Annotated in this window: 42 protein-coding genes and 2 pseudogenes (1 of these 44 running past the window's edge); 19 read left to right on the forward strand and 25 right to left on the reverse strand. The window is 35.8% G+C overall.

Going from position 1 to position 57,671, the window contains the following annotated elements:
• The 3 genes from ACFINE_RS06095 to ACFINE_RS06105 form a co-directional block, all read left to right on the forward strand.
• Positions 1-353 (forward strand): tyrosine-type recombinase/integrase (locus ACFINE_RS06095; RefSeq protein WP_375621397.1); only part of this gene is annotated, 353 nt, incomplete at its 5' end.
• Between the two features lie 894 nt (positions 354-1,247).
• The gene (locus tag ACFINE_RS06100; protein WP_375621398.1) at positions 1,248-2,462 is read left to right on the forward strand and encodes an NADP-dependent isocitrate dehydrogenase; all 1,215 of its coding nucleotides are present in this window, start codon (positions 1,248-1,250) and stop codon (positions 2,460-2,462) included.
• 118 nt (positions 2,463-2,580) lie between these two features.
• Positions 2,581-4,008 (forward strand): MFS transporter, encoded by a 1,428-nt coding sequence (locus ACFINE_RS06105; protein ID WP_375621399.1) that lies wholly within the window; start codon positions 2,581-2,583, stop codon positions 4,006-4,008.
• Positions 4,009-4,052: 44 nt separating this feature from the next.
• On the opposite strand, the gene ACFINE_RS06110 is transcribed toward ACFINE_RS06105, so the two are convergent.
• The 7 genes from ACFINE_RS06110 to ssb all read right to left on the reverse strand — a co-directional run bounded on the left by ACFINE_RS06110 (position 4,053) and on the right by ssb (position 14,296).
• A complete protein-coding gene (locus ACFINE_RS06110) occupies positions 4,053-5,252 on the reverse strand; it encodes an MFS transporter (protein WP_375621400.1) in 1,200 nt (399 codons plus the stop codon).
• Between the two features lie 1,274 nt (positions 5,253-6,526).
• Entirely contained in the window at positions 6,527-7,645 is a 1,119-nt protein-coding gene (gene tgt, locus ACFINE_RS06115; RefSeq protein WP_375621401.1) for a tRNA guanosine(34) transglycosylase Tgt, read from the reverse strand.
• A 1,462-nt stretch (positions 7,646-9,107) separates the two neighbouring features.
• Entirely contained in the window at positions 9,108-9,620 is a 513-nt protein-coding gene (locus ACFINE_RS06120; RefSeq protein WP_375613107.1) for a peptidylprolyl isomerase, read from the reverse strand.
• Between the two features lie 18 nt (positions 9,621-9,638).
• A complete protein-coding gene (locus tag ACFINE_RS06125; protein ID WP_375621402.1) occupies positions 9,639-10,232 on the reverse strand; it encodes a peptidylprolyl isomerase in 594 nt (197 codons plus the stop codon).
• The gene (coaD, locus tag ACFINE_RS06130) at positions 10,222-10,740 is read right to left on the reverse strand and encodes a pantetheine-phosphate adenylyltransferase (RefSeq protein ID WP_375621403.1); all 519 of its coding nucleotides are present in this window, start codon (positions 10,738-10,740) and stop codon (positions 10,222-10,224) included. Before coaD ends, ACFINE_RS06125 begins: the two co-directional genes overlap by 11 nt.
• 24 nt (positions 10,741-10,764) lie before the next feature.
• Positions 10,765-13,548, reverse strand: coding sequence for a DNA gyrase subunit A (gene gyrA / locus ACFINE_RS06135; protein ID WP_375621404.1), 2,784 nt, complete (start codon positions 13,546-13,548; stop codon positions 10,765-10,767).
• A gap of 241 nt (positions 13,549-13,789) precedes the next feature.
• Entirely contained in the window at positions 13,790-14,296 is a 507-nt protein-coding gene (gene ssb, locus ACFINE_RS06140) for a single-stranded DNA-binding protein (RefSeq protein WP_375621405.1), read from the reverse strand.
• Between the two features lie 330 nt (positions 14,297-14,626).
• Between ssb and uvrA the strand changes: the two genes are divergently transcribed.
• From uvrA to ACFINE_RS06160, 4 genes are all read left to right on the forward strand, one after another.
• Positions 14,627-17,542, forward strand: a complete 2,916-nt coding sequence (uvrA, locus tag ACFINE_RS06145) for an excinuclease ABC subunit UvrA (protein ID WP_375621406.1) — start codon at positions 14,627-14,629, stop codon at positions 17,540-17,542.
• A gap of 1,064 nt (positions 17,543-18,606) precedes the next feature.
• Entirely contained in the window at positions 18,607-18,945 is a 339-nt protein-coding gene (locus ACFINE_RS06150; protein WP_015856528.1) for a P-II family nitrogen regulator, read from the forward strand.
• A 59-nt stretch (positions 18,946-19,004) separates the two neighbouring features.
• The gene (gene glnA, locus ACFINE_RS06155) at positions 19,005-20,414 is read left to right on the forward strand and encodes a type I glutamate--ammonia ligase (protein ID WP_375611514.1); all 1,410 of its coding nucleotides are present in this window, start codon (positions 19,005-19,007) and stop codon (positions 20,412-20,414) included.
• A gap of 156 nt (positions 20,415-20,570) precedes the next feature.
• The gene (locus tag ACFINE_RS06160) at positions 20,571-21,116 is read left to right on the forward strand and encodes a hypothetical protein (RefSeq protein WP_375621407.1); all 546 of its coding nucleotides are present in this window, start codon (positions 20,571-20,573) and stop codon (positions 21,114-21,116) included.
• Positions 21,117-21,150: 34 nt separating this feature from the next.
• Here the strand turns inward: ACFINE_RS06160 and ACFINE_RS06165 are convergent, their stop codons facing one another.
• Positions 21,151-21,933, reverse strand: coding sequence for an ATP12 family chaperone protein (locus ACFINE_RS06165; protein WP_375621408.1), 783 nt, complete (start codon positions 21,931-21,933; stop codon positions 21,151-21,153).
• A 749-nt stretch (positions 21,934-22,682) separates the two neighbouring features.
• Here ACFINE_RS06165 and ACFINE_RS06170 point away from each other — a divergent pair.
• From ACFINE_RS06170 to ACFINE_RS06190, 5 genes are all read left to right on the forward strand, one after another.
• The gene (locus tag ACFINE_RS06170; protein WP_375621409.1) at positions 22,683-23,141 is read left to right on the forward strand and encodes a prephenate dehydratase domain-containing protein; all 459 of its coding nucleotides are present in this window, start codon (positions 22,683-22,685) and stop codon (positions 23,139-23,141) included.
• Positions 23,128-23,625: a hypothetical protein gene (locus ACFINE_RS06175; protein ID WP_375621410.1), complete on the forward strand. Its 498-nt coding sequence runs from the start codon at positions 23,128-23,130 to the stop codon at positions 23,623-23,625. The genes ACFINE_RS06170 and ACFINE_RS06175 overlap by 14 nt, the downstream gene beginning before the upstream one ends.
• A complete protein-coding gene (locus ACFINE_RS06180; protein ID WP_375621411.1) occupies positions 23,559-24,326 on the forward strand; it encodes a DUF6421 family protein in 768 nt (255 codons plus the stop codon). The genes ACFINE_RS06175 and ACFINE_RS06180 overlap by 67 nt, the downstream gene beginning before the upstream one ends.
• 80 nt (positions 24,327-24,406) lie before the next feature.
• The gene (locus tag ACFINE_RS06185) at positions 24,407-25,267 is read left to right on the forward strand and encodes a DMT family transporter (RefSeq protein ID WP_375621448.1); all 861 of its coding nucleotides are present in this window, start codon (positions 24,407-24,409) and stop codon (positions 25,265-25,267) included.
• On the forward strand, positions 25,264-26,529 hold the full coding sequence (locus ACFINE_RS06190; RefSeq protein ID WP_375621412.1) for an acetyl-CoA carboxylase biotin carboxylase subunit family protein: 1,266 nt from the start codon (positions 25,264-25,266) through the stop codon (positions 26,527-26,529). The genes ACFINE_RS06185 and ACFINE_RS06190 overlap by 4 nt, the downstream gene beginning before the upstream one ends.
• A gap of 970 nt (positions 26,530-27,499) precedes the next feature.
• On the opposite strand, the gene ACFINE_RS06195 is transcribed toward ACFINE_RS06190, so the two are convergent.
• The 10 genes and pseudogenes from ACFINE_RS06195 to ACFINE_RS06240 all read right to left on the reverse strand — a co-directional run bounded on the left by ACFINE_RS06195 (position 27,500) and on the right by ACFINE_RS06240 (position 40,436).
• Positions 27,500-30,253: an autotransporter outer membrane beta-barrel domain-containing protein gene (locus ACFINE_RS06195; RefSeq protein ID WP_375621413.1), complete on the reverse strand. Its 2,754-nt coding sequence runs from the start codon at positions 30,251-30,253 to the stop codon at positions 27,500-27,502.
• Positions 30,254-31,196: 943 nt separating this feature from the next.
• A pseudogene (locus tag ACFINE_RS06200) lies at positions 31,197-31,647 on the reverse strand (hypothetical protein).
• Between the two features lie 150 nt (positions 31,648-31,797).
• Positions 31,798-32,199 carry a hypothetical protein gene (locus ACFINE_RS06205; protein WP_375621414.1) on the reverse strand — a complete coding sequence of 134 codons (402 nt, stop codon included), beginning with the start codon at positions 32,197-32,199 and terminating at the stop codon, positions 31,798-31,800.
• Positions 32,200-32,565: 366 nt separating this feature from the next.
• Positions 32,566-32,982, reverse strand: coding sequence for a hypothetical protein (locus tag ACFINE_RS06210; protein WP_375621415.1), 417 nt, complete (start codon positions 32,980-32,982; stop codon positions 32,566-32,568).
• A 20-nt stretch (positions 32,983-33,002) separates the two neighbouring features.
• Positions 33,003-33,218, reverse strand: a complete 216-nt coding sequence (locus tag ACFINE_RS06215) for a hypothetical protein (RefSeq protein WP_375621416.1) — start codon at positions 33,216-33,218, stop codon at positions 33,003-33,005.
• Positions 33,205-33,491, reverse strand: a pseudogene (locus ACFINE_RS06220) (hypothetical protein); the annotation flags it as partial. The pseudogene ACFINE_RS06220 and the gene ACFINE_RS06215, both read right to left, overlap by 14 nt.
• A 720-nt stretch (positions 33,492-34,211) precedes the next feature.
• A complete protein-coding gene (locus ACFINE_RS06225; protein ID WP_375613124.1) occupies positions 34,212-35,594 on the reverse strand; it encodes an amino acid permease in 1,383 nt (460 codons plus the stop codon).
• 449 nt (positions 35,595-36,043) lie between these two features.
• Entirely contained in the window at positions 36,044-36,403 is a 360-nt protein-coding gene (locus ACFINE_RS06230) for a hypothetical protein (RefSeq protein WP_375621417.1), read from the reverse strand.
• Between the two features lie 399 nt (positions 36,404-36,802).
• The gene (gene hutH, locus ACFINE_RS06235) at positions 36,803-38,341 is read right to left on the reverse strand and encodes a histidine ammonia-lyase (protein ID WP_375621418.1); all 1,539 of its coding nucleotides are present in this window, start codon (positions 38,339-38,341) and stop codon (positions 36,803-36,805) included.
• Positions 38,342-39,659: 1,318 nt separating this feature from the next.
• Entirely contained in the window at positions 39,660-40,436 is a 777-nt protein-coding gene (locus tag ACFINE_RS06240) for a class I SAM-dependent methyltransferase (RefSeq protein ID WP_375621419.1), read from the reverse strand.
• 420 nt (positions 40,437-40,856) lie between these two features.
• On the opposite strand from ACFINE_RS06240, the gene ACFINE_RS06245 reads away from it, so the two are divergent.
• From ACFINE_RS06245 to parE, 4 genes are all read left to right on the forward strand, one after another.
• Positions 40,857-41,483 (forward strand): LemA family protein, encoded by a 627-nt coding sequence (locus tag ACFINE_RS06245; protein ID WP_375621420.1) that lies wholly within the window; start codon positions 40,857-40,859, stop codon positions 41,481-41,483.
• A complete protein-coding gene (locus tag ACFINE_RS06250; protein WP_375621421.1) occupies positions 41,483-42,334 on the forward strand; it encodes a TPM domain-containing protein in 852 nt (283 codons plus the stop codon). The genes ACFINE_RS06245 and ACFINE_RS06250 overlap by 1 nt, the downstream gene beginning before the upstream one ends.
• Positions 42,335-42,480: 146 nt before the next feature.
• Positions 42,481-43,218, forward strand: coding sequence for a lipoyl(octanoyl) transferase LipB (gene lipB, locus ACFINE_RS06255; RefSeq protein WP_375613128.1), 738 nt, complete (start codon positions 42,481-42,483; stop codon positions 43,216-43,218).
• An 81-nt stretch (positions 43,219-43,299) separates the two neighbouring features.
• On the forward strand, positions 43,300-45,366 hold the full coding sequence (gene parE / locus ACFINE_RS06260; RefSeq protein WP_375621422.1) for a DNA topoisomerase IV subunit B: 2,067 nt from the start codon (positions 43,300-43,302) through the stop codon (positions 45,364-45,366).
• A gap of 17 nt (positions 45,367-45,383) precedes the next feature.
• On the opposite strand, the gene recJ is transcribed toward parE, so the two are convergent.
• Positions 45,384-47,168, reverse strand: coding sequence for a single-stranded-DNA-specific exonuclease RecJ (gene recJ / locus ACFINE_RS06265; RefSeq protein ID WP_375621423.1), 1,785 nt, complete (start codon positions 47,166-47,168; stop codon positions 45,384-45,386).
• Positions 47,169-47,464: 296 nt separating this feature from the next.
• Here recJ and rplM point away from each other — a divergent pair, with 296 nt between their 5' ends.
• Both rplM and rpsI read left to right on the forward strand, forming a co-directional pair.
• A complete protein-coding gene (rplM, locus tag ACFINE_RS06270; protein WP_015856544.1) occupies positions 47,465-47,929 on the forward strand; it encodes a 50S ribosomal protein L13 in 465 nt (154 codons plus the stop codon).
• 2 nt (positions 47,930-47,931) lie between these two features.
• Positions 47,932-48,417 (forward strand): 30S ribosomal protein S9, encoded by a 486-nt coding sequence (gene rpsI / locus ACFINE_RS06275; RefSeq protein ID WP_015856545.1) that lies wholly within the window; start codon positions 47,932-47,934, stop codon positions 48,415-48,417.
• A 311-nt stretch (positions 48,418-48,728) separates the two neighbouring features.
• On the opposite strand, the gene ACFINE_RS06280 is transcribed toward rpsI, so the two are convergent.
• From ACFINE_RS06280 to ACFINE_RS06305, 6 genes are all read right to left on the reverse strand, one after another.
• A complete protein-coding gene (locus ACFINE_RS06280) occupies positions 48,729-49,094 on the reverse strand; it encodes a response regulator (protein WP_375621424.1) in 366 nt (121 codons plus the stop codon).
• A gap of 545 nt (positions 49,095-49,639) precedes the next feature.
• On the reverse strand, positions 49,640-49,999 hold the full coding sequence (locus ACFINE_RS06285) for a hypothetical protein (RefSeq protein ID WP_375621449.1): 360 nt from the start codon (positions 49,997-49,999) through the stop codon (positions 49,640-49,642).
• Positions 50,000-52,438: 2,439 nt separating this feature from the next.
• Positions 52,439-53,227 carry an ABC-2 family transporter protein gene (locus ACFINE_RS06290; RefSeq protein WP_375621425.1) on the reverse strand — a complete coding sequence of 263 codons (789 nt, stop codon included), beginning with the start codon at positions 53,225-53,227 and terminating at the stop codon, positions 52,439-52,441.
• Positions 53,211-54,035 carry an ABC-2 family transporter protein gene (locus ACFINE_RS06295; protein ID WP_375621426.1) on the reverse strand — a complete coding sequence of 275 codons (825 nt, stop codon included), beginning with the start codon at positions 54,033-54,035 and terminating at the stop codon, positions 53,211-53,213. The genes ACFINE_RS06290 and ACFINE_RS06295 overlap by 17 nt, the downstream gene beginning before the upstream one ends.
• Positions 54,010-55,029, reverse strand: a complete 1,020-nt coding sequence (locus ACFINE_RS06300; RefSeq protein ID WP_375621427.1) for an ATP-binding cassette domain-containing protein — start codon at positions 55,027-55,029, stop codon at positions 54,010-54,012. The genes ACFINE_RS06295 and ACFINE_RS06300 overlap by 26 nt, the downstream gene beginning before the upstream one ends.
• A gap of 796 nt (positions 55,030-55,825) precedes the next feature.
• The gene (locus ACFINE_RS06305) at positions 55,826-56,809 is read right to left on the reverse strand and encodes an RluA family pseudouridine synthase (protein WP_375621428.1); all 984 of its coding nucleotides are present in this window, start codon (positions 56,807-56,809) and stop codon (positions 55,826-55,828) included.
• Between the two features lie 206 nt (positions 56,810-57,015).
• Between ACFINE_RS06305 and ACFINE_RS06310 the strand changes: the two genes are divergently transcribed.
• Positions 57,016-57,671: the 5' end (the start) of a glucan ABC transporter ATP-binding protein/ permease gene (locus tag ACFINE_RS06310; RefSeq protein ID WP_375621429.1), read on the forward strand. 1,126 nt of this gene lie beyond the right edge of the window; only the first 656 of its 1,782 coding nucleotides appear in the window; the start codon lies at positions 57,016-57,018; the stop codon falls past the right edge of the window.

The following is a 57,671-nucleotide window of genomic DNA, read 5'->3' on the forward strand; positions in this document are numbered from 1 at the left end:
AAAGTAAATTCCAAACAGATGTCTTTCTACCTATTTTACCGGAATTAGCCAAAACGCTTGAAGCTGGTCCTATTGGAGTAGAAACATTCATCTGTAGTAAAACTAATCAAAAACTCTCCAAAGAAAGCTTTGGGAATGCATTTAGAGACGCTTGTAATGCGGCTGGAATTAAAAAATCGGCGCATGGATTAAGAAAATTAGCCGCAACACGCGCAGCTAATTCTGGAGCAACAGTATCACAATTGAAAGCAATTTTTGGCTGGACAGAAGATCAGATGGCATCCCTTTATACAAAGAGTGCAGATCGTAAAAGACTAGCTCTTGAAGCTATAAAAAAGCTCCAAAAAAGTTAGGGGTAGAGACAAAAAAACGTAATAGAATCAAAATTCATTAATTCCCTTATATTCTATATAATTCTTTGATTTTATTTACTCTATACCCGCCCCTTGGGCGTACCATGTTTCTTTTTTATATGTGTAATATATTCATTTTATTTGTGTTTTTAAAAATGAGGAATGCATAAATAAAAATGAGGGAATAAGATTTTAAAAGGTATCTCTTCGTAAAAAGGATACAAGAATCATTAGGTGATTAATTTCTTTGTTGCATTTCGAGGATAGTGTTTTACTGCACACAGTTAATAACAATAAGAATCGATAAAACATAAGAATTAGAAGATTCTAGCTCGCGATACGGTAATTTATAAGTCATATTTTCGCGTCTGCTGTTAATTTTTAAATTAAAACCAGCCGCATCATTTATACGTTTTTTCCAACCTTCAAAACTGAAGTTTATCCCAAACGCATTTTATATGAAGCATTTCTAATTACAGTGCCTTTGTTATCACATTAAACTTTTTATAAACAAACAGACCATAATCTTAGAATTGGAATAGCAATATAAAAATAGTTTCTTATTCACCTAACACAAAAAATCAAGAAACTATAATTCAGAATACGATCAACTTATTAAATGGAATCTCTGATAATAAAAATGCACAATCCCTGTCCCCCGGTGATCTAACTACCTTATCCATTAAACAGATTCTTCATCAATCATAGAATAATTATAGATTTGCAACACATCACTTCTTTTCAAAGATTAAACCCTCCACCAAAATTTTACACTCTATTGATAATATATTCTAAAAGCTCATATTTGAATGCTTTTTTCCCTTGTTTTTACTTTTCATTATAAACTTGAAAGTGTTATACAAGTAGTATTGCTTAAAAGAAAAAGGATTTCTAATGGTAAAGATCAAAGTAGAAAACCCCGTTGTTGAACTTGATGGGGATGAGATGACCCGCATCATCTGGAAATATATCAAAGATAAATTAATCCATCCCTACCTCGACATTGATCTAAAATATTATGATCTTTCCGTCGAAAATCGTGATGCAACCAATGATCAGGTAACTATAGATTCTGCCAATGCTATCAAAAAATATGGGGTTGGTATAAAATGCGCAACCATTACACCTGATGAGGCACGCGTTAAAGAATTTAACCTAAAAAAAATGTGGAAATCACCTAATGGTACAATCCGCAATATTTTAGGAGGAGTCATTTTTCGCGAACCCATTATCTGTAAAAATGTCCCTCGCCTTATTCCTAACTGGACAAAGCCAATTATTATCGGACGTCACGCTTTTGGCGATCAATACAAGGCAACAGATTTTAAATTTCCAGGCAAAGGGAAATTAAGTATTAAATTTGTAGGTGATGACAATCAAGTTATTGAACATGATGTTTTTGATGCTCCAAGCGCAGGGGTTGCCATGGCTATGTATAACCTTGATGAGTCAATTCGTGATTTTGCCCGCGCATCCTTTAATTATGGACTACAACGGAATGTTCCAGTTTATCTTTCAACAAAAAATACCATTCTAAAAACTTACGATGGTCGTTTTAAAGATATCTTTCAAGAAATATTCGATACGGAATTTAAAACTGAATTTGAAAACCGTAAATTATATTACGAACACCGTCTTATTGATGATATGGTTGCTTCTGCATTAAAGTGGTCAGGTGGATACGTATGGGCATGTAAAAACTATGATGGTGATGTCCAATCTGATATTGTTGCCCAAGGCTTTGGTTCTCTGGGTCTCATGACTTCTGTTCTCATGACACCTGACGGCAAAATTGTTGAAGCAGAGGCAGCACACGGCACCGTAACACGCCATTATCGTCAACATCAAAAGAATGAAGAAACATCAACGAACTCTATTGCATCTATTTTTGCATGGACGCGTGGACTAGCGCACCGTGCTAAACTAGATAACAATGAGAAGTTAAAAAACTTTTCCACGACATTGGAAGAAGTTTGTATTAAAACCGTCGAAGAAGGTTTTATGACCAAAGATCTCGCACTTTTGATTGGGCCTAAACAAAAGTGGCTTTCTACAACAGGTTTCCTCGATAAAATTGATGAGAATCTCAAAAAAGCAATGGGCAGTTAAGTTATTACTTAAATTAAAATTCAAAGCTCTAAACAGAGCTTTGAATTTCTCTTGGCAAATTCAAAGAAGTACCTTATAAGTAAAAAGAGGATAGATTTTTATTAAATAGCAAAAAACAGTGAAAAAACAGGGCTGGTCTGCGCTTTTATTGGGTAAAAATGGTCTTTGCTTTTTAACGTTTACAGGTGGAGTTGTGTTACACGCCACCAACGTTTATATTGTTATTACTATTTTACCCTCTCTTATGAATCATATTGGCAGTGAAATATATTATTCTTGGGTGGCTACTGTCTTTATTACAGCTTCACTCGTGGGTACTTCACTTGCAACAAAAATATTAGGGAAATTAGGTCCTCGCAATGCGTATGTTATTTCTGGACTTATCTTCACCCTAGGCACTTTTATGTGCAGCATTTCTTCATCTATGCCATTGTTTTTAATAGGACGCTTTATCCAAGGATTTGGAAGTGGTTCTTTGTTATCCCTATCCTATTCCATGGTACGGATTGTTTTCAGCCCATCTTTATGGTCACATGCATTAAGTATTATCTCTGGAATGTGGGGAATATCAACCTTGTTAGGACCAGCAATCGGGGGGCTTTCTGTATATTATGGGCTATGGCGAGCATCCTTTTTGATCATTGGCGTATTAGCTATATTTTTCTCACTCATCGCCTTTAAATTTTTACCAAAAAAGAATGAAAACGATGTTCCAACACCCCCTCTTCCTCTTCTCCAGCTTTTCACACTCACCTTATTGATTTTTATTATTTCTGTTGGAGGGGCTATGGAGTCTACAATAGCAAAAATTTGCGGATTAGTTATCGGACTTAGTCTTCTCTTTGTTCTAGCAAAAATCGAATCATCTACCCCTCATCCTATGTTGCCCCGCAAATCCTTTTCTTTCTCTTCTGAAATCTTTTCTGTTTACGCATTGATACTTGTTATGACAACAGTCGTATACAGTATAGAACTTTATTTTCCACTTTTTCTTCAAGAGCTTCATGGGCAAGCTCCACTTGTTGCTGGTTATATAGCAGCACTTATGAGCCTAGGGTGGACATGTGGAGCCATCTCAAGTGCTGGTGTCTCCACAAAAAAAATTCGCAACATCATTGTATACTCGCCCCTATTAAAACTGTTAGGCATAGTGATTCTTTTATGGCTCATCCCAACAGAAGTTTCCGCGCTTGAATATATTTTTATTATTTGCTTAGCACTGTTTTCTATTGGAATCAGTGCGGGCATAGCATGGCCACATTTGCTCACAAGGATCTTACAATGTGCAAATGATGAAGATGCTCTCCGTGCCAGTGAATCCCTTACCTCTGTACAACTATTTTCAGCGGCCTTAAGTGCAACTCTAGCAGGAGTCATCACCAATCTTGCTGGCCTCTTTAATCCTGGAGGAACAATAGGAATGATCTTAGCAGCAAAAACTCTTCTTATAGTGCTCATGGGTCTTTTATTTTGTCTTGCTATTCCATTAGCACTGCGCATTTCTTACTGCATATTGAAAAATCCAACAGGACATTCCAATAACTAAAAATAAATAGAAAAATTCCTTCTTCATTTAAAAAATGAAAAATATTAAGCATGCTTCTCCATATACCATGAGACGCAAAAAACCATTAATCCACACAAAGTTAGAACACTTCCTAAAACAGCTGTATATTCATAACTATAGCCCAATTTTAAAACTAATGCTCCAGATTCTGCACCAAGAGCGTTGGCAATATTAAAAGCAGACTGCATTAATGCTCCTGCCAAAATCTGTCCCTGTAGTGCAACATCCATAATTTTTGTTTGTATAGAAGGCATAGCAGCAAAAGAAGTTCCAACAAAAAAGCATCCTATTGCCGCTGTTAACGGAGCATAGGATAAAAAGAAAAAAAGAAAAAAAACAAATACGCTCCAAAGCATAGAAAAAAATATCATCGGCGAAATACCAATTTTAACGGCCAATTTAGGCCCCAAGAGATTTCCTACCACCATACCCAATCCAACTAACGGCATGATAAATGGTACCAACTCAAGTGAAACACCAGAAATATGCATTAATGTTGGCTTGATATAAGTGAAAACAGAAAATAATCCTGACGCTCCCACCGACACCATCAACAAAAGAAGCCACACCTGCTTTTGCTTTAATGCACCCATTTCTTGCAAAGGATTCGTTTTTGGAAAACTTGAATTACAAGGAAAAAAATTCCAAACAAGCAAACAACATAATAAAGCGATCATCCCCACAAGGACAAAAGCAATCTGCCAACCAATAAGTTGACCAATCCAAGTAGCACTGGGTGCTCCCAAAACGGTTGCAATTGTTAAGCCAAGCATAACATATCCAACAGCTTTAGAACGTTCTTTCATTTCTACCATTGAAGAGGCAACCATAGCCGCAAGTCCAAAATAGATTCCATGAGGAAGTCCACTGAGAAAGCGTAATACTACTAATATGCTAAAATCAGAAACAAAGGCACTAGCAATATTTGCTAAGGCATAAAAAAGCATCAAGCCTATCAAAACAGTTTTGCGTGATACCTGAGCTGTTGCCACAGCTAAAAGAGGTGCTCCAATCACAACTCCTAATGCATAAGCAGAAATATATTGACCAGCGGTAGGAATATCAACATAGGAACTTCGTGCCATCTCTGGCAGTAGCCCCATTGCAACAAACTCTGCAGTACCAATAGCAAAACTGCCCACGGCAAGAGCTAAAATTATTAAACGTCGTATTCTCGAATCAATTCCCAATACAAGAACCTTTTGTTGATAAGAATCCCTCATATCATCACTTCTGAATAGGAGTTTTAACTGTAAATATCTGTAATACACACAAACAAAAATTCAAAACATTGTTATACGCATGCCCAATAGTCCCCAATAAAGTTTTAGAAATATTTTGATATATAAAGCATTTTATGGAGTTTTAAGTAAGATTCTTTAATGGAAAATCTTTGAAAACCTCAAGATCATAGACGTATTCACCTATTTCTATCAGATCTGCCAGATAATAAACTTTGTCTCCTCTTTTCAGCCATTGTAATTTTACAGTGAAAGCTTTATTTTGCAACGATATACTACATCCTATAAATAATTCTAAAATTTGCCGAAGAATGCATTTCAAACAAGTGAATAATATCTCATCATTATCTTGATACAAAGATAAAACTTCTCCCCCAAAATTATTGTTGCTTTATTTTTGCTACCTGAATATAGACCCTCCAAATCGATAAGTTATAATTTCAACTTTACGCCATTCTTATAAATTATTATAGAGTCTTTTAAAAATTCTCATGATAATAGTGCTTGGTTTCTAGATTTATTAAATACCCTCTTTTAGACATCTTTACCCCTCTCTCACAGAGAAATCGCATCAGATATCTAACTCACTATCTGTAAATTAAAATATTCACGTAAATATATTATGATTATTTTCAGATAAATTCTATAAACAAAGAAAAAAACAAATATAATAAATTTTGTATAAGTATATTTATTTATATTTTATAAATATGACAATTACCGTGATTAATATTTAATTTATTATGACATAATATTTATAGTTTTATTATATAAATAATATTACATAAATATATGTTAAAGAATATTTATATATAAAAACTTGAAAAATAAAATTTTAAATTTTGTAATTTTATTTTAGCTTTATTTTAATTTTCTAAAAATTTATCTGTTCGATTGTATATAATCCATTCTTTACCTTTAGTAATAAAAAACACCAAGTAGCTCATAAAAGTACAATTTTCATACTTCTTTAAGAGTTCGCTAACGCCTCATTAACATTGTTGCTGTAAACAGTCATCAGAAACAGAAAAACTGTTTTTCTCCGGATCAGGTAGCGCGTACCGGAGTAACAGTTTCTGTTTTTATATAGTAATTAGAAACAGAATATGTGCCCTTATAAAACCGCACTGTTATATTTTAAGATAGTGAAATTTTATAATTTTGGAAGATGTTTCTAATTTCATATTTTTAACTAAATTTGTAAGTGCGAGAATAAATTCAATAAAAAAATGAGGTACTATATTACGATTAATATTTTAGCGTCCTTGTACCCATAGAGCACGCGTTTCAGCGCAAAAATCAGCATAACAGCCTTCCTCAATGGCATCACGAATTCCCTGCATAAGTTGTTGATAATAAAAAAGATTATTCCAAGTCAATAACATCCCCCCAAGAGATTCACCAGATTTAATCAAATGATGCAAATAAGCACAACTATAATCATGTGCTGCTGGACAAAGTGACTGTGGATCAAGAGGAAGTGGATCTTCTGCATAACGCGCATTACGCAAATTAATTCTACCAAAGCGGGTAAAAGCTAAACCATGACGTCCTGCACGCGTCGGCATAACACAATCAAACATATCAACACCACGAGCAACACTTTGTAAAATATCATCAGGTGTCCCTACTCCCATAAGATAGCGTGGTTTATCCTCTGGTAAAATCGGACAAGTAGTATCCAATACTGCTGTCATAACACTCTGCGGCTCACCAACAGCAAGCCCTCCAATAGCGTAACCTTTTAAATTGATTTCTTTTAATGCTTGAGCAGAACGTTCACGCAGTTTCATATTATCACCACCTTGAACAATCCCAAACAATGCTTTATCTGGCTGATCTCCAAAAGCTGTTTTACAACGCAGCGCCCACCGCAATGAAAGTTCCATAGCTTCTTCCATTTCTTTTTCAGTTGCGGGTAATGCAATACATTGATCCAACTGCATCTGGATATCCGCACCAAGAAGTTCTTGAATTTCGATAGAACGCTCTGGACTCATTTCATAGTAAGCTCCATTAATGTAAGAGCGAAAAATCACACCTTGTTCAGTAATTTTACGGATTCCCGCCAATGACATAACCTGAAAGCCACCAGAATCGGTTAAAATAGGTCCGCTCCAGCGTGAAAATTCATGTAATCCTCCCAAACGCGCAACACGTTCAGCTCCTGGACGTAACATTAAATGATAAGTATTCCCCAAAATGATATCTGCACCAAGATCACGAATTTGATCCATATACATAGCCTTAACGGTTCCTGCCGTCCCAACAGGCATAAATGCGGGTGTACGAACACATCCTCGCCCCGTTATAATTTCGCCTCGACGTGCATACCCATCTTGAGCAATTTTTCTATAATGAAATGTCTTTATCATAACTCTCGTCTTTTTGATTCCATCAATGCATATCTCTATAGAAAGAAAAAAGATATCCCCTTACGAGCATTGTCAAAAGCTTTATGAATTAATTTTTGATTCGCTCAATATTGTAACCAGCATCAAAAATTAAACGAAATAAAAGAACATTTCTTATTAAGAAATCACCATAATAAAAGTGATAATCTAACTCTAGAAAAATAGTAAAATCCTTATAATATCATACCACAAAATACCTACGCTTAACGCACTAAAGCCTTAACAGAACTGCAAAATTATTATCACAATAATTTCATCTTCACATACTTCCATAAGCAGTAACTTTGTACCCATAGAAGAAAATTTTGAACGCATTGTACAGCTTACATATTCTTTAACTTTTACAGATAAAAATTTTTCATCTACTGGGCACAGCGATCCTCACGCTTAATAAAAGCGCAAATGAGCATAATCACTTATCCACTCACAATATTGAGATAGCTCTTGGCATTTAAGATAATTCACAAAAAAAATTAACGTGTAAATAAAAATACTTTAAAAAACTAAAAATGCTTTTTGTAAAGATTCTCAAATACCAAAAGCTCTATCGTACCATTAGAGGCTGAAAAAGCGTATGATGGTACCCGCTTGCTCCGTCATAAGCTTTAAAGAAGGTGGTGCATAATAGATTTTATACTATTTATAGCTTTAAAACTATACATGCCATGAATATCATCGTGGAAGTGAACGTTGATATGTACTGAGAAATGCTTCTTAAAAAAACACGTAAATACGCAACACAAGTGTATTCCGTTTGGAGCATTCCTCTATTAAAAAACGAGAAAAATAAAAGCGTAAGTCCATGCATAATCTTCATTATTTAAAAGATATTGCGTTAGATACTTTTAAAAAAGTAAAGTTGAATTAAAAAGGAGATGGCAAGACTAGCCATTTGTTTCACTTCTGCGCCTTTATTATATTCTTCTAAGATTAAACCGTCTTCTTATTTTAAAGATTACGCCAATATATATAAATGCTGGTTTTCCACCTTGCTAGGAAAACTGGATGAGCTAGTAAAGCTCTTATCCGTCTTAATATGTGTTTCAAACATGCTTCTGCATTAGGATTGGATGTTGATTTACGAGCAGAAACAAAAGCACACGCTCTCTTAGGAAAGTAACATCATAAAACCATTAAGACCGACAATGGATTGAAGAGAAATGCCGAATTTTTTATAAAACACTTTGCCAAACAACAACCATAATACAACAGACTTTGCGTTTTCTTATTCTGACAGGTGTTTGTACAAATCCGTTGCGTTATATTCTTCAGGAAGATCCGATTGAAGAAAATATATGGACAATGCTTAGCTCGAAATTATAAAAGGTAAGCGTGATACTACAAAAGAGTTTCGTGTGCCTTTATTGATCAGAAAAGAGTATTTTTTCTTAGAAACTTACAATTGAAATCAGTATAGTTTATACTATTCTACATCCGCAGCAATAATGGCTTTGGTAATTGAATCTGGATCTGCAACAGGTTCACCACGTTTAATTTTATCAACATTTTCCATACCTTCAACAACCTGCCCCCATATGGAATATTGACGATCAAGCCACGGAGCATCTGCAAAACAAATAAAAAACTGAGAGTTAGCAGAATTTGGATTCTGACTCCGTGCCATAGAAACTGTACCACGCTTATGAGAAAGATTTGAAAACTCTGCTGTTAAATTTGGTTTTTCTGCCCCTCCCATACCAGCACGTGATAAATTGAATTTTTCACTATCCTTCTTTCCAAATTGCACATCCCCTGTTTGCGCCATAAAACCATCAATAACGCGATGGAAAATAACATTATCATAAGCACCTTCCCGTACCAGTTCTTTAATACGTGTAACATGACAAGGTGCCAAATCAGCAAAAAGCTCAATAACAACTCTGCCCTTTGTTGTTTCAAGAATTAAAGTATTCTCTGGATTTTTATTCTCAGCCATATGGAAAGCTCCCTTGATTCATTTCTCAACTTGTAAAGTAGCAGCATTAATAACATCAGGATTTTTTACAGATCCATTATTACTTGTCGTACCTTTTTTTATTTTATCAACAACATCCATCCCCTTTATAACCTCTCCAATAACCGTATACTGACCGTTTAAAAAATCAGCATCATCAAAACAAATGAAGAATTGAGAATTCGCGGAATCCGGATCTTGTGATCGTGCCATCCCAACTGTGCCACGCTTAAACGGCTGTTTTGAAAACTCCGCCGGTATATTGGGATAATTTGAACTACCCATACCAACGCGTTTCAGATCAAAATCTCTACTGCCTTTTTTTCCAAATTCTACATCACCAGTTTGCGCCATGAAATTAGGAATAACGCGATGAAACACAACATTATTATAGGCCCCCTCCTCTGTTAATCTTTTGATTTGCGCAACATGCTTTGGCGCCAAATCAGGACGCAGACGAATAATGACATCACCATCTTTGAGAGATAAAACAAGAAGGCTTGCATCACTTGCTGGGCTAGGATTACCAGCGACTGCAGACAATGAAAAAAAACAAAACACACATATCAAAACAGCAAAAATTCTACGAGACACAATTATTCTCCTTTAAAGACTGGAATTTCGAGCGCAAAGCTTGTGCAACATTGGGCGGCACAAATGGTGTCACATCACCTCCCATAGAGGCAATTTGACGTACCAATGTAGACGTTATCGCACGCCCAGAAACACTTGCGGGCAAAAAAACAGTTTGCAATTCAGGAGCCAGAATGCCATTCATCCCTGCCATTTGCATTTCATAATCAAGATCAGTACCATCACGCAATCCGCGAACGAGAAATGAAGCACCAACTTCACGAGCCTTGTCAATGAGAAGGTTGCTAAATGAAAGAACCTGCAATCGATTAGAATCTGCACCAAATAAGTCTTTCCCTACCTGCGTAATGAAATCAACACGCTCTTCGAAGCTAAAGAGTGTTTTTTTGTCAGCCTGTATCCCTATAGCGACGACCACCTTATCAGCTAACACAAAACACCCTTTCAAAACATCAAGATGACCATTTGTAAGAGGATCAAAAGAACCCGCGTAAAGAGCAATTTTCATGACTTTACTCCTTCCTCTTAAAAATTATTTTTCTTCGCTCATATCAACTGTATCAGAATGCTTCTCACCTTCATCATCTAATGAACTCGTATCATCTTCAGGTTCAGAAATACGTTCAACCGATACGACTCTTTCACCTTTGGCTGTATTAAAAATTGTGACTCCCTTAGTTGAGCGCCCAGCAGTACGAATTCCCTCAACAGGGACACGAATAAGCTGCCCCCCATCTGATACCAACATAATTTGATCTTGCGCCTTCACCGGAAAAGCCGCTACTAATTTACCAATTTCAGCTGTTTTAGATGGATCTGTTGCGCGAATCCCCTTTCCGCCACGTCCCGAAATCCGGAACTCATAGGAAGAAGAACGTTTACCATAACCAAACTCACTCACTGTCAAAAGCATTTGTTCACGTGCATGAAGTTCTGCATAACGTTCATCTGTTAACTCTGTTTCAGCACCCCCATCTTCTTCATCCAGAATGACAATATCTTCAACATCAGCATCTGCACCAGAAGCACGCCGTTCATTCATGACACGTTTAATATAAGCAGAACGCTCAATGGACGTCGCCTCGACATGCTCTAAAATTGTCATCGAAATGACTTTATCGCCTTTAGCTAAATTGATACCACGAACTCCCACAGAATTACGCCCAGCAAAGACACGAACATCAACAACTGGAAAACGGATACATTGTCCATTGGCTGTTGTTAGAACAACATCATCATGTTCTGTACAGGTTTCAACAGAAAGAATTTCATCTTCTTCATCAAGTTTCATCGCAATTTTACCATTACGATTAACCTGAACGAAATCTGATAATTTATTACGACGCACAGTTCCACGTGTTGTCGCAAACATAATATCTAATGCACTCCAGCTCGCTTCATCTTCAGGCAAAGGCATAATCGTTGTAATACGCTCACCTTGTTGTAAAGGAAGCATATTGATCAAAGCCCGCCCACGCGATTGGGGTGTCCCCAGCGGCAGCCGCCAAACTTTTTCCTTATAAACAATCCCACGTGATGAAAAGAAAAGAACCGGAGTATGCGTATTGGCAACAAACAACCGCGTTACAAAATCCTCATCCTTCGTGGACATACCAGAACGCCCCTTACCACCACGTCGCTGTGCACGATAGGTATTAAGAGGTACGCGCTTAATATAGCCACTATGGCTTACCGTTACCACCATATCCTCTGGTGCGATCAGATCTTCACTCTCCATCTCAGCGCTACCAAAACCAAATACGGTACGTCGCGGCGTTGCAAATTCCTCACGAAGAGCACTCAACTCATCCTTAACAATAGACATAATGCGTACGCGTGATGCCAAGATCTCAAGATAGTCAGCGATATCCACGCCAATTTTATTCAATTCATCAGCGATTTCATCACGCCCAAGGGCTGTCAATCGTTGCAAACGCAATTCTAAAATAGCACGCGCCTGTTCTTCAGAGAGATTATAAGTACCATCCTCATGAATAATATGACGAGGATCATCAATAAGTTTAATCAAAGGCGCGACATCCATCGCTGGCCAGCGTCGCTCCATTAACTGTGCACGTGCTGTCTGCGGATCAGGAGCTTTGCGAATAAGCGCTATAATTTCATCAATATTGGCAACAGCAAGGGCAAGGCCAACCAAAACATGTGCTCGCTCACGCGCTTTACGCAAAAGATATTTTGTTCGCCGACTGACAACTTCTTCCCGAAAAGAAACAAATGCACGAAGCATATCAAGCAACGTCATCTGTTCGGGTTTTCCCCCATTCAAAGCAACCATATTACAACCAAAGGAAGTTTGCAGCGGCGTATAACGATATAATTGGTTTAAAACAACTTCCGCAACAACATCTTTTTTCAACTCAATAACAACGCGATATCCATCACGATCCGATTCGTCACGCAAATCAGAGATTCCCTCAATGCGTTTATCGCGCACCAATTCGGCCATTTTCTCAATCATTGTGGCCTTATTAACTTGATAAGGGATCTCACTCACAATAATTGCCTGCCGACCACTACGAATTTCTTCAATATCAACTTTAGCACGCATAATAATTGAACCCCGCCCTGTTTCATAAGCTGAACGGACACCAGAGTGGCCAAGGATAATACCCCCTGTAGGAAAATCCGGACCAGGAATAATTTCAATTATTTTATCGAGTGTGATATCAGGATTATCAATCAAAGCAATACAACCATCAACGACTTCACCAAGATTATGGGGAGGAATATTGGTTGCCATTCCTACAGCAATTCCCCCTGACCCATTAACCAAAAGATTGGGAAAACGTGCTGGCAAGACAACCGGCTCACGCTCACGCCCATCGTAATTATCCTGAAAATCAACAGTATCTTTATCAATATCAGCTAAAAGTTCTTCTGAAACTTTTTCTAAACGACACTCAGTATAGCGCATAGCTGCAGGTGGATCACCATCAACGGAACCAAAATTCCCCTGACCATCAATCAATGGATTTCTCAAAGAGAAGTCCTGCGCCATACGCACTAATGCATCGTAAATTGAAGCATCACCATGGGGATGAAATTTCCCCATAACCTCACCAACAACACCAGCAGATTTACGATACGACTTATTGAAAGAAAGCCCCATCTCATTCATAGCATGAAGGATACGTCGATGAACAGGCTTAAGACCATCACGGACATCAGGGAGTGCACGCGAAACAATCACGCTCATCGCATAATCGAGATAGGAGCGTTGCATTTCATCAATAATACTGATTGGTTCAATACCGGTCAGCACATCACGTTCTGGGTGTGGAGTAAGATCGGTCACAATTTAAAAACTTTCAAAAAAGAATCATTTCACTTTATTTATATCGGTTTATATCGAAAAATACACAAAAATGCTAATTTCTCTCCCATAACAAAAAAGAAATTTAACAATATTTTTCAAGATGTTATTAATTTATATTTTAAATTACCAATAATAATTAACAACTTTCACTTTGCTAAACTTCAAAAATCTAAAACAAACAAACCATAAAGCAATCATAATACTGCAACTTTAAAGCCTCTTAAAAAGGAACATCATCATCTAATTTGTGTGAAAAACTTTCTCCTAATTGGTTATTATTTTGACCAAAAGTATTTCTTTGATTTAAACTACTATTAGCAAAGTCACCACTGTAACTCCCCCCTTGACTTGCTCCCTGCTCTCCACCCGCTGCTCCGCGCCCATCAAGCATTTGTAATTCACCACGGTATTTTTGCAAAACAACCTCTGTCGTATAACGGTCATTTCCATTTTGATCTTGCCATTTTCGTGTCTGTAACTGCCCCTCAATATAAATTTTGCTCCCCTTTTTTAAATATTGCTCTGCAACTTTGACAAGGTTTTCATTAAAAATAACAATACTATGCCACTCAGTGCGTTCTTTTCGCTCATTTGTATTCCGATCGCGCCAACTTTCTGAAGTAGCAATACGCAGATTTGCCACTTGATCACCAGAATTCAAACGGCGGATTTCAGGATCCGCACCAAGATTACCAATCAAAATAACTTTATTAAGGCTACCAGCCATCGCATAAACTCCAAAATTTTAATTTGTAAAATACTCTGTTCTATAACAGTTATAACCATCTTGACCTTCAATTTACATGTCGCAATTGACCATCAATATGGGTATTGCTATCCTTTACCAATATTGTATTCAGTGTAATTATAACAAAAGATGATAAAAACGCATAGTTTATTCCACCACGAGAGAATAAAAAGCTGCTCATTTGTATTTTTTTCACAAAACTTATACCTTCCTTTTGCATTAAAGCAGTTAAACACATTATAATTCTAAAAAAACAGTTTTATTCCATTTTAGGTGCTCAATTTTTGCCACATATGCCAAGGATAAAGTATGACTCATCAAAAATATATCTCCATTCGCGGTGCACGTGAGCATAACCTTAAAAATATTGATCTCGATCTGCCTCGTGATAAACTCATTGTTATAACAGGACTTTCTGGATCAGGGAAATCATCCTTAGCGTTTGATACAATTTACGCTGAAGGACAACGCCGTTATGTCGAAAGCCTTTCAGCCTATGCACGCCAATTTTTGGAAGTCATGCAAAAACCCGATGTCGACCGCATAGACGGTCTCTCTCCAGCTATCTCCATTGAACAAAAAACAACCAGTCGCAACCCTCGTTCAACGGTAGGGACCGTTACTGAAATCCACGACTACATGCGTCTTCTCTTTGCTCGTATTGGTATTCCTCATTCTCCTGCAACAGGACTTCCTATTGAAAGCCAGACAGTAAGCCAAATGGTGGATCAAATTATGTCCTTACCAGAAGGAACGCGAATTTTTATTATGGTCCCTTTGGTGCGAGGACGAAAGGGAGAATATAAAAAAGAGCTAACAGATCTTTTAAAAAGAGGATTTCAACGCGCTAAAGTTGATGGAAAATTCTATGAAATCGCTGATATTCCACCTCTTGATAAAAAATATAAACACGACATCGATGTCGTGGTAGACCGCATTGTTGTACAAAAGGATATCACCTCTCGCTTGGCTGATAGTATAGAAACCTGTTTACAGCTAGCAAATGGGCTTGCCATTGCTGAAATGGCAGACCAACCCTTAGCACAAAAAGAAACAACAAAGGAATCTGCTCATAAATCAAAAAATGATACACACAAACGGCTCATTTTTTCAGAAAAGTTTTCCTGCCCTGTATCGGGTTTTTCTATTCCTGAAATTGAACCACGCCTTTTTTCGTTCAATAATCCTTTTGGCGCCTGTCCTCTCTGCGATGGACTGGGCATAAAAAAAACAATGGATCCACTGAAAATTGTGCCCAATAAAAATCTTACCCTCAAGAATGGCGCCATTGCCCCTTGGGCTAAATCAGATTCACTTTACTATAAACAAACCTTAGAAGCATTAGGAAAAGCTTACGGTTTCAAACTCACAGATCAATGGTGTGAACTCTCTAATGAAGCACAACAGGCTATTCTCTACGGTACAAAAAGAGATGAAATTTCTTTTATCTATAAAAATAATTCTGGTTCGCATAAAATGACCCAACCTTTTGAAGGAATCATCCCTAATATGGAGAGACGCTGGAAAGAAACCGATTCTGCTTGGTCTCGAGAAGAAATCGAACGTTATATGTCTTCTTCGCCCTGCCCAGCTTGTCACGGTTATCGTTTAAAACCAGAGGCACTTGCTGTAAAAATCAACGGAATGCATATTGGGCAAATATCAGATCTTTCTATTCTAAAAGCAGATAATTGGTTTGCCAATGTTCATCAACATCTCACAGAAAAACAACGTAATATCGCCGTACGTATTTTAAAAGAAATTCGTGAACGTTTGGCTTTTTTAAATCATGTAGGATTGGAATATCTTACCTTGTCTCGAAATTCAGGAACGCTTTCAGGGGGAGAAAGCCAACGCATTCGGTTGGCATCTCAAATTGGTTCTGGTCTTACAGGCGTTCTTTATATTTTAGATGAACCATCTATCGGTTTACACCAACGCGATAACGAACGCCTGTTGGAAATGCTGCGCCATTTGCGCAATCTTGGCAATACAGTTATTGTTGTTGAACATGATGAAGATGCTATTCTCACAGCAGACTATGTTGTCGATATGGGGCCTGCCGCGGGCGTTCATGGTGGAGAAATCATAGCGCAAGGAACACCGCAGGAAATTATAGAAAATTCAGCCTCTCTCACAGGCCAATACCTTTCAGGAAAAATGGCTGTTAAAATGCCTACAGAGCGACGCAAAATATCAAAAACGAAAACACTTAAAGTCATCGGCGCCAAAGGCAATAACCTCAAAAATATCAATGCGAATATTCCTCTTGGAACCTTCACATGCATAACTGGTGTTTCTGGAGGAGGAAAATCAACATTTCTTATTGAAACGCTTTTCAAAGCAGCATCACATCATATCATGGGCTCTCATCACAGCCCTGCCAGCTATGACAAAATTGAAGGATTAGAATTTCTTGATAAAGTCATCGATATCAACCAGTCTCCTATTGGACGCACCCCACGCTCTAATCCCGCAACCTATACAGGTGCTTTTACACCGATTCGTGAGTGGTTTGCCGATCTTCCAGAATCAAAAGCCCGCGGTTACAAAGCTGGGCGTTTTTCATTTAATGTGAAAGGAGGACGGTGCGAAGCATGTCAAGGTGATGGAGTCATCAAAATTGAAATGCACTTTTTACCTGATGTCTATGTTACTTGCGATGTCTGTAAAGGAAAACGCTATAACCGAGAAACACTAGAAATAAAATTCAAAGGACAGTCTATAGCCGATATTTTGGATATGACAATTGAAAAGGCAGAGGAATTTTTCCAAGCTATTCCCGCTATTCATAATAAAATGGAAACTCTCATTAAAGTAGGATTGGGTTACATAAAAGTAGGACAGCAAGCAACCACACTTTCTGGTGGGGAAGCACAACGTGTAAAACTTGCGAAAGAACTTTCTCGTAAAACAACGGGACGTACACTCTATATTTTGGATGAACCGACAACAGGTTTACATTTTCATGATATTTCCAAACTTCTTGAAGTGCTTCACGAACTAGTCGAGCAAGGCAACACAGTTATAGTCATTGAACATAACCTTGATGTTATAAAGACAGCCGACTGGATTATTGATTTAGGACCAGAAGGTGGAGATCGCGGTGGTAAAATTGTTGCAATTGGACGCCCTGAAGACATCATTAAGGTTCCCGCTTCCTATACGGGAAAATTTCTAAAAGATGTTTTACTGCGCCCATCTCTCTATAATTCCAATTCTTAGAAACGCTTTCTATTGTAAAATACAGCATACTAACAAAGCCTGTACTTTTATTATTACCTGTAAACCAACACCTAATTCCAGTGGTGCAACACGTTTGAAGCAAAGACTAAAAACAATTTAGCGCTTTATAAGCTGTTTCAGTTGTCGTATTGCCAAATAGGAACGCGCACATAATTGCGTATTTATTCTCTGTTTTGTTTATACCTGAAACGACCAGACAACCTAAACTGGGAAGAATATGAAGTTTTAAGGGTATAAATAAATTTTTATATTTCCATTTCCTTTTAATTTATCTTTATGATTTTCCAAGGCATCCACAGCAATATCTTATAATGAAGATTGCCATTGCTTCACACTTTTATTTATCGCGTTCCTTAATGAAGATCACATTCCTCACGAAGGAACAAAACGCCCCAAACGGAATATATTTGCGTTGCCAATTCCCACATCTGTTTTAAAGAAACATTTCTCAATGCTCTCAAGCCCATTTCACGATGGCTCCTATGAATGCTATAATGATAAACTCATTATTGTACACCACCATCTTTACATTTATGAATCGGCATCATCACACTCTTTTCCAATATTTGTCTTCCCTACTCCCTAATATTGTAAAGCCTTTAATTATCGAAAGCTTTCATAAAAAGCATTTTATTTCTTTTTTCAAATGTTGTTATCCACACACTCATAACTATTTATGATATATAAAGGTATCGTTTTGATTGGTTGACGATAAAAGGATCTAAAATGAGAAAATCTTACGCTATTAGAGTTTCTCATTCAATGTGGAGAGCGTCTAATTATCCTTATAAGTCAAGATATTATCTAATAAAAAAGAAACAAAACTCTTTTATTATATTATTTGAATTCTGTATAAGAATTGTAAGTTTTTTTCCCAAAAAACAGTATTTGGCTGTATTCTACAAAAGAAACTCTCCTAACAGAGCATAGAGTGTCATTATTTTCGACTTTTTGTGCACAAAGTATCTGTTGGACATCTTACAGTTGTCAATATAATGTGATGCAGTCTAAAAAGACAAAATAACGTTGGAGATAATTTCAGCATGAAAAAAATTGAAGCCATTATAAAACCTTTCAAACTTGATGAAGTGAAAGAAGCGCTTCAAAAAATTGGGTTACATGGTATTACAGTAACAGAAGCGAAAGGTTTTGGTCGTCAAAGGGAACATACAGAACTTTATCGTGGTACGAAATATGTTGTTGACTTTCTACCTAAAGTAAAGATTGAAATTGTTGTGTCCGATGAAAAACTGGAACAAACTGTTGATGCAATACGTAAAGCAGCTCAAACCAAACATATAGGGGATGGAAAGATATTTGTCTTTTCCATTGATGATGCAATTCGTATAGGCACGGACGAAACCGGTATCGATGCCCTTTAATAAATAACGAGAAAATTCACTTTTTTATCCACCTCAACGCCATATTAAGGAAATTGAATATGACAACCGCATCAGATATTATCAAACAGATTACAGACAACGAAATCCGTTTTGTTGATTTACGTTTTACTGATCCACGAGGAAAATTGCATCACATTACAATGGATATCGCAGAGATCAGCGAGGATACTTTTAGTGATGGTGTCATGTTTGATGGTTCTTCAATTGCTGGTTGGAAAACAATTAATGAATCTGACATGGTTTTAATGCCAGATCCAGCAACAGCACATATTGATCCTTTTTTTGCTCAATCTACTTTGGTCATATTTTGTGATGTACTTGATCCTGTCTCTGGTGAGTTTTATCGTAGAGATCCTCGTTCTATCGCCAAAAGGGCTGAGGTGTATATGAAATCTTTAAACATTGGAGATACAATCAATGTGGGTCCAGAAGCAGAGTTTTTTATCTTTGATGATGTGCGCTATAAAACGGACCCTTACAACACAGGGTTTAAACTCGATTCAAGTGAACTTCCCTCTAATGATGATACGGAATATGAAACAGGAAATCTAGGGCATCGCCCACGAATAAAGGGAGGCTACCTTCCTGTTCCGCCGATTGATTCCTGCCAAGATATGCGTTCTGAAATGCTCACAGCACTCAAGGATATGGGCGTACAGGTCGAAAAACACCATCACGAAGTAGCAGCAGGCCAACATGAATTGGGTATTCGTTTTGATACACTTGTTCGCGAGGCTGACAAGATGCAAATTTTTAAATATGTTGTACATCAAATAGCAAACAGTTATGGGAAAACAGCAACCTTCATGCCAAAACCAGTTTTTGGTGATAACGGCTCTGGAATGCATGTCCACATTTCCATTTGGAAAGATGGCAAACCCATTTTTGCAGGAAATGAATATGCTGGACTATCAGAAACCTGTCTGTTTTTTATCGGTGGTGTTATTAAGCACGCAAAAGCAATAAATGCTTTTACAAACCCATCCACAAACTCCTATAAACGTTTGGTTCCTGGTTATGAAGCTCCTGTTCTTCTTGCCTATTCAGCACGTAATCGTTCTGCATCTTGCCGTATTCCTATGAGCTCCTCACCAAATTCAAAACGCGTAGAAGTTCGTTTTCCAGACCCAACAGCAAATCCCTATTTGGCATTTGCAGCCCTTTTAATGGCTGGTCTTGACGGTATCAAAAACAAAATTCATCCCGGACATGCTATGGATAAAGATCTTTATGATCTTCCCTTAAAGGAACTTAAAGAAATCCCTACTGTTTCAGGAAGCCTGCGTGAAGCGCTTGAAGCACTTGACAAAGATCGTGGCTTTCTTAAAGCTGGCGACGTTTTTGATGATGATCAGATTAATTCCTTCATTCAAGTAAAGATGCAAGAAGTCTTGCGTTACGAAACAACACCCCATCCTGTTGAATTTGATATGTACTATTCTGTTTAAACAATCAATACGCATTCTTTTGATTTTTAAAGTGGAGGCAAAAGCCTCCATTTTTGTGGATATTCTTCTCATGCAAAAGCGCAAGAGGCTTTTTGCTCGTCCGCTTTTCCTTTATAATGTATTGAATCTCTTCAAATGAATTAACAAAGGTTTCTAATGCCGCGAATTTGTTTTCTCGTTCCCGTTCTTTTATGCATTGTCTTTATCACATCAACAACTAAAGCACATACAATAACCAACCAAAAACTTACAACTCTTGAGAAAGCAACATCTGCTTATAGTAAAGCACTTAAAAATGCCGATGCAAATGCCATCTTAAATGCTATTCCTCCCCAAGTCATCAACCGCTTAACCGCCAAAAAAAATCTTAATCAATCACAATTTCTACAAATCATGAAAAGCCAAATAGAACGGTTGGCAGAAAGTTACAAGATTGAAACGATCAACATTGATCAAAAACAAAAACGTGAAGGTACCCTTGATAATGGTACCCCTTATTTTGTTATACCCGTGGAGCTTGTAACCACAACAAATGCTGGGAAAAAATGCTCTATTCAAACTGAAATTATTGCCCTACTTCACGATAACCAATGGTATTTTATCCGTGGCAATGACGAAGCGCTCTTAACCATAACTAATGAACTATTTCCTGGACTTGATAAAGTAAAAACCAATCCTCAAAAAGTCACAAAAATACTCTGAGCCAAAAGAATGCACGTAAATAAAAGATTTTCCCCTATAAACAAGTTGTAACAATTGTAGCAGCAGCATTAAATTCAACTTTTTTATGAGCACGGCGTGCTATTGTTTCTTTATCTATTCCCCATTGTTCCATCATCCAATCTTCATCTAAATGGGCAATAGACCAAGCATGATCAGCATCAATGTTTCCCGCAGCAACAGCAAGAGCAATGAGAGCAGATCCCGTTAAGGTTGTCATCATATGAAGTGCAGCAAGCATATAAGCAGACTCAACGCTTCGTAAATAATGACTCACAGCTTGAAGTGCTTCTGGTGATTGTTCCACATGCATCAGCCCTTCTGTCAAATAAAACCTTGCACCCAGTTTTTTTTCTGCCCAATCTAATAAAGGATCCCATTGCTCAGATTGTTTTTGCACCAACTCTTTAGGTGTCTGTGCACGATAAAAGATCATATCACATGCAACGAAACGCAATAAATCTTCAAAAACCACCTGCATATCATCAGCGATACCATCAATAACAGTATTAACCAAACGCGTCATCGGCATTTTTGCAGGATCAACAACGTGCTTTTGGTTCTCAAATTCCTGAGCAACATATTCAGCAAACACTTCTGATGGCACATGAAAATGACGCCTTGCGGGCGTTTTTACGGGACGGTCATCCAACAAAATCGTAAAGCCGACCTCCTCACAAGCGATCTTCACTTGCTTATAAAACCGTTTTGGGTGTGATTGGCATGAAAGATTTTGAATCTTTTGAACAGAACTCTTCTTATTCAATGGCATATCAAAATGATCCAAAATCTCACGCATATTTGTTTACCTCTGATCTTTTCAAAAAAACGACTGTTTCTTTAGGTTCTGTAGCTTCAATAAGGTTTAATCTGACCTTCTTAACAATTCCAAAGAAGAAAAAAATCTTGCCAATCTCAATCTGATTTAAGAGTTATATTTCATGTTTCTTTTACAAACAAGACAATGATGATTGCCTTTTATATATTTAATACAATCATAATAGTAAAACAATTTCTAAAAGTATTATCTTAATTAAGAAGTTAAATATATTGAGTTTTATGGCAAAGATATTCACGCCTTACCAATTTGCTTATTATTCACCTATAATAGTATTATCAATATGAACAGATTCAAAAACGCTGCTCATCCAAAAAATGATAGAGCAGTGCGGTTTACGTGTCATTCACCTTCACTTAACCATTCCAATAATTCTCTAACATATCCAATAAATACCCTGCATAGAATTTTTCCTGCTCAATTACTCCCCTAAACGACTATGTTTTACGGCATGATAGAATAATGAACAGACAAAATTATAATTGTAAATTTTCTTTCATATATACATTATTTTATAAAGCACTAAATTATTTAACGCATTGTGCTTGATATACTCTACATATTACACTATTTTAAATTTAGGCATATTTTTATAAAGAATAGAGATCATGCAATCTGAAAATAATACTTTTATCTATACACTTGTCCCTGCAGATACTAACTGTGCAGCAGCAGAACAATAGTGGCTTAACAATCACAATAAAAATATTTTGTCCACTGACTCGAGATCCCGTATTATCTTATACGCAACTCTTGAAGAAGCATTTAATGAACTTGCTCAAAAAAAAGATGCTTATCTCTTAAGTTGTGCTGCTTCCCCTGATTTGCATACACTCATATTTACCCGTTTAGGTGATATGCAATTATTTGACAGCTTTATCATGCCTACTCACTCTATGGTTTTAGCTAAACGCAATAACATTGATGAAATTAAAACCATAGCGCCTCATCCTGCCCCGCAATCTCTGGTAGCTCATCAATATGACAAAGTATTTGCCAACAGCAATGCTGATGCAGCCGTTCTTTGTAAGGCTGAAAAAGCCGATGCTTGTATCACAACATCGGTTGCGGCAAATCGCTATAAGCTGAATATTATCGAAAATTTTGAACAAATGCCAATGACCTTTTTGCTCCACTCACTAAAGTCAACTAATCATGAAAAAATCTGAAGTGCTTCTTTCCATTGTTAACTTAGTTGACAAATTCCGTATGCGCCAAGAACGAAATGGGAGCATTAAGGAACCAACTTCAGCAGATAGTAATATGATCAATGAATTGATCACTCTGCTGAACCACCATGCTAATATTCTTGATGGATTATCTCCAAAACTTTTAGCGATCATTTCTGATGATCTTCTTCAGTGGATGCTCAGCGGTTTAACGCCCCCTCCTCAATTTGATAACACTTTGGCTGCTTTCAAAGCCCCATTACCAGATGCTCCCTTGTTTTTCTTGGCTCCAATGCGTGCAACAAATGGACCTGATCCAGAAGGATTCCAGCTGGAATTAGTTACAGGATATCGTCATGAAACGGCCTATCTTTCTGACGCCTCGAAATATACAAAGAATTATCTATCACCATTTCAATGTATAAAAATGGGAATAGCATCAAAGGGATTTTTAGAAGGCAAGTTCTATTCCCAGAATCTGTAGCGACGGCTCAAAAAATTGATAAGCAAGCATTTGCTTTGTTTTTTTTCAGTAAATTCTTTGATATTTACAACAAGCAAACAATTGTGGAAGCTGAACGTTTACTCGGTCGAGATAGTAAATTCCTGTTCGGTCAATTGCATAGTCGTAACTTATCTAAAGAAGACATTTACGATGCTCGCTGTTTGTGGGGCTATTATCATGACTATGCACATCATACCGGACCGCGGCCATTGGATAAAAATCTGTATATAAAATTAAATTGGTTTACAGGTCTTCTAGAAGAAACTAAAGTTGATTTAATTACAGTGCGTATTATGCTACAAAATCATCCAAAATTTTGGAAAGAAATAACTGAATTTGTCCTATTAGAACGCATATTTCGTTATCCACAAGATTCTGATCAGCATATGACATTCGATGCTGGTACAGGGATCTTGCCTTTTGAAATATTGATGCGGAACAAAGCATTGATTGAAACAAATCAAAGTTATCTTCAATTTGATTTGGAGCGTCTTGAAAAAGTAATAATATTGATGATAGCAGATATAGAAACACTTGAAGCATTAGATGATGACGCTTATTTGGCAGGAGCTAAGGATTATATCCAAAATAATCTTGGTAAGCCGCAAACTTCACAGTCACGATTTAATTTTTCAACATCATATTATGCACAGCGAGTGATTAGAGGATTAAATCATTGAGTTTCATAAAAGGACGGTTATTATTATTTACTTTTACTATTCTAGCATTGTTTTCCATAAGTTGGTTATTATCTAAGAATTTGGTTAGCAATATACCCGTCATGCATGCGGTTGGACTTAGGTTGTTTTCCACCGCTGCTACCTTATGGCTGATTGCAGTATTTCGTGAGAAAGCTGTTTTCAGATCCATACCATTACTTTCCATGATACCTTCTTTTTTAATTCTCTCAGTGTTAGGATTCTCGTTATATTTTGTATGCAGCTTTGGTGCATTAAAATCACTCAAAGCCAGTGATTTAACCATGGTGCTCGCTACTATTCCAGGAATTACTTATATATTAGGTGCATTGACAAATATCCTTAAATTCTCATGGCTGAAGCTTAGTGGAGTGATAATTGTCAGTGTAGCAGCTGTAGCATTCAATATAAACAGTGGAGAAAGTGGATACAACCTAATAGGAATAGCTCTTGCTTTAACAGCAGCCCTTTCTTACTCTGCTTATGGCTTATTGTCTAAACGTTATCTTAAAAATTTACCTTTGCTCACCTCACTGGCTTGGATCACGACAATTTCTGCAGCATCATTTATGCCATTATTTATTTTTGATCCTGCCCCACTCTTATATCTTAAGTTAGAAGATATATTTAAAATATTGATTTTAGGAACTGTTTGCTCGGCACCAGTTTACGTATTATACCAAAAAGTTTTAGCCGAAGGAGGCGTATTATACGCCAACACTATCGGCGTATTATCCCCTTTTGCAGTGGTTGTATGTGAATGGATAATCGGCTCGAGCCCTTCCCTCAATATGATCAAAATAATTGCTATGATTGTAGTTGTTATAGGGATGACACTCTTATTTATAGATGCATCAAAGGTATCTACATGGCAACAGAAACGTCGTGCCCAAAATTCCAAATTTAATGAGGAAACAAAATGAAAAAACTCGCGTTAGTTTGCCAGCGCAATGCAAAATTACCATTTATATTTGAAGCAGCACAAGCAGCTAATATCGAATTAATAATGATCTATGATACCGCTGAAAGCGCTCCCACTCAACACCCCGCAGCAGTCACTTCAACTTGGCAACTTCCTGTTTTTGATAACCCAGAGGCAGCTCTAGACACTTTTGCAACAGGAGCAAAAGAACGCAATATTGCTGGGGTTATGACCCTTCGCGAAGAAGCCATCCTATGGACAGCTTTGGCTGCAAAAAAAATCAATACTCCAAGTATTGAACCAGAAGTAGCAGCATTAACCAGAAATAAATATCTCATGCGTCAAGCTTTCGCTAAAGCAGGCTTAAGAACACCAGGATTCTTTTATATAGATCATCCAGAAGACCTATCAAAAACACAAGCCTTGGATTATCCAGTCGTTATTAAACCCGTCTCTGGATGGGCAAGTGCAGGCGTCATGTTAGCTAAAAATTCCGCTGAACTTCCTGATCTCATTAAAGCCGTATGGAATGTTCAGCATAAAGACATGGCACGTTTTAATGATAAAAGTAAACCTGTAGGCTTAGTCGTAGAACAGTATTTGCCAGGAAAAGAGTTTGTCGTAGAATGCTTTGTTGATACAGCAGGTGTACACGTTCTATCCGTTGGAGACAAGGGACAGCCTGAGGGACCATGGTTTGAAGAAACAATTTATCGTCAACGATGTGATATAGATGATCCTTTAATTATTGCTTTATGTGAGGCTGCATGCTCTGGAGTTAAAGCTCTTGGTATAAATATGGGTGCTGCCCATGTAGAGCTACGCCTAGATGCTAATAATTTACCTTATATCATTGAGATAGGCGCTCGTATAGGTGGATCAGGTGTTTCCCATTTTATTGTTGAGCAAGGCACAGGAATTTCATTTGCAAAACTATGTATGAATGCCGCTTTAGCTGAAAAAAACTTAGACCTTCCCGATATACTCCCAGCTAAAAAAGTGGCGGCAAATTATATTATTCCTCTTCATGGGTATGGACAGTTTTCTGGATTTTCAGGTCTAGATAAGGTTGCACAGCATCCTCAAACCGCCAGAACTATCATTTTCTTTGAAACCAATCACATTTCACCACCTCCACCAGCATTTGGTGGATATCCTGGTTTTATTTTCTCTGTTCATAACTCAAACGAAGAAGCACGCAATTACCATAAATGGCTCGATGATACCTTAAGCATCATATGGAAACACCATGTTTATCAATAGTCCGATAAAGATATTTCTACTGACGCTCAACTTTGATATAAATCTTATCGATACAAACGAAATTACAATGCGAATGCGATTGCCTAAAACTTTGCAAACGTTTTTCCATTAAAGATGCATATTTAAAAAAAACAGGAATTGAGGAAGATATAATCTACTTTTACACCCCATTTTAATAAAAGCTCTTCAATGTTTCTATATTTGAAACAATAATAAGAACTTATGAACGATTTTTTTGATACGATCAACCTCTTCTCCCCACGTCTTAAAAGAAGAAAAAAATCTTATCTCCCCACTTTGATATAAAACTTATATTTCATATCTATTTAACAAATAAGACAATGATCTTGTTCATATATTCAATACAGCCATTAGAACAATTTTTTTAAAGGATTTATCTTTATTAAGAACTGAAGATATTGAATTTGATGTTAAAAGTGATCATGCTTTACCACTTTTCTTATTATCCATCGACAACAATGCAAACGATACGAACAGCTTCAAAAACGCTTTTTGCAAAATTTTAAAGCAAAAAAATACGCATCATCCACGAAACGATAGAGCTGTATATTGCATATATCCCCTCCTTTGCTTAACAGCAAAAGCTTTTAATCAACAGTCAATATCTCCCTGCCTTTCATGATTGATATCAGCGACCTCAAACGCCAGTCTTTACAACATGATAGGATAATAAGGCTACTATTTTAAAAAGCTGATGACAAACACATCCCCAATATTTATAGCAAAAATAACACAAATAGATTTACAGTCTCATTATCATTTTTTTTGAAGCATTTAAGCTCCCCTATCAATCAGATAAAAAATAAATCAACGTGATCCTTCCATACCTATTAAAACACATGATACCATTATTAAAAGAAGCAATTAAAATTCTGCATCATCAATGGTTTAAATCACGACAATAAAACAAAACTTTAAAAATCACATTTATTATTTTTAAAAAGATTTATTAAAAATGATAGCGCAAACCACCAGAAAAATGAACTCCAGAAAAACCAGCCTTGGTTAACCTATGCTGATAGCTAAGATCACTGTGAAGTGTAACTTTAGAAGAAAACTGCGCATTGATACCCAAACCTGTTTCTAAGGAAGAACCGAAAGAACCCAACTGGAAAACATCTTTAAAATGAACAAATTGTTCTTTATCAAAACAATGAGCAAAATGAATATTGCCATAAAAAGAAGTGATCCAATCCTTATCAGAGGCTGTAAATGTTTTACTTAAACGCCCACCAACACGCACAAACCATTGATCTATTTTTTTCATCTCAACATCAAATCCATCAATATCACGAAACTTATCAAATTGAAGATGTTGATAAATAAGCTGAAGTTGTGGATCAAAAATAAGATCTTTATATCCTGTCATAGACACTTTACCAGCAGAAAACGACACGTTCAAAGGATTTGCTTTTAATGTCGCCGTCTTACCCCAAACACGGCTACGCACATCCCCTTTAAACAAACCATAAGATAAAAGACCGTCTACGTAAAAATCAGTGTAATGTTTCACACTAGCATATGCCGTAAATGACCATTTATTAAACGTACTCTTTTGACTTTGTTCCACGTTATGAGGTTGTAAGGAAAGCTTTCCATAGGTTCCCATAATCCCAAAAGATGTCGTACTATATGCACCCTCTATTGTTTTGAGCAAAATATCTGTTTTTATAGCGTTATAATCAACATGACCATCGTACCCATATTTAAGTGTAGAAAGATCTGAGACATAACGATAACTCCCACCATAACCGTGGACAGATAAAGCAAAGTTCCCTTCAACTTTTAATAATTTACGAGGAATAGACCGCCTAACTTGCAACTGCTTTTGTTGATGACTAATATCCATGAGCCCAACATGAAACAAAGCATTTGGTAACAAAAGATAGGTCAGAACTTGTGGAACAACCTCTCTGACCTTTAACTCAGAAGGGGGAATAGCAGACACCTCTAAAACAGGCTGAATATATTTACTTTCAAGGCGAAAATCCCAAAAATCTCCATCTCCTTCAACCAATCTTTGAGAAGTTTGTGCATTTCCAAGAGCAGAAGCTGGACCATACGCATGAAGATAATATTGGTAAGGCAAACCCTCTAATGCGATATAAGCACGATTTAACTGAAAAGAATCCTCTGCCGCTTTTCCAGAAACCTGAATAAGTGAAATACTATGAGCATTTTCACCGGTTGCTATCTCACCCTGATTTCCTGCAACAAATTGCACATAAACTGTTGTTTTTCCAGAAACATCACCATGTATTAAAAGCCGATCAGTTTTTGTATTATCGAGCAAACCATCACTACTGAGATACGTATTGAGATAAATATCTGCCCTATCTTGCGCACTATAAACTTCTTTTTCTCCCTTCCCAATATGAAGTGTCTGATACTCCTGAAACATTGGAGTCTCAAAAGCAATAAAACTATCAGAAACTTTCACAAATGAAATAGACGAACTTGTACGGTTTGCAACTTGCAAATCGATCTCTCTTCTTTTTGTCAAAAACCATTTTGATCCCCTTGTTAAATAAAGCTCAGCAATAGAATCATCGGCAACACGAGTCCCTCCTATCAATGAAGAAGAATTAGCCAAAATCGCTACACTTCCCCCTTTTTCAGCTGTTAATAATAAGTCACCAAAAATTTTTGTACCTTCTGTTACTCCAATATAAATACGACTGTTATGACTATGAACAGCTGTCCCATCTGGAACCTCAAAAATCGTCCTTTTCAAAAAGACAAGCCCCTGTTCATACGCATCATTTTCCCCATCCCTCTCAAAATACATACCTTGTTTGTTACCTATTGCTTTAATTGTTGAATCTTCAATATTAACCCGCGAAATTAAAATATTTCCTTCCCTGCCGTTATTGGATGGCGTGTTAGAATCTTGTCCAACTGTTAAAATATGAACATCCGTAGAAATAATATTCGTATTTTTTACATAAACAGAACCCTGATGTTTTACATTGAAAACTGTATGTATAATTTTTTCATTTGTATTTTCTTTGTCTTCTGTTTTTTGATATTTTGAAGCAATGGTAACACCATCTAAAGTCGCACTCCCCCCTCTCCCCACATAAAGCGCAGCAGCATCATTCACATCAATAAATCCACTTTTCATCTGAATACCCGCATCAGCACTAACGAAAAGAGCACTCTCTTGACCGATACCCAAACCTTCCACTTTAATTTTTGTATTCGTTAACGTAACAGATGCTCCTCGCTTCTCTGCATAAGCAGCAATCTGAGAAGCCTCAATTGTTCCACGATTAACCTCAATCATTCCACTATCAGCTTTAAGACCTATTGATACATTTTTAAAAGCTGAATCGCTCAAAACAATTTTTCCCCCTTGTGATACAAAAACACCATAAATATCTTCTATACTTGCAGTCCCTTCAACCTCTACACGCATTGCCTCAATAACTGTATTTGGCTCCTGTACTACTATAGCAGCAGGTAACATGATAGAACGATCCTCCCCATTCTTTTTTTTAACAGGCGCCGTGAATTTATATACTTTATCACTAATTGTATGCTTTGAACCATCACTGCATTCATAAGGTAATTTGTTTTTGTCACATGACAGCGATGTATATGAATGAGAATGTGCCTCAATATTTATATTTAACAAAAAAGAAAAAATAGCTGCTGTAAAAACGCACGAATACAAGTGATTGTTAGATACCTTGACTATCATTGTTTTTCAAAACTTTCTTTTTTCAACAAAAACAAAAAATGCTGGCAAAAAAATAAACCACAAATTAAACACAACAAGAATAAAACGAACAAAATTATTTTATTTTTATGATAAATTACAGCACTTAATAATATGTTTTGTGTTTTATGTAAAGAAAGAACAAAAAGTTTAAAAATACCATTTAGGAGGACAATCCCTCTAAAGAAGGCATCTCAAAAACCGCTGAAAACTGCAATTACAAAAGGCCCAAAAACCAATCTTAAAAAAACGTGAAAAAATGCGAATTTTGAAGAGATATAATATTCAATTTATCTCACCACCGAAAAATAAAAATACAACAAAATGAGAATAACTTCTAAGATTAAACGATTAAAACGTTTTAATAAAACACAGCACAAAAAGATACAGTATACGAAATCTATAACCGCATCATCTCTTCAACTACAACAAAAAAACAAGAAATTGCACACTAATGTATAAGCTAATGTACACAATTTCTATATTAAAAATGCTAGATATCTAACAAAGAAATTTGAATAAATAAAAAACTTCTCCTAATACCCTATCATCAATGATTTGAATTAATAAATGTAATATTTTAGATCTTTTGATAAAATCTAAAACACAGTAAAACACTCACCATTCGGAACTTAAAAAACACCAAAATAAAATTTCATCAAAATTAGCTCTATGAAAGCTATCTGTTTATTATCGTTAAAGAAGATATTTTAGCAAAGCTATTATTTGCCATTCTTTATATGGAATAAATTTCTCTAAACAACAACTCACTCTCCTCCGCTAGCATCATCTGACAACAACACTATTGCCAATCTCGTAGCTGATGAATATAACTACATTAGAGAAAAAGAGCTATATCTCTCTTCTCCCGTTTAATATTTTTATTTAATTATTGCTTTAAAAATTAACGTTCTACTGTTGATGATCACTTGTGCAAAGCTTTTTTTATTTTCTGGCGCTTTTTATCATTTTCAAAACGTAACATCAAATCTCGCTCTTGTTGTGTCGAATTGGTTACAACAAAAGTATCATTGTCCATAACCTGCTGATACCCTGCTACCATTAAATTGACTAAAAATGAATCACTTCGCTGCGTTGATGAAAAATAGATTCCCTTTGAATCTTGTAATTTGTACCGATAACCTGCTTTAGTCATGCACTCATAAACTGCTGCAAAATCACTTGCACGCGAATCCATATTTTCAGAAGAAACGTAGATTGGTTTCCATCCACGTTTTAACAGTGCTTGTTGAACCATAGATTTATTGACACCAGGCTTTTCCCATCATGCCAATATCGATGGGGGAGATTTACTAACACATCCCGCAGAGCTTAAAAAAAATCATAGCACTCAATAATTTCAATATTTTTTTCATTTTCCCCCTCCCTCAATATTTACGATAAAAAAGCCTATAAGCCTGTGCTAATTTTTTCACATGTAAGATTGCTAGTCTATTGAGAAAAACAATCCCGCCCCCTTGCGAGAACAAAAATATAAGGATTATTGATTACAACAGCATCAATATTTAAGGTTGACATTCGGGCTGCTCTTTGTTCTCTTCACAATGAGGACTATTCAAGCGCCTCTCTACACTTCGCTGAGGAATAACTGCATCAGGCTGACAAATTGGAAGATTTTTATATTTCTCACACCACTTCATTCTTCCCAATTTATCTTGGAAACCTGCTTTTATCATGCATGCATTCACAGACTCTTCTGCATTGAATCTCTCATCAGTACTTGTTTCTGTATCAAGACGACCATCAAGATACTGTATTCCACACTCTAACAGAGCTTTTTTTATCTCAAGTTGATCAGCACCAGATTTTTCCCATGCATCTACAGCTGTTTGAGAAGGCTTTTCTGGATAACATCCAGCCATAACAAATAGGGTCATCCCACTTAATAATTTTAAAATCTGCTTCATTTTCCTATCCTTGAATAATTTGATATTATGAAACAATCCATAAATTACTTTACATGCTGTTTTTTCACTTCCAAAATAACGATGAACATTATCAACCTTCATGGTTATTTATCTCTTTCCGATAATTATGCCACCGATATTATATCAAAAATACGGTAAAATTATTACTAAAATCATCTATCTATCAACGATATGCTTATAATTATTATCAATATTTTGATTACAACCAAAATAGATATTTTATATTATTGCGCCAACAGTTGTAGTCCCCATAAATAAATAGCATTAACATGCTGAATTAAGCCATCCCCACACGGGCATGAGAAACATGAAGGTAGGGATTGTGATCGTCACAAACAGCAAGACTTAAGGTTTGCATTCAGGTGCATTTTTATATTTTTTACAAAAAGGGCTGTTCAAGCGCTTCTTGACACTGCGCCTCGGGATGACAGCGCCTGAACGACAAATCGGCAAGTTTTCGGCTCTAAAAGTATAACATGTCCCACCCGCTCTTGCTACCTCTTCATCTTTATAGCGGAAACCTGATTGAAGCATGCAAGCATAAATTGTTGCTTTTGCATTGATGCTCTGCTTTCTATTTTCTGGATCGACATCATAAGGAGTTGGCATACCACATTCTAACAAGCCTTTTCCTATCTCTGTAAAATCAGTAACACCATTTTTCTCCCACGTAGCCACCTCTCCTAGAGGAGGTTTATTAAACTGGCACCCAGCTATACCCAATAGAATTATCGCACTTAATAATTTTAAGGTTTGTTTCATTTTTTCCTCCATGATTTAATTCAAGGCTTTTGTTCTAAATGAGATGTGCCATAAAACTTTTGGCATTTCGGACCCGCATCTCCAAGACAGGTATGGGAGCTTATGGGATTCATGATCACTCTCCACCATTCTGTCCACCAGTTACTATCAGCAGGTGCTGTCTCGTAAGTATAATCATTGCCGCCAATAATTCTGCTTACAAAGTCAAATCTATGCCCATCAAAAACCTGTTTCATGCGTCTGTGAATGGCTGCTATGATGGTCTGTCATGCCAACAATCGTCATACTTTCCCCCATTACATTGATATCTTGACCAGAAATCAGATGAGAAGCAATAATCGTAGCATCTCATTGTACATCCATATCAACATTGCCTGTTGCCTCAAGGATAGAGAGAATTGTTGTTGTGTGTGTTCAGAGCTATCGGACGATTTCTCATGCAAAAAGCCACTTGATGACGACTGTTTTTGCTGATCGTAGTGTTCTTGAGCACCTTTTATGGTAATATTGAATAATTTTGCACCGAAATACAGTTGCGGAGTGCATTTTGTCCGCCTCCACTTGTGATAAAAATTACTCTTGTATCAATATTAAAAAAATAAGTTTGATCCTTCCTCTTGTGAAAGCAATAAGAATCGTAAAACTGTCACACGTTCATTGTTCTCTTTAATTTACTCTTCTATGAGATTTTATTGTAATACCTTGCTGCTGTTTATTAAAGTTTTTGTAAAAACAATGATACAATGCCTCATGTAAATTTGTTATCCACTATTTTCTACCAACGCCAATCCTCTTTGAGAAAAAATACATAAAGAACTTTATCTTCGTTTCTAAAAGCAATAGTAATTTTCTAAACAACAAAATTTAAGCAACCAATTTTTTAAAGAGCTTAAAAAACAATTCTTACAATAACTTCTCTTGTAAAACAGAACTTCATTAATACGTTTAGAAAAAGATATCTGCCTATAATCTTGTATCTGGTAAAATCTATTTGCGCTGTTAGGCATTTTAACCTGAAAGACTTATATTGATGGCACAGCTCACCATCAAAAAACGTCTAATATTTATATGATTTGGTCGTTACCGTAAGCAATGGCTCACAAAAACTTCCAAAGCAAAATAATAACGAGCAGATTTTTTCAATCTAGATTGTTCTAACCTTTAGAGAAAACAATCAAACACCTGTTCTCCTGATGACATCAGCTATTTGTTTTGAGTTTTTTCTCTATTCACATTTTATTCAGCTTCTTTTGCTTAAAATTATAAAGTTTAAGTGCATAGAAACAAATAACAAGCCAAGCAATCCAAATAACACCTATAATTAAAACTGGTCGTGTCTCATCAAAATACCATAGGAGAATAAAAATAAAAACCATAAATAAAATAGAAAAAATCGATCCTATTGGCCAAAATGGAATGGGAAATTTTAAACCATTCTGAGCTTCTTTAGGCATCTTAATTCGCATAAAAAATTGTGACAGTAGAATCATCATCCAAACAAAAACTGTCGCAAATGTTGCCATTGCGGCAATAAGAAAAAAAAGCTTTTCATGATAAAAATAATTAAGGACAGCACCAAGAAGAAAGATACCGAAGATCATCAAAATAACAAAAACTGGTATACCATTTTTTGATAAATATTGAAACTTTTTTAAAGCATAACCTTCCTGCGATAAACCATGGATCATACGACAAGCACCATACATTCCACTATTCATTGCTGAAATAGCCGCTGTAACAACAACAATATTTAAAATATTTGCTGCATACGAAATCCCAAGATTTTCAAAAATGGATACAAAAGGGCTATCCATAAGACCAATCTCATTCCAAGGATAAAGAGACATTAAAATAGCTAACGTCATGACATAAAAAAGCAAAATACGAACTGGAGTAGAATTAATTGCCTTTGAAATCGTTTGATGAGGGTTTTGAACTTCCATAACTGCCATGCCAATGATTTCTATGCCACCAAAAGCAAAAACAACAACGCTAAAGCAAGCTAAAAAACCAAACCAACCATTGGGAAAAAGTCCACCATTTTTCCATAAATTATGAACAGTAACGGTAGAAAAATCTGCACCTTCACCCCACCCCCAAAAAATAATTGCTATTCCTAAAATAATCATCGCAATGATAGCGATAACTTTAATAGAAGAGAGCCAAAACTCTAGTTCACCATAGACTTCTACAGCAGCTAAATTAATGCCTGTGATGATTAATGTAATACTCAGTGCCCATACCCAAGGAGCAACATCAGGATACCAAAACCCCATATAAGTCGCAAAAGCTGTAATATCAGCCAAACCAACAAGAATCATCTCAAATACATATGTCCATCCCGTTAAAAAACCTGCTAATGGTGATATGTAATTTGCCGCATAACGAGCAAAAGAACCAGGCAATGGATTATGAAGTATCATCTCTCCTAGAGCCCGCATAACCATAAAAATAGCTAAACCAGCAATACAATAGGCAATCAAAACACTGGGACCCGCAAGCTTAATTGCCTGTGCAGACCCATAAAAAAGACCTGTCCCAATAGCAGAACCAAGAGCTAAAAAAATAACTTGGCGCTTACTCATACCCCGTTTCAGTTCATTTATTGCCATTTCTTTCCTTACTTTTTGAAATGCTGACAATCCACACCACGATAACAGCTCTATGATAAATAAAGCCTCATGTTTCTTTCACAAATATATTTCAAAAAACATCGAAGACCAGCCAGTCCAACACTTTGCTCTAAACAATGAAAAAATACTTTTATTGCGAATTATTCAGCTTTTATAGCCTACAATTTCGTATTATTTTATTCAAATAAAGTGATAATGAATTTTTTCACAATTGTCATTTAATTCATTTCGTATTCTATAGTTTTTTACAGAGAAAATTAACCTTAATGTAAGCTAAACTTTTAGGCTTCTATTTCGGTGCACTGAAATAGAAGCCTAAAAATTCATAACAAACACATTAACTACGCATAAAATTAATTTTTTGTTACTTTAAGCAAACTTTCTTTAAGCCCATAAAACAAACTTTTTATGCCAATTGAATAGCTCAATCAATGATAATACGAATCTCGCAAGTCTTCAAAAGCATGAGAAAATTTATCTACAACCCATCTTTTAAGGACTCCAGCTGCCTTAACGACAAGCTTTCCAATGAAAAAAAAATATACGATAAAAAGAGCATCTTTGATTGTTGGTCCGATGATAGCGTTCTCATTACCTCTGGGAATTTGCCCTGAGATAGCAATAAAATCTTTGTTTTTCGCTGAAATAAGAGGCTCTTTCTCTTGAGCCACTATCATAATGAAAACTTCCTCTGGAAAGCTAGCTCTCCTAAAATTTGCATGAATCTCAAGAATTTGAGAGAAAAAAAGAACTGTTATTGAAACACATAATTTAGCACTTTTAAACATTCTTTTCTCCTTTTTTATTTTAAATATCAAAAATGAACTATAAAATTCATAAAGTATTAAAAAATAAGAAGAATATAAATTAAAACTTTTATTTTTACTTGATACAATACATATATCATAATTTATATTTATAAAAATACAATATCACGAATATATAATTCGTATATATTATTTAACTTATATTAAAATTTCTGATATAAATCAGAAAATATAGGTGCTTTAATTTTATAGTTTCTATAAAATAACAAAATATCTAGTTAACTACAAAAATCAGATATATACAGTAATAAATATATAATTTATTAAATAATTCAAATATAGTATTGCTCCTCTATATTTTCATATGAGGAAGTTTCAAAATTCAATATCCCCCCTTCAGCATTGACCTTAAAACAAATACTATTGAAAACTTAATGAAGGAAAAATTGTTTCTGGTAAAACAGATAATAAGTGCCCTTCACGCACAAGTATATGTCCTTGATGAAGATCTGGAGCCAGATAGCGATCTTCCTTAAGAGAAGCAACATTTTTTCGTAAACATTCCATAACAGATTGCAAAAAAGTACTTGTTTTTAAAGGTGCACGATATTCAATTCCTTGTGCCGCAACAAGCGTTTCAATGCCAATAAGTGTAAAAAGGTTTTCACTCATGACCAATAACCGACGCGCTCCATGGCAAGCCATTGAAACATGATCTTCTTGATTAGCTGAAGTAGGTGTTGAATCAACGGAAGCAGGATAGGCCATTTGCTTATTTTCAGACATTAAAGCTGCTGCTGTTACTTCAGCGATCATAAAACCTGAATGAAGACCTGGATTATGCGCTAAAAAAGATGGAAGTCCATAAGAAACAGCTGGATCAACCATAAGAGCAATACGCCGCTGAGAAATAGATCCTATTTCACATAAAGCAAGAGCGATCTGATCAGCAGCAAATGCTACAGGTTCTGCATGGAAATTCCCACCTGATACAACTTCACCATTCCTTAAAATCAAAGGATTATCTGTAACAGCATTTGCTTCAATAATCAGTGTTTTTGCTGCTGCCAGCAAAATATCAAAACATGCCCCCATCACCTGTGGCTGGCAACGTATACAGTAAGGATCTTGTACACGCTCATCACCCCGTAGATGTGCTGCACGAATTTCTGAATTCTCTACAAGTTTTTCTAATGTTTTCGATACGGCAATCTGCCCATAATGTCCTCGTAAAATATGGATATCAGGATGAAATGGCGCCGTTGACCCCATGAGGGCATCTGTTGTCAAAGCTCCTGCCAGCAATCCACCACACAATGCCCGATAACCTCGAAAAAGACCGGCAAGTGCAAGGGCTGTTGAGGTTTGAGTCCCATTAATAAGAGCGAGACCTTCCTTTGCCTTTAAAATAATAGGGGACAATCCCGCTTTTTCTAACGCAGCTGCTCCACTCATACGAATATTTTTAAAAAATGCTTCTCCCTCTCCCATCATAACAGCCGCCATGTGAGCAAGTGGGGCGAGATCACCGGAAGCGCCAACAGACCCTTTTTCAGGGATGACAGGAATGACGCCTTTTGCAAGCATATTTTCCAGCAAATTTACCAATTCTAGACGAACTCCTGAAGCCCCTCTTCCTAAAGAGATAAGCTTTAAGCTCATTATCAAACGCACAATATTTTCAGCTAAAGGCTCTCCTACCCCACAACAATGGGACAAAATAAGGTTTCTCTGTAAAACAGCGACATCGTCCGCATCAATTTTAATGGAAGCCAACTTCCCAAAACCAGTATTAATACCGTACACAGGCTCACTTCCAGCAGCAATTTCAGCAATGCGCTGAGCCCCTTTCTCGATAGCTAAATGCGTGTCATTATGAAGTTTACTTACTTCATCATTAAAATAAATAGCTGCAAGCTCACTAAGCGTCACCTCGCTCGGTTTCAGTATAATAGTCATAATTTACTTTCTTTTTTTTTATCAAAGTATAACGTTTAGCATTATTGATCCTTCTATAAAACAAAAAAAACTATAACGACTCTTTAAAGCGAGAATGCTTTCTTAAAGGTATTCCTTACAATGGAGTTATTATCCAAAAGTAGAATAGTTGACGATAAATGAAAATGAAATATTGACAAACACAACCAAGGTCATGGATTTTAAAAATAGATAACGCATTAATTTATAATTATAATCTAGCATGATTCATATTAAATGAGAGAGCGGAATATCTTTAGACTCTCTCATTCCAAATCTGTGTATGTTGAATCAATCAAAACCATTCGCTTGCACGTCATAAGCGAAATTGGCGTATGGATAAACTGTACAAAAAAGGACTACTCCTCTTATGAGCCGTGTCAAGAGCTGTCACAACATTGGGAAATGACAAAGTGTGTGATGGTGCAGGCTTATTCTTTTATGAAGCGTAAAGATGGAGAACTCAATGGATTTATCATCAAGCTATTCCTACTAAACTTATAAAAATCTTAAATAGATAGCTGTCACAATCTATCATGATTGCAAAAATTAAACTCTATAGAAAATTAAAAAACTTATTCAACACATCACAACAGAGAAGAAATTGAGCTTATTTGCCACTTCTAAAATTGTATTTAAAGCGCCAGATTAAATCTTGAAAAACACATCTTCAATAAAACCACATAAGAATCGGCCTAACCCGTTATTTAAAATAGAAAATAAAAGAAGTTTTCTTATATCAAAAAAAATAATTAATATATTGTTTTATATTATATCTTTTAAACAGAGAAATGCTTCATATAGCATATTTATATTTTACTTTTTTGTTATACTGAATCTAAATTTAGAGATAATTTCAAAATGAGTTGTTTTTTTAAGGTTCTTCCAAGCCATTACCTTTTTTACTACAAATTTCTGATTATGATAATTTTTTGTACTTTTTCAGTTATTTTTGTCAAAATTTATTAAAAACACTCTCATTTAATAATAAAAAGCAATCATAAAAACAAAGAATTATCAAACATTTCTATTCAATCTACCTCTTTCCATTTTATAAAATAATCTGTTGTTAAACTGCAGTAAAGAAAGCGCTTCGATGCTATAATGCAGAGCATAAGTTTTCTATTTAAACTCTCTCATATTAAATGAACAATGAAAATCAGCGGTAATAAGATGTCAATGTGAATGCTGAAGAAGAAAAAACCTTTCTCTCTCAAAGTCTGACTTAATAAGGCGTTAATTTTCTGAATACCGCCCACTCTGATGTGTTAAAAGAGCAAAAGCAATCATCGATATCGGATTATCCTGCATACATATAGAGCTCACTTTGATACAAAAGCTCCAAATTGCCTTGCACTTCATATTTCTTTATCAATGCGACCAATTGCCGCAAATATTCTTCCCCATAGCAAGCAATAGCGCGTTGCACTTGCGTTGAAGAGCGGCTCATTCCAATAAAAGCTTCAGATGGGATCATCATCGTCCAATTGTGCGTATGAAAAGAAATCTTTTCTGGATCTACCCCAAAGCCATCACTCATTTCCTGTAAAAAATCAAAATTACGATAATAACGGGAATAATTTGGACTCATCTTCTCTAACAATGTCTCATAAGCCTCTAGAAATTCGCTATGCTTGAAATCACGATTATTTTGAATAACCGCCATGACACCATTGACCCGAAGTTGATCTGAAATAACGCAAAGCAATTTAGGGCGATCCATCCATTGAAATGCCTGAGCTGCAACGATAAGATCTACCTTGCCTATTTGAGGCAATAGATCTTCGGCTCGGCCCTGATACCACCGCACGTTCGGAAATTTTCTTCGTCCCTGCTTAATCATATCTTCCGATACATCAATAGCATGATATTGGTGCTCGTTGCCTAAAAATTTAACAATCCCCTCTAATGCGATGCCTGTCCCAGCGCCTATATCCACGATGGACAAATTCTTTTTGTTCTTAAAAGGAAAGAGCATGGTTTTAAATAAAGTAAGGGGATAGCGAGGACGATAACGATCATAATCATTAGCCAATCCATCAAACTTTTCACTTTGCCGCTGAACACTTTCTATCATAGGACTTTGTCTCTCCTTACAGTTGCTGATATACATAATTAAAAAGTCTTTTTATCCAATACGTTAAGCATAACTTCTAAAGGAAGAAAATAGGAACTGCCCTTACCTTCTATTTTTCTATAAAATTGATCCTTACATTTTTCTCTTTTCCAGTTATTATCTGCACATTTTGAAACCCAAAACTCCTACGAAAATAATATAATTTTCTGTAATAATAATTAATATTAATATTATTGATCTTTTATAAGATGACATCTATATTACTATTATTATTTTAATATCAACAAGTCACTTAAGCGTACCTAAAACGCAGAGAGATATCAATTTATTGATAAATACGCCTGTTTATAAAGTTCAAAATACTTTCCACCAAGAAAATAAACCCTATATAATACATAAAATATCTGTGGAGACATCTTTATGTTAAATGTACAAACTTCTTCAATGTTTAAAATATTAAAAAAATTTCCAATCGTGATTCTTTTGGCATGGTTAGTGCCATTTTTAAGTGGGTGCGGATTTAATACGATACCAACAAATGAAGAAAAAGCACATGCAGCATGGAGTGAAGTGCTCAATCAATATCAACGTCGTATAGATCTCATCCCCAATCTTGTAGAAACAGTTAAAGCTTACGCAGCTCATGAACAAAGTGTTTTCACAAATGTAATTGAAGCACGTGCTAAAGCAACACAAGTCAACATTAATGCAGATATGTTGAATAATCCAGAAATTATGCAGCAATATCTCAAAAATCAAGCAAATTTATCAAGTGCACTTTCGCGACTTATGGCTGTTGTTGAAAACTATCCGGATCTTAAAGCAAACCAAAACTTTCTTGCTCTTCAATCACAATTAGAAGGAACAGAAAACCGTATTTCCGTTGCGCGCCGCGATTATATTGAAACAGTACGTGCCTACAATACTGCACTCAAAACAATGCCGACGATGATTTGGGCAAAGTTATGGTTTCGCGATGCTAAACCCATGCCAACTTTTACCATCGATACAGATAGCCAACAAACACCAAAGGTTAATTTTAATTAATGAAATCATTTCGATACTCTTTGCAACGTATTGTATTTCCAAAATTATGGGCTTTTATCTGCTCTCTGTATTTAGTTGCTGCATTGGGAAGTATCGCTTGTTCGCAAATAAAATTTCCTCATTTAACAGGTTATGTTAATGATGTGGCTCATTTGCTCGATAATGCAACCAAGGAAGACTTAACAAAAAAACTGGCAGCACTCGAAGAGAAAACGGGAGATCAAATTGTTCTTGTAACACTCCCTACTCTTTCGGGCAACGATATAGAAACGTACAGCAATTCTCTTTTTCGTACATGGGGATTAGGCCAAAAGAAGATCAATAATGGTGTATTACTGGTCATTGCACCGAATGAACGCACAGCACGTATCGAAGTTGGATATGGTTTGGAAGGAGAGCTAACAGATGCTCTTTCCTCTGTCATTATTAATAGCTTCATGATTCCTAATTTTCGCGAAGGAAATTATCAAAAAGGAATTGCTGAAGCAGTTGATGCAATTATCAAAGTTATTACAGAAAGTGATTCTGATTTTACTTTTCGCATCAAAGAAAAAGCTAAAATCGTTGAAGAACAACGTAAACAAGCTGAAAAAGAAGAAATGGTAATCAATGCAATTATGTTTCTCATTCTCTTTATAGTCGTTGGTTTGCCCATTCTTGCAATGATTTTTGGTAAAAAAGTGGGTCCACAAAAGTATCTCTGGCTGGGGATCATCTTCACACCTTGGTTTCTTAACTTAAGTGCCGGTGGCAGATATCCTGGTGGAAGGTTCGGTGGTCCTCGAGGTGGAGGGGGATTTAGGGGTGGTGGTGGATCATCAGGTGGTGGTGGTGCAACAGGAAGATGGTAAAAGGAACGTGGATTTTTAAGCGTAGCAAATCTTCTTAAGATAAAATTTATGAACGTATTCTCTTTTATTCAACAATTCTATACCTTACTCTGTAATCACTTTTATTGATTACAAAATAAACTCAAACATCAAGATAAATATTACCCATGACATGTGAATTGAAACATACAGATCGTAATCACTTATCACATCATTTTAATGCAATTCTAGAAAATCCACCCGTCGAATGGAAAATAAGCGATCATCTAGTTGAGTATCCTGAAGCTCTGCGTTATATGCAAGAACGTGTAGAAAAAATTCTTGCAAAAACTGCGCATGAACAAGTTTGGCTTCTCGAACACCCTTCCCTTTATACAGCGGGAACGAGTGCAAATAAAAAAGATCTTTTGGCGCCTAATTTATTCCCTGTTTATGAAGCAGGACGTGGAGGTGAATTTACATATCACGGTCCAGGACAGCGTATTGCTTATATCATGCTTGATCTTAAACGCCGGAAACAAGACATTCGTGCTTTCATTAGTGCATTAGAAGAATGGATCATACAGATGCTTGCCAACTTTAATATTAAAGGCGAACGCAGAGAAGATCGCGTTGGTGTCTGGGTTAAACAGTCTCATTGCCCATCAAAACAAAATGATCTTTCTTCCGAAGATAAAATTGCAGCTATTGGCATTCGAGTGCGCAAATGGATAAGTTTTCATGGAGTTTCTATCAATGTTAATCCTAATTTAGCCCATTATTCAGGAATTGTTCCTTGTGGAATTACAAACCACGGTGTAACAAGCTTTCTTGATCTAGGTTGCCCTGTAGCAATGCATGATATTGATATTGCTCTCAAACACGCTTTTGAAAAAATTTTTGGTCCAACAATCGATGTTTCCTAAGTGCATTGATTTTTAAATAAAAAACAGGCATAAAATTATTTTAATAAATATTTGATTTTATGAGGTGGATAGTTAAACGCTATGAGCGATAACAAAAAGGATCTTTTTAGTGTTTTAAATAAAGCCCAATCTCGGGTAAATACAAAAGAAAACACTCTGCAGTCTCCAATGAAATCAAACGCGATGATTTCAAGAAAAAGTGCAAAAGATACGCAAGAAGATGACTATAATGCCCTCTCTATTCGAGTTCTTGAGGGTTTAGAGCCGGTACGTTTACGCCCTGGAATGTATATTGGTGGAACAGACAGTAAAGCGCTTCATCATTTATTTGCCGAAATTATTGATAACGCGATGGATGAAGCTGTTGCGGGTTATGCAGATTCTATTGAGGTCTCATTAGATAGGAACGGTTATATAACCGTTACAGATAATGGACGCGGTATTCCTGTTGAAAATCATCCTCAAATGCCTGAGAAATCGACTCTTGAAGTTATTATGACACAACTCCACTCAGGGGGAAAATTTGATGGAAAGGCTTATCAAACTGCAGGTGGACTTCATGGAGTAGGAATTTCTGTCGTCAATGCTCTTTCTGATGATATGGAAGTTGAAGTTGCACGAGAACGAAAACTTTACCGCCAACGTTTCTCACGCGGTATTCCTCAATCTGGATTGGAAGATCTGGGAGATGTTTATAATCGTCGTGGTACACGCGTTCGTTTTCATCCTGATCATGAAATTTTTGGTGAAAAAGCAGCTTTTGATCCAGAAAAAATCTATAAGATGACATGCTCCAAAGCCTATCTTTTTGGTGGCGTAAAAATTCGCTGGTCTTGTGATCCCGTCATACTTGAAGGCGCAAAAAATATTCCTGAAAAAGCTGTTTTTCATTTTCCCGATGGGCTTAAAGACTATTTACTTTCGTCACTAAAAGATGAATATCGAGTAACGTCAGAAATTTTTTCTGGCAAAACACAACACAATAATGGCCATGGCTCCGTTGAGTGGGCTATCGCTTGGCATGGTGGTGATTCTTGTGTGCAATCTTACTGCAATACGATTCCTACAGGAGAAGGCGGAACACATGAAATAGGATTACGTCAAGCTCTTTTGCGTGGATTGAAATCCTACGCTGAGTTAATAGGAAACAAGCGCGCAACGATTATTACGTCTGACGATATTATGATTTCAACAGCCGCAATACTTTCAGTCTTTATCAGTAACCCTGAATTTGTTGGACAAACAAAAGATCGATTAGCAACCATTGAAGCACAGCGTATCGTTGAGAATGCAATCCGCGATCCTTTTGATCATTGGTTAGCAAATTCCCCACAAGAAGCAACAAAACTTCTCGATTGGGTTATCGAACGTGCTGAAGAACGTGTTAGACGACGCCAAGATAGAGAAATAAGTCGAAAAACTGCTGTCCGTAAATTACGTCTGCCCGGTAAACTTGCAGATTGTAGCCAGAACCATGCTGTGGGTGCTGAACTATTCATTGTTGAAGGGGATTCTGCAGGAGGATCTGCTAAACAAGCAAGAAATAGAGCAAACCAAGCAATTTTACCTCTTCGTGGTAAAATCTTAAATGTCGCCAGTGCTGCACATGAAAAAATGAACTCAAGCCAAACAATTAGCGATCTGATCCTTGCTCTTGGATGTGGAACACGCTCCAAGTATCGTGAAAAAGATCTCAGATATGAACGTATTATCATCATGACAGATGCTGATGTTGATGGTGCTCATATTGCGTCACTGCTCATTACCTTCTTCTTTCAAGAAATGCCTGACCTTATTCATCAGGGACATTTATATCTTGCCGTCCCTCCCCTTTATAGAATATCGCAAGGAGGAAAAGTTGCTTATGCTCGTGACGACATTCATAAGGATGAATTGCTCAAAACTGAATTTACTGGAAAAGCTAAAATCGAAATCGGGCGTTTTAAAGGGCTGGGTGAAATGCGCGCAGAACAACTTAAAGAAACGACTATGCATCCTCAAAAACGTACATTGCTTCGTGTTTCTATTGATGCCGTGGAAATGCAAGAAACGAAAAAGACTGTAGAAAGTCTCATGGGAACAAAACCAGAAGCACGATTTCGTTTCATACAAGAAAACTCTACTTTTGCTTCTAATCTAGACATCTAATATAAAAAATATCCCTTTCAAACCACTGCAGCTGCGTCAATCACGCGCAGTTGCGGATTGATCGTTCCATTCCAATAATTCAAACTAAGATGACCAGCTAAATGAATCATTTCACCAATATTTTCAAAAAGAAAATCACCTAGCGATGTCCCTACAGCACGAAAAGCTATTCCTTGTAGTTTTTTTCCTTCAACATTAGATACAATGAGGCGAAGATGTCCTTTACCAACTTCAGATAGATTCACCAGTCGATGAGAGGGAAGAACAAAAACAGGTGTTGCATTCCCTGCCCCAAATGGCCCTGCTTTTTCAAGCAATTCAAACAGCGCTTCATTAACACCAGAAGCAGAAAGAGAACCATCTATACTAAGAGATTTTTTTGCACGCAACTGTGAAACCATTAAAGAAACTTTTTCTTCTAGCCATTTTCGAAAAATTTCAATTTTTGTTGATTGAATTGTAATTCCTGCTGCCATACTATGCCCCCCTCCTTTTTCTAATAAATTTAATGTAACAGCTTCACGAACGATTGCTCCTAAATCTATACCATTAATTGAGCGTCCCGACCCTACGCCATTTCCATCTTCTTTCAAAGCAATAGCAAAAACAGGACAAAAAAAACGCTCTTTGAGGCGGGAAGCAAGAATACCAATAATCCCCGGATGCCATTCTTTATGAGAAATGACAAGTGACAATGGTGTTTCTTGACCTTGATAAAGAGAAGCAATATAGGATTCCGCTTGTGCTAATTGAATATTCTCCATTTCTTGGCGTTCTTGATTAAGCCGATCTAATTGTTCTGCTATTCTGTCCGCTTCATCTTTATTCTCACAGCTAAGCAAACGTGCTCCCAAAGCTTGATCACCAATGCGCCCTCCTGCATTAATTCTAGGACCTAATAAAAAACCTAAATGAAAACTATTAAGCGGCTCCCCTATTCGTGCAACCTTTGTTAAAGCTGTTATTCCTAGATTATGCATAGAACGAGCAACTTGAAGCCCTTTTAACACAAAAGCACGGTTAACCCCCTGTAATGGAACGACATCACATATGGTTGCCAATGCAACAAGATCAAGCATACTTAAAAGATCAGGCAGCGGTCCTTGGAATTGTTTTTTCCGCAGCAAATGATGAACCCAAGCTAACGTAACAAAAACAACGCCAGCTGCACATAAATGCCCCTGTTTAGAAAAATCATCAGGACGATTAGGATTGACAAGAGCAATAGCTTCTTGATGAATCTCTGACATTTGATGATGATCTAAAATCACAACATCAGCACCAGCAAGCCTCGCTGCTTTTACGGCATCTGGACTGTTTGCGCCACAATCAACAGTGATAATTAACCGAGCGCCTTCTTGCACAAGCATCCTCATTGCTTGTTCATTCGGACCATAGCCTTCAACAATACGATCAGGAATATAAATTTTGACTTCAATACCAAAATAACGAAAAAAACGCGCTATGAGTGCCGATGAACAAGCACCATCAACATCATAATCACCAAAAACAGCAACCTGTTCTTGATTGAGAAGAGCCTTAACAATACGCTCTGCAGCGCATTGCATATCCCTAAAACTTTCTGGATCAGGCATAAGCGTACGTAATGTTGGATTAATAAAAGCAACAGCCTCAGCTTCATCCACATCTCTTGCTGAAAGTACTCGAGCTAACTGATCTGGAAAGCCAAATTTTTGAGAAATAGCGCGCGCGTTATTTATCCCTTGAACATCAAGGGCATCTAACCAAGCTTGACCACAAGCAGAAGATTCAACATTGAGAAAATAACGAGACCACTGCATTATTTCTTATTTTATAATGAAGAACGATAAAAGACAATCATGCGTTAAAGATAAAATAGTCTTTTGCAACATTCATTTTAAGTTTAAATGGTCTACAAACTTCTTTTAATGGGGTATTATAATACCTTTCTTGTAACATGTTGTTTTATAAAGTTTTTATTTTCTCTTGACGTCAATCAAAAGACATTATATCAGAGCAAGTAGTATGCGTTAAATATTTCGCTATGGTAACAATTTTCAACGCAAAACAGTAAAAATTCCCTTATATTAAAAGGGTTCTAATAAAGGATACTTCTATGGCAACTTTTTCACAAAAGCCAACTGAAGTGGTGAAAAAATGGGTTATTATTGACGCAGAAAACCTTGTTTTGGGTCGTCTTGCCACATTTGTTGCTAACCGCTTACGTGGCAAACATAAAGCTACATTTACTCCACATGTTGATGATGGTGACAACGTTATTGTCATTAATGCAGATAAAATAGCTCTCACTGGCAAAAAATATACGGATAAAAAATATTATTGGCATACCGGCTATATTGGTGGAATCAAACAACGTACAGCACGTCAACTTCTTGAGGGGCGTTTTCCCGAACGCGTTATTGAAAAAGCAGTAGAGCGCATGATTCCTCGAGGGCCCCTTGGTCGCCGTCAATTGAAGAATCTACGTGTTTACGCTGGAAGCCAACATCCACATGAAGCACAACAGCCTGAATCTCTTGACGTTGGTGCTTTAAACCGCAAAAACAAAAGGATTGCTTGATTATGGCTGAAATTAATTCTCTTTCTGAGCTTAGCATAGTAACAAGTATTACAGAAACACATGAAAATGTTGTTCCTGTTCACGTGCAGAAGCTTGATTCACAAGGACGTGCTTACGCAACAGGAAAGCGTAAAGACGCTGTTGCGCGTGTATGGATTAAACCAGGTTCTGGAAAAATCACGATCAACAATAAGGAATTTGACAAATATTTTGCTCGTCCTGTTCTTAGAATGATTCTTCGTCAACCAATTGTTGCAACAAATAGGGATACCCAGTTTGATATTATTGCAACCGTTGCAGGCGGTGGTCTTTCTGGACAAGCCGGTGCAGTGCGCCATGGCATTTCCAAAGCTTTAACCTATTACGAACCAGAACTTCGCTCAATCTTGAAAAAAGGTGGGTTTCTTACCCGTGATAGTCGTGTTGTTGAACGTAAAAAATACGGTAAAGCAAAAGCACGTCGTTCTTTCCAATTCTCAAAGCGTTAATTTCAATTTTTGCAATGCATAAAGCCTCGGACAAAAACGGGGCTTTTTTAAACTGCTAAAACAGACTTTTAGATGAATGTAGGAACAAATCTATACCGATTAGAAAAAACAAGAATGCAAAACAACCTCTTCTCTTAAGATAAAAGGCAAGAAAAATAGACCGAAAAAATTCAAAACTTCAGTTTCAATTTTTTAAATCTGTTTTACTAACTTGTAATATATCGACGTGCTAAAGCACAAAAATATTTACGCGACAACTTTAGCAATCTTATAAGCTTTTCAATATTTTTTCTATCATCACTTAACAAGCTTTAGTCCAAGAAATGCTTTACCATTGTAATAAAATGAGGGACAGAAATAGGCTTTGACATATATTCTTCACATCCACTGGCACGAATTCGCTCCTCATCGCCTTTCATAGCAAAAGCTGTTACAGCAACAACGGGGATTAATCGAAGTTCTTCATCTTCTTTTAATTGTTTAATAACATCTATTCCAGAGACCTCTGGCAACTGGATATCCACAAGGATAAGAGATGGCATTGATGAACGCGCCAAATCTAATGCCATAAGACCATTACGCGTTTCAACGGTTTCATAACCACTCGCTTCTACAAGATCGCGAAATAACTTCATATTAAGCTCATTATCTTCCACGATCATGACTTTTTTTGACATTCGTATAACTCCACCCTTCTCAGATAAAATAGAGAAATAGAAATGAATCCACATTCTCTTTGCTTAAGATAAAATGATAAAATGAATTGTAAACCACAAAGAGATTAAAAGATTCCAATAAAAGCATTGTTGCAAATATTTGTAAGACGCATCGCTATACTTATTCAGTTCATCAACATAAAACCCACAAATAGTCGTAAGATTGTGTGACCTTGTATTTTTTGAGTTGATATACAAAGTTTATGGATATCTCAATTAATGCATTCGCGTTTTCATCATAAAAAAAATATCAACCACAAACTTAGCTCAAATGCGCATTTTGAAGAGAAAAAAATTTAAGTAAATTTAAAAAGCAACTGATTAGCTGAATTTAATGCACCATATACTGGCATCCACAAAACAATATCTTAATGATATAAAAGGATAAACTTATCAAGGTCATTAAGATTAAAAAAAATAAATAAACCGTGATTAAATATCACGGTTTATTTAATATAAAACATTCAATAACAGCATAATTCAAAGTTTATCAAGGATAATATCTTTTAATTCAAAGCCCATGAACTATGAGCAAAAGCATCGAATGTTCTTCCACCTGTCTCTCTGTTAGGACTCGGTGGCTTTCTAGTAAAGAAATATACAAGATATGCGATGAGACCAAAAATCGCTGTCTCCAACCCCATTAAACCCGCAACTTTTTGGACATTTTTCTCAGCCCCTTGTCCTCCAAACTGGCTAATAATCATATCAACAGCTTTAATAACTCTATTTTCCTGTGTCATTACAGAAATAAAACCAGCATTTTGAAATCTACCATTTAAAGAATCAGCATTGGCTCTTAAAATCTGTGAAAAGAAAATCGCTACTGCAACAAAACATACTATACAATACTTGAATATTTTCATCATAACCACCTAATTACAATATTTAGTAAAATAAATTTTCTTTACCGCCCCCTCTAAATAGAAAACATTCCGTTATCTATATATAAAGTATATTTATCTTCTGATAATAAAAATATAATACAAAATTCAATTAATAATTTTATTTTAATTGTTATTTTTATATTATATTACACTTACAATATATCCGTTACATGTTTATTTAAGGATTGTCAATTATTTTATTTGTAATTTACATTGAGTAATTTAAAGATAAAAATATATTAAAATAAAGTTATTTTATTGTTTTTATTATAAATTTAGCTTTATTATCATAACTATTATTATGATTTTATAATATAAAAAATATCAATATGTTGTTTTTTTAGTTACATACAATGTTTTTATTTTTTGTATAATATATTAAAATAAATATTTTTATAAAATATTTTTCTTTAGTATAGATTGAGAAAAAATATTTGCCCCAGCTACAATTAGCGTAAGAACCAGCTTAACTCTTTGATTGAAAAAGCTAAATTAGATAAGATAAGGGATAACTTTGGTGAATGCGCTAAATCTAATACCATAAGCTATTACACATTTCAACGTTTTCACAGCCATGCGTTTCTACCAGAACATGGAATAATTTTAATAAAGTTCATTGTCTTCCACAATTATAACTTTCTAACATTAATATAATTCCACGATTTTAAGATAAAATAGAGAAATAAAAATGAGTCCACCTTCTTTCTAACCAAGATAAAATGATTAAAATATAAATCATAAAAAATTTAATAATGTCCAATAAAAGCATTTTTGCACAAACCTTTGTAATGCTAATCGTTATACTTCTTCAGTTTATCAAAATGATAATCTAGAATAGCCATAAAATTATATGATCGTATATTTTTTGAGTTGATACGAAAAATTTATCGATATTCAAATCAGCTCATGCCCCTTTTCATCTTAGAAAAGATATCAATCACGAAAATTAGCGTAGATATATATTTTGAAAAAAATTTAAATAACGTTGATATGGATAGATTATTTGCTAGCAAACAATCTTCTCTATTAAATCAGAGTGTTCACTATTGTGATATTTTAATCTCAATCACTACAACACTTCAATAACAGAAAAAAATATAGATTCACTATAAGCTTAAAATAAAAATTTTGGAATTGATCATATATACAATGAATGAACCGTAAAATACAAAAGTAATCATAACACTAGAAAATGAAAAAGCTTATCACTCTTGTTCACTATTCCTTCCTCTCTCATTTTTTCTGTGTTATTTTTAAAGTCTTGTAAAAGATATGAATTACATGAAAAAAATTTAGCCCTTTGTAATCTCTACGCCATCAATCACATTAGTTTTATTAATGATAAGAAATAACATCTGTATAGCTCTAAGCTTAAAGAGTAACACAAGATTAAAGTATCATTTTTATTTATTGTAAAAGAGGATGTAAAACTTCATTTTTCTCTTATCCTTGTTAAGAAAAATTGAAAAATGATCTTATTAATAATTAAAAAATAGAAAATATTTTTTTACAAAATAATATATTATTTAATTACTTTTTAAAATAACCTATTTAAAATAATATAAATATATTATGTTTATATTGTATGTATTTAAATTGTATATTTTCAATTAAATAATAATATTTATAATAATAATAAAAATATTACATAATAATTATCTTTCTATTAAATAAAATCATAACATGAAATAAGAAATTCATAATAAAATCAATTATAATTTTATTGGTTTACAAGTGCAACAAAGAAATATATTTAATTATGTTATTGAGCTCAGTTGCGTTGCCATCGTTTTTGCCTGCTTGGATTGGTGAATCCTTTTATTTCCAAGCAATTATTAACTGAACTTTGACTGCTCAGCATGCTGAAAAATCTCTATGTGATTGTTGTCTTGATAATTGCTATCATGTTGTTTGGCGAAGCTCTTAGCTTTCTATCGGGCAACTTAAAAGCTTTATTCTGTCAATTTTCTTATTGTTTAAGCAAAAACTCATCCACGTAATAATATATTGAATGTACCAACAAAATCCGCACGAATAACCACATTTTGCACATATAAAAATTACCCATCTTTGACAGTTTTTTAGCATTATAAACGCAACAAAAGTAAATTTTGCTCGGAGGAAAAAGCACTACTAATATTGTACACCATCTTACAATTGGCTTGTATCATCAAGCAGCCATCCAAACTCAAAATAAAACTGATCTAAAACCAAGAAATTTAATTCTCTGATTTTTATTGTAAATTCTTTGTTCATAGCTATAGAAATACAACTGATTTTATGCATGAATATGTCTAATAAAAAATCCTCATGTGTAAATTTTACATGACTTATACCGCCAGCATAAATAACGATATTTTACAGTACGATAGAATTTTCACTCAATTTTTTATTTTTATAATCATGCTGACTTTCATCTCATCCCCCTAATCCATTAAATTTACGCATTGTTTTCTTATAACTTATGAAAGTCATGACCATGGAAAGAAAAGCGCTCAACAGAAGATATCCAATATTCCATTCGCCTTTACCAAGCAACAATGACACAGGCAAGGAAGCAGAAAAAGCCATGGGAAGCATAAACAAAAGCCATTTTACAATGCTTGAGGGATAAATTCCTATTGGTACAAATGAAAGCTCGTAAATCATTTCATGAAAATATTCGACAGGCATCTTACGGCTAATAATAAATGTCACAAAATTAAACATCATGAAAAAACAAATATTGACGATAAAAACACAAAATATTGCAACAATAAAAGAGATCCATCTTAGCTTAAGATCATACATATCCGGCAATGATACGAACAAATAGGCACTAACATAAAGAACAAATAGCTTTATCAGATTAAGTGGTTTGCACCAACCAAACAACATCAACAACCAGATTGAAACAGGCTTTATCAAGTAGGGTTCAATTTTACCATCCGCTACTTTTTCAAAAAACGTTTCAATAGAATGAGTAAAAATATTCAAAAATATCCCAAGTAAAACAAAGACAACAAAGATAAAATGAATTTCATCTCTGCTATAGTTACCAATCTTTCCTGAAAAAGAAGATATTCTATCAATAAATATGAATTGAATAAAATAATAGCATAGAGAAAGAATAAACTCCCCAGCCAAATTCTTACCATAAACAATCTGTCGGCGGATATTCAAAATGATAAAATGAAGGATTATTTTCATCTCAACCACCTGCTCCATTATATGCTTTCATCCCTTTATTCCAAGCAATATAAATTAAGAATAAAAAACACAAAATAGAAGTAAAACTTCCGAAAATAAACTGCTGAAACAACGCTAAATTTTGCGTCGCGAAAAACTCGGCAGGAGCTGATATCATGAAACGATAAGGATTAAATTGCATAAGCGGAATAAGCCACACCGGCCAAAAAGATGGTGGTAAAAGAACACCCCCAAGAAGCGTTGAACTGAGAATACTGAAAGAGAGTAATATATTGTACTCAATCACCCAAAAGCTTAATAAGGCAATTCCAAAAGAGAGTAAAAAACAAAGTAATTGTGATAGAATAACAACCAGAAAAAAGAACAGAAAAGCGATGACCAATCCCAGAATATTTTCATAGGATAAAACAAGCTTAACAACAAAAAGAGCCAATAACGGGATGCTATATAATACACTCTCCCCTAAAAAAGTAAAAAGCATTTGTGTCATATAACTAAAGGGCTTTGTAAGATATACTTCTAATTGACCTTCTTTAACATGATGAGAGAAAAACTTAATCACATTATAACCATTATTTAAGCGACCTAGGACTAAAGCAAAAGCATAATAATACATCATATCATAAAAGCTAAAGCCATTGATGGTGTTGCCCGTATCAGAGAAAAGTGCATTCCATAATAGAAGTTGAATAACAAATGGCGAAAGTGTCCCAATGATAATATCGGTAAAAAACATTGCTCTATCACTTAGAACAGTGAGTAATCCATTCTTGGCAAAAAGAAACATACCAAAGCAGTGGTTAGATAAATTCTTTAAATTTAACACGGAGCATCTCTTCAAGCGAGGGAGTGGATACAGAGAACGTACAGTTCAATTCGGTTGTAATTTCGCGTACAAAACGCACAAAATCCTCACGGGGCAGCGAAACCTCCAGCGAGCATTCTTCAGCGTTAAAGTGCTTATCTTTTAAAGGAGTAGATAATTTCAACGCAATCTCATCAATTTTTTCTACAACAGCTGAAGGTGCAGCCATATGTTCACAAAAAAGTGTCATTCTCACCAAAGAAGGAATGACACTTTTAAGCGCATGAAGATTACCATGAAACTGTTTCTTTCCTTTATGCAAAAGAATAATATCATCGACGTATCCATCAATATCTCCCATATCATGACTTGTGATGATATACCCAGTGCCACGCTCCTTTTTCAGTTTTTTAAGAAGCTCCCTGATTTCATGCTTAGATGTAATATCAAGACCAATACTTGGCTCATCGAGAAACAACAGTTTAGGTTTAAAGGAGAGATTAAATGCCAATTCACTTTTCACTCTCTCACCCAGACTAAGCATCCGCACTGGCTTATCCATAATATGCTCAAGACCCAGCAACTCAGCGATCTCTTTAAGATCACGGGTAAAAGAGGCGCGTTCAAGACCATATAATGGTTGAACCATATCCAAACTGTAGCGTAAGGGCAAATCCCACCATAAACAATTCTTGTGACCAAAGACCACACCCAAAGACTTGAACAGATTTTTCTTCGCTTTATAAGGATCAACACCAAGGACTTTAACACATCCCTCATCAGCGTATTGTATACCAGAAAGTATTTTAATCAGTGTCGATTTACCCGCTCCGTTAGGGCCAAGAATTGCTAACGATTGCCCTGAAAAGAGGGTAAAACTCATATCTTTTAACACATGATGATTTGTATAAACCGGCTTGAAGAGAGAAAAGACCTTGTTTTTAAAACCAATTCCTCTGTCAATGTTGCGATATATTTTTGAGACGTTATTAACGTCAATCAATAATGATCCCATCAGTCACTCCTCATTTCAACTTATCCCCCCTTTGAATGTTTCCATAATAAATATCTGTTTTTGTTCACTAGAAAAAACAAAAGTGTTCAAGCCCTCCCTAGAGCAATAAAACGCGCCTGACGTTTTATCTCCAATTTTTTGTCTAGATATTTTTTCAATGTGATGAGTTCACTTCAATGCAGCATTAAGATACTAAAAACTTATTTCTTCTTTTATGAACGATAGTCTTTTGGATAAACTAAGTAAGTAGAAAAATAATTGCTCATTGAAAGGAGAACTTTGCTAAGAAAGCTTCATTGTGTAAGCAAAGATACAAAGCATAAATCTATACTATAAGCATATCAAACCACATTGATAATAAAACAAACTTCCTTGACAACAGGAATTTTTGAGAGGCTACTTTTCCTCAGCATTACTATAAAATGCCTCCATTATTCCCCATAAAAAAACTAAAATCGCTTTCTCTATTTTAGTAAATATCTTTCAGATTTTATCTAACTCATCTCCCTCAACAGACACGCCTTCCCACTATATGACCTCTATAGATAATTCAAAGAAGCAGCTTCATAAACTCAGATTATTAAATGATACACCATATCCAAAAATAACAATACAATCAATTATGGATAAAGAACTGTAGAAAGAAAGCCATGATATTCGAAAATTTCATCACTCAAAAACACAATTTTCTCATAGCGATTGACTTATCAAAAACTTTCTTCAAATGATGCCCTATTCATCTTATCAAATTTATAGACAAAATTTGTATCAATCAAAAAGAACAAATGAAGTTTGTTTAGTCGGTTTCAGCATCACTCTCATTAAAAGATAAAAGATTAAAACTTTGGACCATATGAGGTGGTAAAGGTGCAACAATGTCCAATATTCCTCCTGAAGGATGCGGAATACGAATACGACGTGCATGAAGATGAAGACGATTTTGAATTCCTCCTGGTAATGTCCAATTACTATCAGAAAAAAAATACTTTGTATCGCCAATGATAGGATGATCCATATGGGCTGCATGCACACGAAGCTGATGTGTTCTCCCTGTATAGGGTTCCATTTCAAGCCACGAAAGAGCCCGCCCTCGCGTATCTAAAACGCGATAGTAGGAAACCGCATGATGTGAATCTGGCTCCCCATGTTCACAAACACGCATTTTGTCACCTTGTGCAGTCATTTCCTTAACCATCCACGTTGAAATTTTGTCTTGCTTTTTTTTAGGCACACCCCGAACCAACGCCCAATAAGTCTTTTTTGTTTCTCGCGCTCTAAAAGCAGCAGTTAAGAACTGAGCAGCTCCCCTTGATCGCGCAACAATAAGCACACCCGACGTCTCACGATCAAGACGATGAACCAAACGCGGCTTTTCACCTTTTTTATTGCGCCATACCTCAAGCATACTATCCATATGACGAGTTAAACCAGAGCCTCCTTGTACAGCCAACCCAGCTGGTTTATTAAAAACAAATACCTTTGGATCTTCATAAAGCAGCATTTTTTTCAAAACGGTCCCATCATCCTGCCCACGAAGTGTTTTATCCGTTATTGAAAGACTTTCCTTGTCATTAATAGGGAGAGGTGGAATACGAACAGCCTGTCCTATACAAAGACGCGTATCGGCTTTAACACGTCCACTATCAACCCGTATCTGACCAGAACGCAACAATTTTTGCAAAGCTCCAAAACCAAGTCCTGGATAATGCACTTTAAACCAGCGATCTAAGCGCATTCCATTTTCATCTGCCTCAACTTTTTTTATTTCTATGCCTGCCATGAAAATTCCCTTACCTGATAATTTTATTGATCTATTTTTGCGCCTTTATAAACACAAAAATTCATATTTTAGTTGGTTTTATCACACCATATTACAGTTAGTATCCAAAATTGCCTTTTCTTAACGTCCAAATTTTATTAGCTAAAAACTAAGCGTTGTAAAAATCAACAGCCTTTACGCTTAATAGCGAATGGAGATAATTAACCGTGTCCTTATTTAAAACCTATGCACGTGTTCTCACTTACCTAAATAGAGAAAAAAATGCATCCCTTTTAATCTGTACCGCTAATGTTATGTTAGCTATTATCACTATTGCAGAACCTATTTTATTCGGACGTGTTATTGATTCTATTTCAGAAAAATCAGCTATCATTCCTACTCTTACCATTTGGGTTTGTTTTGGACTTTCACATATTATTGCTTATGTCCTTGTTGCTCGCGGTGCTGACCGCTTAGCCCATAGACGCCGCTTAACGGTTTTAACGGAATCTTTCGAACGTATCATTGCTATGCCTTTAATTTGGCATCAACAACGTGGAACTTCCAACGCACTCCATACACTTTTGCGCGCAATAGATTCCATGTCAACCATATGGCTTGATTTTATGCGCCAACATCTCTCAACGCTTGTCGCCTTATTGGTTCTCATCCCCATAGCGTTTAATATGAATTGGCGTCTTTCAATAGTCTTGGTTGTGCTTGCCATCACCTATGTATTAATTGCACGTTTAGTGATGCGAAAAACAAAAGACGGACAAGCCGCTGTAGAATGCTATCATCATAACCTTTTTAAACATGTCAGTGATTCAATCTCTAATGTTTCCATTGTACAAAGTTATAACCGAATAAAAGAAGAAGCTTC

The organism is Bartonella sp. AA97HXZ (assembly GCF_042196985.1).
Classification (GTDB): domain Bacteria; phylum Pseudomonadota; class Alphaproteobacteria; order Rhizobiales; family Rhizobiaceae; genus Bartonella.

Excerpts from the sequence above, each read along its gene's own strand:
- ACFINE_RS06210 (WP_375621415.1), bottom strand. The coding sequence starts at position 32,982 with ATGAAACAAACCTTAAAATTATTAAGTGCGATAATTCTATTGGGTATA.
- ACFINE_RS06285 (WP_375621449.1), bottom strand. The coding sequence starts at position 49,999 with ATGAAAATATTCAAGTATTGTATAGTATGTTTTGTTGCAGTAGCGATT.
- ACFINE_RS06230 (WP_375621417.1), bottom strand. The coding sequence starts at position 36,403 with ATGTTTAAAAGTGCTAAATTATGTGTTTCAATAACAGTTCTTTTTTTC.
- recJ (WP_375621423.1), bottom strand. The coding sequence starts at position 47,168 with ATGCAGTGGTCTCGTTATTTTCTCAATGTTGAATCTTCTGCTTGTGGT.
- ACFINE_RS06175 (WP_375621410.1), top strand. The coding sequence starts at position 23,128 with ATGAAAAAATCTGAAGTGCTTCTTTCCATTGTTAACTTAGTTGACAAA.
- ACFINE_RS06150 (WP_015856528.1), top strand. The coding sequence starts at position 18,607 with ATGAAAAAAATTGAAGCCATTATAAAACCTTTCAAACTTGATGAAGTG.
- ssb (WP_375621405.1), bottom strand. The coding sequence starts at position 14,296 with ATGGCTGGTAGCCTTAATAAAGTTATTTTGATTGGTAATCTTGGTGCG.
- ACFINE_RS06300 (WP_375621427.1), bottom strand. The coding sequence starts at position 55,029 with ATGGGATCATTATTGATTGACGTTAATAACGTCTCAAAAATATATCGC.
- uvrA (WP_375621406.1), top strand. The coding sequence starts at position 14,627 with ATGACTCATCAAAAATATATCTCCATTCGCGGTGCACGTGAGCATAAC.
- ACFINE_RS06100 (WP_375621398.1), top strand. The coding sequence starts at position 1,248 with ATGGTAAAGATCAAAGTAGAAAACCCCGTTGTTGAACTTGATGGGGAT.
- tgt (WP_375621401.1), bottom strand. The coding sequence starts at position 7,645 with ATGATAAAGACATTTCATTATAGAAAAATTGCTCAAGATGGGTATGCA.
- ACFINE_RS06305 (WP_375621428.1), bottom strand. The coding sequence starts at position 56,809 with ATGGCAGGCATAGAAATAAAAAAAGTTGAGGCAGATGAAAATGGAATG.
- ACFINE_RS06190 (WP_375621412.1), top strand. The coding sequence starts at position 25,264 with ATGAAAAAACTCGCGTTAGTTTGCCAGCGCAATGCAAAATTACCATTT.
- hutH (WP_375621418.1), bottom strand. The coding sequence starts at position 38,341 with ATGACTATTATACTGAAACCGAGCGAGGTGACGCTTAGTGAGCTTGCA.
- ACFINE_RS06195 (WP_375621413.1), bottom strand. The coding sequence starts at position 30,253 with ATGATAGTCAAGGTATCTAACAATCACTTGTATTCGTGCGTTTTTACA.
- rpsI (WP_015856545.1), top strand. The coding sequence starts at position 47,932 with ATGGCTGAAATTAATTCTCTTTCTGAGCTTAGCATAGTAACAAGTATT.
- ACFINE_RS06160 (WP_375621407.1), top strand. The coding sequence starts at position 20,571 with ATGCCGCGAATTTGTTTTCTCGTTCCCGTTCTTTTATGCATTGTCTTT.
- coaD (WP_375621403.1), bottom strand. The coding sequence starts at position 10,740 with ATGAAAATTGCTCTTTACGCGGGTTCTTTTGATCCTCTTACAAATGGT.
- ACFINE_RS06215 (WP_375621416.1), bottom strand. The coding sequence starts at position 33,218 with ATGAAACAGGTTTTTGATGGGCATAGATTTGACTTTGTAAGCAGAATT.
- rplM (WP_015856544.1), top strand. The coding sequence starts at position 47,465 with ATGGCAACTTTTTCACAAAAGCCAACTGAAGTGGTGAAAAAATGGGTT.
- ACFINE_RS06290 (WP_375621425.1), bottom strand. The coding sequence starts at position 53,227 with ATGGAGCAGGTGGTTGAGATGAAAATAATCCTTCATTTTATCATTTTG.
- ACFINE_RS06120 (WP_375613107.1), bottom strand. The coding sequence starts at position 9,620 with ATGGCTGAGAATAAAAATCCAGAGAATACTTTAATTCTTGAAACAACA.
- ACFINE_RS06205 (WP_375621414.1), bottom strand. The coding sequence starts at position 32,199 with ATGAAGCAGATTTTAAAATTATTAAGTGGGATGACCCTATTTGTTATG.
- ACFINE_RS06110 (WP_375621400.1), bottom strand. The coding sequence starts at position 5,252 with ATGAGGGATTCTTATCAACAAAAGGTTCTTGTATTGGGAATTGATTCG.
- ACFINE_RS06250 (WP_375621421.1), top strand. The coding sequence starts at position 41,483 with ATGAAATCATTTCGATACTCTTTGCAACGTATTGTATTTCCAAAATTA.
- lipB (WP_375613128.1), top strand. The coding sequence starts at position 42,481 with ATGACATGTGAATTGAAACATACAGATCGTAATCACTTATCACATCAT.
- ACFINE_RS06165 (WP_375621408.1), bottom strand. The coding sequence starts at position 21,933 with ATGCGTGAGATTTTGGATCATTTTGATATGCCATTGAATAAGAAGAGT.
- glnA (WP_375611514.1), top strand. The coding sequence starts at position 19,005 with ATGACAACCGCATCAGATATTATCAAACAGATTACAGACAACGAAATC.
- ACFINE_RS06225 (WP_375613124.1), bottom strand. The coding sequence starts at position 35,594 with ATGGCAATAAATGAACTGAAACGGGGTATGAGTAAGCGCCAAGTTATT.
- ACFINE_RS06245 (WP_375621420.1), top strand. The coding sequence starts at position 40,857 with ATGTTAAATGTACAAACTTCTTCAATGTTTAAAATATTAAAAAAATTT.
- parE (WP_375621422.1), top strand. The coding sequence starts at position 43,300 with ATGAGCGATAACAAAAAGGATCTTTTTAGTGTTTTAAATAAAGCCCAA.
- ACFINE_RS06180 (WP_375621411.1), top strand. The coding sequence starts at position 23,559 with ATGTATAAAAATGGGAATAGCATCAAAGGGATTTTTAGAAGGCAAGTT.
- ACFINE_RS06240 (WP_375621419.1), bottom strand. The coding sequence starts at position 40,436 with ATGATAGAAAGTGTTCAGCGGCAAAGTGAAAAGTTTGATGGATTGGCT.
- ACFINE_RS06280 (WP_375621424.1), bottom strand. The coding sequence starts at position 49,094 with ATGTCAAAAAAAGTCATGATCGTGGAAGATAATGAGCTTAATATGAAG.